Genomic DNA, 56,780 nt, shown 5'->3' on the forward strand with positions numbered 1-56,780 from the left:
GGCGCTGGCGACGCCGACACTTCAGGCCTTCCTCGATTGGTTCGATCGCGGCGAGGTTGAAATCAAGCGCGAGGCCGAGGGTGGCGGCGGCGCGGTGCGGGTGATGACCGCACACGGCGCCAAGGGTCTGCAGGCGCCGCTGGTGATCCTGGCCGACGCCTGCGCCGATCCCGCCACCGCGCCGCGATCGCTGCTGCAATGGGAGCCGGAACAGGGCATCCGCTTCCCGATGCTGCGCCCGCGCGCGGCGGAGAAGAGCGGGCCGCTGGTCGCCCTGGTCGACGAAGCGGCGCGGCGCGAGCTGGAGGAGCACTGGCGGTTGTTCTACGTCGCCGCCACCCGCGCCGAGGAGCATCTCGTCATCACCGGCAGCCTGGGGCCGCGCGCGCAGGGCGTGCCGCCCGCGGCGAGCTGGTATGCTGCCGCCGACAAGGCGTTCAGCGCGCTGGGCGTCGCTGGGCAGGGCGAGCGCCGATTTTACGGCCATGTGCCGCAGCTGCCACGCGCGCTCAAAAGGCGTCCGGATGCTCTCACGCCGCCGCCGCCGCTGCCGGACTGGGTGCGAGCTCCCGCGCCGGTCGAGGCGCGCCCGCCGCGGCCGCTCGCCCCTTCCTCGCTCGGCGCCGATGCCGCGAGCGATCCGCCGCCGACCCCGGTGCTGCGCGCCGCTGCCGAGCGGGGCCGATTGGTCCATGCGCTGTTCGAGCGGCTGCCGGCGCTGCCGCGCGAGGCGCGCGAACCCGCCGCGCTCGCCTGGCTCGCCACCGCCGCGGCCGAACGCGCCGAGGCCGAGCGCGCGGCGATCGTGGCGGATGTTTGCGCTGTGCTCGATACCCCCGATTGGGCGCCGCTCTTCGCCCCCGAAGCGCTCGCCGAGGCGCCGATCGCGGCGGTAATCGGCGAAGGGCTGGTCGTCTCGGGCACGGTCGATCGCCTGCTGGTGCTGCCCGATCGCGTCCGGCTGGTGGATTTCAAGACCAGCCGCCGCGCGCCCGCCAGCCTCGACGAAATTCCGCGCTATCATCTGCGGCAGATGGCCGCCTATGCTGCGGCACTCGCGGTTATTTTTCCGGGCCGTACCATCGAGGCAGGGCTGCTCTATACCGCCGCGCCGCGCCTGTTCACGCTCGATGCGGCGACGCTTGCGGGGCACAAGCCCCGCTTGGTGCCGCCCGAGCAAAGCTTGGCCCCTGTGCCTTGAGCCCGCGTAACCGCCTGCCTAACTTCCCGCGTAATGACGATCAGTTGAAGGAGTCTCGAACCATGGCGACCAAGGCAATCAGCGATACCAGCTTTACCGACGACGTGCTCAGCGCGGACAAGCCCGTGCTCGTCGATTTCTGGGCGGACTGGTGTGGACCGTGCAAGATGATCGCGCCCGCGCTGGAAGAGCTTTCGGACGAGCTCGCCGATCAGGTGACGATCACGAAGGCGAATCTTGACGACGCGCCCGATTCGGCGGCGAAATATGGCATCCGCACGATCCCGAACCTGGTGCTTTTTAGGAATGGCGAGGAAGTCGCCCGCTTCAGCCGCGCGGCGCCGAAGGGGCAGCTGAAGGCGTGGCTGGAAGGCGCACTGGCCTGAGCCAACGGGATCAAGGCGGGAACAAACCCGCCTTATTCCGCCCGACGCGGGGCTGGATCATAAAGCCTGCCGGACCAACAGGGAGGCTTTATGGCACAGCGCAAGACCGCGCTCGATCACCTGAATAGCGGGCGTGAGCCGCACATCGTTCACATGATCCCGCCTGGCGCCCCCGGCTTTCGGGAAGCGCAGGGCGGGGCGATGGTCATCTCCTCGCCGCAAGAAGTGGATGCATTCGTCCGGCAAGTCGCGCCTGGCGAAGTTACGACGCTTGACGAACTGCGGGCGGCGATCGCGCGGCGGCATCAAGTGGCGGTGGCTTGCCCGGTATCGACCGCGATCTTCCTGAACATGTGCGCGCGCGCCGCCGAGGAACGCCGCGACATGGGCGTGCCCGGCGCCGAGCTGACGCCATGGTGGCGGGTGCTTAAAAAGGGCGGTTTTCTCAATCCCAAATATCCGGGCGGGGTCGAACGACAGGCCGAGTTGCTCGCGGCAGACGGTGTTCGCGCCGCGCCCCTGCGCAAACAACTCGCGGTGTTCGACTATGCGGCGCGGCTCCCTGCGCACTGGCGGCAGGCGAGTGAGGAGACGCCGCGGGTCTAGCTTCGATAATCGGCGTTGATGCTGATATAGCCGTGGGTCAGGTCGCACGTCCAAACCGTGGCGCGGCCATCGCCTAGCCCCAGGTCGACGCCAATCTCGATCTCGCTGCCCTTGAGATGCGCGGCAACGGGAGCCTCGTCATAGCCCTCGACCACCATCCCGCCGCGCGCGACCTCGGTGTCGCCGAAGCGGATACTGAGCAGATCGCGCTCGGCCGGCTCGCCCGCCTTGCCGACCGCCATCACGACGCGGCCCCAATTGGCGTCCTCGCCGGCGATTGCCGTCTTCACGAGCGGGGAATTGGCGATGGCGAAGCCGATGCGGCGCGCGCTGGCGTCGCTCTCGGCGCCGCTCACGTCGATGGTGATGAACTTGCGCGCGCCCTCGCCGTCGCGGACGACCAGTTGCGCGAGCATCCGGCAGAGATCGCCAAGCGCCGCTCGGAAGGCATCGGCCCCGCTGCTGTCGTGATCGCGCAGCACGGCGTTGCCCGCCGCGCTGGTCGCGAAGGCGAGCACGGTATCGCTGGTCGAGGTATCGCCATCGACGGTGATGCAATTGAACGTCGCGTCGCTCGCATCGGCAAGCGCCGATTGCAGGAATGCGGGCTCCACGGCGGCATCGGTAAAGATGAAGCCCAGCATCGTCGCCATGTCGGGGGCGATCATCCCCGAACCCTTGATGATGCCGGCAAGAGTGACGATCCGGCCGTCGACCACCGCTTGCGTCATCGCTCCCTTGGCGAAGGTGTCGGTGGTACCGATCGCCTCGGCCGCCGCCTGCCAGCTCGCCTCGGGCGCGGCGAAGGCGGCGGCGAGGCCGGCCTCGGCCTTGTCGATCGGCAGCGGCACGCCGATCACCCCGGTCGAGGCGACGAACACGTCCGATGGCTGGCAGCCAAGCTCTTGCGCGGCGCGCGCCGCGATCGCCTCCACCGCCGCGCGGCCGCGATTACCGGTGAAGGCGTTGGCGTTCCCGGCATTCACCACCAGTGCCCGCGCGCGGCCCAGCGGCAGCGCCGACCGGCACCACTCCACCTCGGGTGAGGGGCAGCGGCTGCGGGTGAGCACCCCGGCGACGCTCGTCCCTTCTGGCAATGTCGCAAGCGTCAGATCGGCGCGCTCCCAAGGCTTGTAGCCCGCGCGCGACACGCGAAGCGCGACGCCACCGACCGGCGGCAGCGCGGGGAAGGGCAGGGCGAGCGGGGAGGGGTGTGACATGGGCATCCTTTGGGCTAAGCTGGCGCGCGATAGCGAAAAGGGGCGTTAGCGTGGCGGCGGTTGAAGGCAAGATCGGGTTGATGGCGCTGGCGACAATGCTCGCCCAACCGGCATTGGCCGAGGGGCAGGCCAAGTCGGCCGGCGTCGCCCAGGCCGGGCCAGCCTCTTCCCCGGCGAAGGCCGGGGCCCAGTCGCGCGCCAAGCGCCATGTCGGCGTGACCAAAGCCGCTGGCGCACTGCTTGATCCTGGCCTTCGCCGGGGAAGTGGGGAAGGTTTGCCCGCGAAGGCGCCTGGCGCCGCTCCAGCCGCGGCTCCGGCTCCCGCGGCGGTCGGCACGCCGCCAGAACCCGTAGGCCGGGTCGCCGACTGGTTCCCCGCCGATGCCTATCCGCCGCAGGCCCGCGCCAAATCGCAGGAAGGCCAGACGGTTTATGCCGTCGAGCTCGATCCGGCGGGGCGCATCGTCCGATGCAATGTCGTCCAAAGCTCGGGTTCTGACCTTCTCGATTCGACCACCTGCACCCTGGTGATCTCGAACGGCCGCTTCCGTCCCGCGCGCGATGCCGCCGGCAAGCCCGTCGTCGGTCGCTATCAGGGGTCGATGCGCTGGAAGCTGGTCGAGGGACCGTCGAGCGAGGAATAGTGGACGTTTCGCCCGCAAATGCCTATGTCCCCCGGAATTACCATTCTCGACGGAACGAAGTGCCCCGCGTGACCCTGTTGCTGCTCTTGTCGGCGTTGCTTTCGGCCTTTGGCGGCGGTGTCGCGCCGGCGCGGTCGGTGGCGCCCGCTCAGGTCGCACAAGTGGCGGTGGTCGCCGAGGCTGCTTTGCCGATCGCGGTGGTCTCGACCCGTCCGATCCAACCGCGCGCATCGCGCCCGCCGGTCGCGCTGCTGGCGCGCATCACGCCGATCGCCCCGCTGCCGATCGAGCCGCATTGGGCCTGGCGTCGGCGCGAATAGCGCGCGCCTTCCTCGCTTCCCGCCCGATTTTAGCGCAGTGCCGCTGGCCGCGCCCGTTTTGCCATAGGAAATCATGATGTTCGGCAGCCTTGCCAAGACCTTGTTCGGCTCGTCCAACGATCGCTACGTCAAATCTCTTCAACCGCTGGTTGCCAAGATCAACGCGCTGGAGCCCCAGATTCAGGCGATGGACGACGCGACACTCGCCGCGCAGACGCTGCGTTTCCGCGAGCGGCTCGCCAATGGCGAAGCGCTCGACGCGCTGCTCCCCGAAGCCTTCGCCACGGTGCGCGAGGCGGCGCGGCGTACGCTCGGCCAGCGCCATTATGATGTGCAGCTCATCGGCGGCATCGTCCTCCATCGCGGCGAAATCGCCGAGATGCGCACGGGCGAGGGCAAGACGCTGGTGGCGACCCTAGCGACCTACTTGAACGCGCTGCCCGGCACCGGCGTCCATGTCGTGACGGTGAACGACTATCTCGCCCAGCGCGATGCCGACTGGATGGGGCAGGTCTATCGCTTCCTGGGGCTGACGGTCGGCGTCATCGTCCCCAATCTCACCGACGAACAGCGCCGTGAAGCCTATCACAGCGACATCACCTACGGCACGAACAACGAGTTCGGCTTCGATTATCTGCGCGACAACATGAAATATGATCGCGAATCGATGGTGCAGCGCCGGTTCAACTTCGCGATCGTCGACGAAGTCGACTCGATCCTGATCGACGAAGCGCGCACGCCGCTGATCATCTCCGGCCCCACCGACGACAAGACCGACCTGTATCTCGCGGTCGATGCGATCGTGAAGCAACTGGTGCCCGCTGATTATGATTTCGACGAGAAGCAGCGCTCGATCATCCTGACCGAGGACGGCACCGAAAAGGCCGAGCGGCTGCTGGAGGGCGCGGGGTTGCTTGAAGGTAGCAACCTCTATGATTTCGAGAACACGCAGGTCGTCCATCACCTGAACCAGGCGCTGCGCGCGAATGTGATGTTTAAGCGCGACACCGATTATATCGTGAAGGATGGCAAGGTCGTCATCATCGACGAATTCACCGGGCGCATGATGGATGGCCGCCGCTGGTCCGATGGTCTTCACCAGGCGGTCGAAGCGAAGGAAGGCGTGAACATCGAGCCGGAGAACCAGACGCTCGCCTCGATCACTTTCCAGAATTATTTCCGCATGTATCCCAAGCTGGGCGGCATGACCGGCACGGCGGCGACCGAGGCTTCCGAATTCTACGACATCTACAAGATGAACGTCGTCACCATCCCGACCAACGTGCCGGTGCAACGTGTCGACGAGGAGGACGAATTCTACAAGGACACCCAGGACAAGTTCAAAGCGATCGCCAAGAAAATCCGCGAACATGCCGAGCGCGGCCAGCCGGTGCTAGTCGGCACGGTCTCGATCGAAAAGTCCGAGTTGCTGTCCGAATTCCTCGAGCAAGAGGACGTGCCGCACAAGGTGCTGAACGCCCGCTTCCACGAGATGGAGGCGCATATCGTGGCGCAGGCGGGCCGTAAGGGCGCGGTGACGATCGCGACCAACATGGCCGGCCGCGGCACCGACATTCAGCTGGGCGGCAACGTCGAGTTCCGCGTCGCCGACGAGCTCGCCGAAATGCCGGAGGGTGAGGAGCGTGAGGCGGCGATCGCCCGGATCAAGGCGGAGGTCGCCGCTGAGAAGCAGGAAGTGCTCGCCGCCGGCGGGTTGTTCGTGCTTGGTACCGAGCGGCATGAAAGCCGCCGCATCGACAATCAGCTACGCGGCCGTTCGGGGCGCCAGGGCGACCCGGGCCTCAGCCGCTTCTACCTGTGCCTTGAGGACGATCTGCTGCGCATCTTTGGGCCGGACACGATGTTCTCCAGGATGATGCGATCGAACCTTGGCGATGGCGAGGCGATCAGCTCCAAATGGCTGTCGAAGGCGATCGAGACCGCGCAGAAGAAGGTCGAGGCGCGCAATTACGATATCCGCAAGCAGGTCGTCGAATATGACGACGTGATGAACGATCAGCGCAAGGTCGTGTATGAACAGCGCGCCGACATCATGGACGCCGAGACGGTGGGCGATGTCGTCGCCGACATGCGCGCCGAAACGGTCAACGCGATCGTCGGCGAGGCATGCCCGGTCGGCAGCTATCCCGAGCAATGGGACGTCGCCCGGCTCGCCGAGCGCGCGCGCGATCTGCTCGGAGTCGAGGCGCCGCTCGATGCGTGGCTGAAGGAGGAAGCGGTCGATCCCGAGCTGATCGAGGAACGGCTGCGCGACCTTGCCGACGCGCATGTCGCCGACAAGGCGAAGGAGCTGGAAGCGGCGACCTGGACCTCGATCGAAAAGTCGATCTTGCTCCAGAATCTGGATCATCACTGGAAGGAGCATCTCTCGACGCTCGATGCGCTGCGCCAGGTCGTCCACCTGCGCGCCTATGCGCAGAAGACGCCGATCAACGAGTATAAGCAGGAGGCGTTCGCCCTGTTCGAGCGGATGTTGAGCGCGATCCGCGAGGATGTGACCAAGACGCTGGCGCACGCGCAATTCCAGTTCCAGGCGCCGCCTGAACTGCCACCGCTGCCCGATTTCCTCACCAATCTGGGTGAACTGGAAGCGCCGCTCGATCTCGATCCGCAATCGCTCGGACTGGTGACGACGCGGCTGGCGCCGGCGCCGTTCTTCGCGGCGGGCGGCGAAGCGGCGCTCGCCGAACCGCTCAGCGACGAACCGGCCGAATGGGAAGGCCGGGTGAGCCGCAACGCCGCCTGCCCGTGCGGATCGGGCAAGAAGTATAAGCATTGCCACGGGGCGCTGGCTTAAGCCCGTGTTCCGTGCGAGCTAGGCCGGCGGCTGATCGTGTGCCGCCGGCCGACTTGCTCAGCTGGCGGTGGTGTTTTTCACCTTCGCCGCATATTCTTCAAAGTTTTTCTTGAAGACGATCGACAACTCATCGAGCGCGGCGGTCGCGTCTTCGTCCTTTTTCGGCGGGAAGAGCTTCAGGCCGTTGCCGCCCCAGGCCTTAAACTCGTAATCGATCTTCTGATCGTTGCCGAATTCGCGGAACAGGAACAGCGTCCGCAGCGAACGGCCATAAATCGCCGCCTTTTGATAGAAGACGTCGGCAACAATCAGCTCGTTATAGCAAGCCGCGGTGGAATCGGCGCGGCGCGTCTTGACCTTGTTCATGGTCTTGCGCTCGATCGGCGTCTCGTGACGCACGACGACCGTGCCCGCTGGCAGCTTCAGCAGCGCGTTGAGATCGAGCGCTTGCAACGCATCGAGCTGCGTCGGGCTGTCGAGCGCGCTCGCCATTTGCGCCTTGTTGTTGGCGTCTTTCTTCGAATTCAGCGCGCCCTCGATCAAGCCGCCGCCGAGCCAGCCGGTCGTGATCGAGGTCATGCGCTCCGCCGGCCAGATATGCAGCTCGCAAGGCGCTTGCTGCGCGAAGGCCGGCGTCGCGGCGGTGGCGGCCGCGATCGCGGCCAGCGCGAGATAACGTTTCATCGATTTCCCCCCTTGATTGATGCGCTCCAAACCATGTGATGCACGGCTATTTCGGGCGTGCCTGTTTGCCGATCACCTCGGCGAACCTCTTCAGATCTTCCAAATAAGCGGCTTCCAGCTCGGCGATCGCCGCTGCCAGATCGCCCCCGGGTTTTAGCGGCAAGAGCTTGATCGTGGCCTTGCCCCAATTGGCGAAGCGATATTCCGGCGCCGGCGCCGGGCCGAAGCGGCGATAGCGGAACAAGGTCAGCAGCACGGTGCCTGAAACCGCGTCTTGCCGGAAGACGATGTCATCGACCACCAACTCGCCATAACAGGCGGCGCTGCTATCGCTCAGCCGACCCGGCGTGGTGCGGATGATCCGACTTTCGAGGGGCTCGGCGTGGACGATCAGCCGGTCGTCGGGCCGCCCCAGCAGCGCCTGGGGCCGCGCCGATTCGAGCAAGGCCGCTTGTCGTGCTGAATTCAGCGGATCCTGGGGCAGCGGCGGATAACCGCTGCGGCCCTTCAATGCGCCATCCACCGTACCGCCATGAAAGACGCCGTTATAGACAGCCTTGAGCTTGTCGCCCGGCCAGACGTGCAATTCGCAGTCGCCGGGCGCCGATGGACCAGCACCCGCCGCGTGCGCGCCAGTCGCCATCGCCGCGCAGCACAGCGCGAGCAGTTGCTTGATCATCTTTACCACGCTCACCCCCATTCTTCTTGGTTTTTAGGGCGTCGTTGCGGATTCGCAATGCAAATTGAAGTGGTTTTACTGGTTCGTCACCCGTCCGCCGGTTCCGCCGACGCCGTCCGCCAGCCCCGGCGCGGTGAAGGTTTCGGGTTCCGGCCCGCCCTCGCCGCGCGCCACCGCGTCGCTGCGGGACTCGACGACTTGCTGAATGTCCGGCCGCGGATCGGCGCGGTCGGCGGGGAGCGGGGGCGAGGCGCCTGGAATCGGCGGCGCGGGCTGGTCGCGGTCGCCGTCGGGGGCATCCACCTCATGCCCGGGGGCGCCGGGTTGCTCGCGCGGGGCGATGGGCTCGGGATCGGCGAACTCGGGGGGTGGTGTGCTGGCCATGATGGGGTCCTTGTCGTGAGCCCGTGTGCAACGCCCCGCCGCGACGCGCGGTTGCGCTTGCTAGCTACGCTTTGGCTGTTATACGAGCCTGCCGACCGGCGGTGCTCGCGGGCGTGGCGGAACTGGTAGACGCGCCGGATTTAGGTTCCGGTATCGCAAGATGTGGGGGTTCGAGTCCCTTCGCCCGCACCAGCCGCCGCCCCAGGGCGAGCGCTGGGCCGACCATTTTTTCCGAACAGCGAAAGCACGAAAGCGACCCAATGCAGATTGTCGAGACGTTGAACGAAGGGCTGAAGCGCGCCTACACGCTGAAGATCACCGCCCAGGACATCGAGGCACGTGTTGCCGCCGAGATCAAGCGCGTCGCGCCGCAAATCCGGATGCCGGGCTTCCGCCCCGGCAAGGTGCCCGCCAATCTCGTCCGCAAGATGCACGGGCCGGCGCTGGCGCAGGACGCGCTCTCGTCGAGCGTGCAGGAAGGTGTGCAGCAGCTGATCGCCGAACACGCGCTGCGCCCGGCGATGCAGCCCCAGGTCGCGCTTGACCCCGCTTACGCGCCCGGCGGCGATGCGGATGTAACAGTCGAGCTGGAAGTGCTGCCGGACGTTCCCGCGCCGCGGATCGAAGGGCTGAAGCTCGAGCGGTTGACGGTGCCCGTCGCCGATGAGGCGGTGAACGAACAGCTGCAGCGCTTCGCCGAACAGCAGAAGCGGTTCGATGACGCGCCCGAGGGCCATGCGGCCGCGACCGGTGACCTGATTGTCATGGACTTCGTCGGTAAAGTGGGTGGCGTCGCGTTCGATGGCGGCACGGGCACCGATATGAGCATCGAAATCGGATCGGGCCGGTTGATCCCGGGATTCGAGGATCAGCTGATCGGCGCGGCGAAGGGCGAGGAGCGCCAGATCAACGTAACGTTCCCGGCCGACTACGGCGTCGACACGCTGAGCGGCAAGGACGCGACCTTTGACCTCACCATCAAGGACGTCCGCGTCGCCCGTGAGACGGTGATCGACGAAGAACTGGCGACGTCGCTGGGGCTCGAAAGCCTGGAGCAGCTGCGCGGTTTGCTGAAGGGACAGATCGAGCAGGAGCTGAACGGGCTTACCCGTACGTATATGAAGCGCAAGCTGCTCGACCAGCTGGCCGAGGGGCATGATTTCCCGGTGCCGCCGTCAATGGTCGATGCCGAGTTCGAGCAGATCTGGGCGCAGTTGGAGCATGAGGCGACCCACGAAGCGGACCCCGCCGCCGCCAAGGCGGAAATGGAGAAGGAGCGCGACGATTATCGCCGTATCGCCGAGCGCCGCGTGCGCCTGGGGCTGCTGCTCTCCGAAATCGGCCAGGCCAATGGCGTCGAGGTGACCCAGGCCGAGATGAATCGCCTGATCGCCCAGGCGGCACAGCAATATGGCCCCGAAGATCGCCAGCGCTTCATCCAGTATATCCAGCAGGAGCCGATGGCGGCCGCCCAGCTCCGGGCGCCGCTCTATGAGGATAAGGTCGTCGACTGGCTGTTCGAGCGCGCCGAGATCAGCGAGCGCGAAGTGACCCGCGCGGAGCTGGAAGCCGCGATCGAAAGCGAGGACGGCTTCGCGACCGGCACCCACATCCACAATCACGATCACGATCATCATGACCATGCCGGGCATGATCATGGCCATGATCACCAGCACGACGCGGCGGCCGTTGAAACGGCCGAGCCGGCAGCGGCGGCCGAAGCGCCCGCCAAGCCCAAGCGCACCACCAAGAAGCGGGCCGAGCCCGCTGAGCCGGCAGGCGAGGGCGCGGAGCAGCCGAAGAAGCCGCGCAAGAAGAAGGCCGACGCCGGTGAGGCTGGGCAGGGCTGAACGAGCATGATGGCACGGCGCCGGGCAATGCGATGACGCCGCGCATCGCTGTTCTGCTCCCCTGTTTCAACGAAGAGGCCGCGATCGCGCAAACGGTCGCGGCCTTTCGCGCGGCGCTGCCTGACGCGGCTATTTACGTTTACGACAATAACTCGCGCGACCGCACCGCCAAGGTGGCACGCGAGGCGGGGGCGATCGTCCGCGCCGAGCGGTTGCAGGGCAAGGGCCACGTGGTCCGCCGGATGTTCGCCGATATCGATGCGGATATCTATGTGATGGCCGATGGTGACGCGACTTATGATGCCGCCTCGGCCCCGGCTATGGTCGCTCGGCTTGTCGATGAACAGCTTGACATGGTGGTCGGGGCGCGGGTGATGCAGGACGCCGTGGCCTTTCGCCGGGGCCACCGCTTTGGCAACCGGCTACTGACGGGGATGCTCGCGCGGCTATTTGGGCGTAGTTTTACCGATATTTTATCAGGTTACCGCGTGTTCTCGCGACGGTTCGTGAAGAGTTTTCCGGTCTTGTCCGCAGGCTTTGAGATAGAGACCGAAATCAGCGTTCACGCGCTCGAATTGAAGATGCCTGTCGCCGAGGTCGAAACCCCCTATTTCGCGCGGCCGGAAGGGTCGGCGTCGAAACTTGCCACCTACCGCGACGGATGGCGCATCTTGCGGACCATCCTGCGGCTATATCGGATCGAACGCCCGCGCCTCTACTTTGGTACCGTCGCCAGCGCGATGGCGGGGACGGGACTGCTGCTGTCGATCGATTTGTGGATCACGTTCATGCAGACCGGGCTGGTTCCCCGCCTGCCGACGGCGGTGCTGGTGACGGGCCTGATGATCCTCGCCGCGCTCAGCTTCTTCGCCGGGCTGATCCTCGACACAGTGGTACGCGGGCGCCAAGAAGTACGGCGGTTGGCCTATCTTGCCTTGCCGGCACCAGGCAACAAGCCGGTGGGCGGGTAAACGGGGCGGCGCTCCCGGCCGCCCCGGAATCTTCAACGCCGCGCCCGATCGTTGACATTGTCCGCCTTCGCATCGGCTTCGGCGCGGACATTGTCCGCCGCTTCTTCCGAGGCATCCGCCTGGTTTTCCATCATCTCGCTGGCTTGGGTGTTGGTCGTATTGTCGGCCATCGCCTCGAGCTGGTCACCCTGATTTTCAAGCGCGTCGGCCGCCGCCGCGCCGTTATTCTCGATCGCCTGTGCCTGTGGGCTCTGCTGGCACGCGGCCAGCGCGCCAAGCGGCAGCGCTGCCGCGATCAGGATCAACTTCTTCATGCCTCACTCCTTCCGGTGGTCCCGGCCCTCCTGCCGGATCGAAGCGAACGAACGGGCGGGGCGCCGCGCGGTTCCGTCACCGGCCCTTGGGCGTGACTGGCCCCAGTTCTTCGGGTGCGTTGGCGGCGAGGGCGAGTAGCGCCGTCCAGGCGGCGACGTTCTGACGCAACTGCTCGGGATCGATCCGCTCGAGCGTGTCCTCGGGCGTGTGGTGATAGTCGAAATAGCGGGTGCCGTCTTGGTTCAAATCGATCACCGCGACGCCCGCCTTCACCTCGGGCTCGATGTCGCTGCCGCCGCCGGCGAGATCGGTGCCACGGACGATGCCGAGCGGGGCAAGCGCGGCGGCGAGCCGGTCACCGAGCGGCTTGGCGCTCGCGGGCAGGTTCATCTGCACGCGCCACACCCGGTCAGCGCCGAAATCGCTCTCGGCCGTGAGCGCGTGGCGTTCCTTGCCGTGCGCCGCGAAATAGGCGTCGCCGCCCTGGCCGCCGACTTCCTCCGCTCCCCACCAGACGACGCGGATCGTGCGCCTTGGCGCCGGCCCCTCGAGCAGCCGCTTGGCCGCCGCCGCGGTGATCGCGACGCCTGCGCCATCGTCGATCGCCCCGGTGCCGAGATCCCAGCTGTCGAGGTGGCCGCCGATCAGCACGATTCCCGCACCGGGGTCGGTGCCGGGCACCTCGGCGATCACATTGCCCGACTGGCGCATCCCGACTTGACGGGGCGTGAGGGTGAGATGGAGCGTGACCGGCCCCAGCGCCGCCATCCGCTCGAGATTGTTCGCGTCCGACACCGACAGCGCGGCGGCGGGGATGGGGGTGACGCCTTTCTCGAAATTGGTCGTGCCGGTGTGCGGCCCGCGGCCCGCATCGGTCCCGATCGACTTGATGACGATCGCGAGCGCGCCCTTCTTCGCGGCGATGTTGGGGCCGACGAAGCGCGCGGCGCCGAAGGTGCGATAACCGGAGCCGTCCTGCGTTCGACGCATCGCATTGGAAACAAAGGCGATCTTGCCCTTCAGGCTCCCCTCTGGCGCAGCGGCGAGATCGGCGAAGCTTTTGAAGAAGATGATCGGCGCGGTAATCCCGGCGGCGGGCGTCGCCCCCGATTGGCCGAGGGCCGTCAGCCGCAGCTTTTGCGGGAATGGGCTGACGATCTCCGCCGTCTCCACGCCGCGTTCCCACACGGGCATCTGATAGGTTTCGATATGGACGTTCTTGAAACCCAGCGCCGTCAGCCGTTTCAACGCCCAGTCGCGCGCGCGCGCCTCTGCCTCGGAGCCCGCGGGGCGGGGGCCGACCTCGGTCGTGAGCCCCTCGACCAGGCTATAAGCGACGTCATCCTTCAGTGCGGCATCACGAAGCGCGGCGACGTCCTGCGCTAGGGCGGGGGCGGGGAGAGTGAGGGCGAGCAGCAGGGCTAGGCGCAAGGGATCAGGCTCCTTCATCGAACGGGTTACGCGCTGCGATGCCGAGGACTTGGGCCGCGGCGTATTGGCGGCGGTCGGCGGTGATCAGCGTCAGGTTCAGCCGCTCGGCGATCGCAATGTGCAGCGCGTCGGGCAGGCGGAGGCCAAGGGTGAAGTTTCGGAGATGGCTTGTCGCGCGGGCGATATCAACTTGAGTGAGCAACTCGCGCCGCCAGGGGGCAAGCATTACGCCTAACGCATCAGCGGCCGCCAAACCTGTCGTGGCATCGACGATACCTTGGCGCACGTTTATGCCGATCGCCGAGGTGACCTCGCCCGCGCCGAAATCGCTGAAGCAGGGGGCTGGCCCCGTCGCGGCCAGCTCCCGCAATTGCTCCCACCCGTGTTGCTGGAGCAGCACGGTCGCAATCGTGCTGCTCTCCCAATAGCTGCTCAAAAGCCTTCATCTCGCATCGCGCGGACGAGCGCGGCTGCATCTTCGACTTTGAGCGCGTCGGGAATTTTCGCCCGCGCCGCAAGAATGGCTGCGGCGATTGATTCACGGACGGTTGCTTTAATTTCCGCCACCACGCGTCCATCGCGGGTGAGCACCACCTCATCGCCGCGCTCGATCGCATCGAGCCAGGCTTGAGTGCGGTCGTCGACCGGAATTTCATGCCGTTCCATGCGCAAGGTGTAAGCCGCGCCTGCCGCGTTGCCAATAGCCAGCGCCGACGCTACACCGCCGCCAACTTCCCAAACCCCCTCCCGGAGACACCCACGTGGCCGCGCAATATGCCTTCGTGATGAAGGACATGACCAAAACCTTCCCCGGCGCGCAGAAGCCGGTGCTCGCCAACATCAACCTGCAATTTTATCAGGGCGCGAAGATCGGCATCGTCGGCCCCAACGGCGCCGGCAAATCGACGCTGATGAAGATCATGGCCGGCATCGACACCGATTTTTCGGGCGAGGCCTGGCCAGGCGAGAACATCACCGTCGGCTATCTGGCACAGGAGCCCCAGCTCGATCCGAGCAAGAACGTGCTTGAAAACGTCAAGGACGGCGCGCGCGAAGTGGCCGACATGGTCGATCGCTTCAACGCTATCTCGGCCGAAATGGGCGATCCCAAGGACGACACCGATTTCGATGCACTGATGGAGGAGATGGGCGATCTCCAGGCCAAGATCGACGCGGTCGATGGCTGGACGCTCGACAATCAGCTCGAAATCGCGATGGAGGCGCTGCGCTGCCCGCCCGGCGACTGGTCGGTCGAAAATCTCTCGGGCGGTGAGCGCCGCCGCGTCGCGCTCACCCGGCTGCTGATCCAGAAGCCCTCGATCCTGCTGCTCGACGAACCGACCAACCATTTGGATGCCGAAAGCGTCGAATGGCTCGAAAATCATCTGAAGGAATATGCGGGTGCGGTGCTGATGATCACCCACGACCGCTATTTCCTAGACAATGTTGTCGACTGGATTCTCGAGCTCGATCGCGGCAAATATTTCCCGTACGAGGGCAATTACTCGACCTATCTTGAGAAAAAGGCCAAGCGGCTGGAGCAGGAGGATCGCGAGGAATCGGGTCGACAAAAGGCGATCAAGGACGAGCTGGAGTGGATCCGGCAGGGCGCCAAGGGCCGCCAGACCAAGTCCAAAGCGCGTATCGCCAAGTTCGAGCAGCTGGTCGAGGCGCAGCAGAACCGCACGCCGGGCAAGGCGCAGATCGTCATCCAGGTGCCCGAGCGGCTGGGCGGCAAGGTGATCGAGGTGAACGACATCTCGAAAAGCTATGGCGACAAGCTGCTTTTCGAGGGGCTGAGTTTCACTTTGCCGCCGGGCGGCATCGTCGGCGTGATCGGGCCGAACGGCGCGGGCAAATCGACGCTGTTCAAGATCATCACCGGCCAGGAAACACCCGATAGCGGCTCGATCGAAGTTGGGCCGACGGTGCGGCTCGGCTATGTCGACCAGAGCCGCGACGATCTGAACCCCAAGCACAATGTGTGGGAAGAGATTTCGGACGGGCTCGATTATGTGAAGGTCAACGGCCACGACATGTCGACGCGTGCCTATGTCGGCGCGTTCAACTTCAAGGGGCAGGACCAGCAGAAGAATGTTGGCAAGCTCTCGGGCGGTGAGCGCAACCGGGTGCATATGGCCAAGATGCTGAAGCGCGGCGGCAACGTGCTGCTGCTCGACGAGCCGACCAACGATCTCGACGTCGAAACCTTGGGCGCGCTCGAAGAAGCGATCGAGAATTTCGCGGGCTGCGCGGTGGTGATCAGCCACGACCGTTTCTTCCTTGACCGTCTCGCGACGCATATCCTGGCGTTCGAGGGCAACAGCCATGTCGAATGGTTCGAAGGCAATTTCGCGGCGTATGAAGAAGATAAGCGGCGGCGCCTGGGCGACGCGGCGGATCGGCCGACGCGGTTGGCGTATAAGAAGCTGACGCGGTGAGGTGCTAATCGGGGCGGCGGCAAACCGCTTCGATGTCATGGTCATCGGGATCGAGGATAAAGGCCGCATAGTAGGCCACGTCGTAATGCGGGCGCGGTCCCGGCGGTTCATTGTCGATTCCTCCGGCCGCCAATGCGTGCGCGTGGAAAGCATCGACGGTGGCGTAATCTGGCGCGGAGAACGCTAGGTGCAGTTTGCCGCGCGGCGCGTCTTCGACGACGAGCCATAACTAGGGGCGATGGTGACCATATGCCGCGACCTCGACGCGGTCGAGGATGCGGAGCAATTGCCGGATGCCCAGCAGAGCCAGCGCCCGATCTTAGAAAGCGCAAGATCGGGCAGTGTCGCCAACGCCATCGTCAGGTGATTGATCACAGTGTTGACGTATCGATTACAAGCCCGTCGATCGTCTCCGAGATCACGCGTTCGCCGAAGGGCCGCTGCCGGCTTTCAGCATTGTCCAAGCGGGCGCCCGATTGATCGAGCAGCACGAAACCTTCGATGCGCAGCATCACATATTGCGGCGCGGTGGCGAGCGGGGTCACATTGTACATTTTTGGAATGTGGCACAGTTTAGGGGGCACACGAACGGCTTACGCCGTGAACCGCTTGGTAAATGCCTTGGGGAGCCGCTCCTCGGCGGGCTGGGTCTCTACCTGATCGACGCGGGCGCGGGGCGGGCCTTGCCGGGCAGCTTCGAGCAGCGCTTCGATCGCGCTTGGCTCCCCCGCCACCAGCATTTCGACGCGGCCATCGCGCAGATTGCGCACCCAGCCGGCGACGTGCAGCTCGCTCGCACGGCGGACCAGGAAATCGCGGAAGCCGCAATTTTGAACCTTGCCGCTGATGAAGACACGGTGCATCGCCGCCGCCGCCGCTTCGTGGTTACGCATGACAACCCCTTGATCCCAAACTTCTTTTAGCACCGAAAACCGGCGCCGCCCTGCATTCGAGCAAACGGCCCGGCGCAATCTCGACAGCCTTGGTCGAAAAGCGGCTCACGCCGGGTAGGTGATCCCCATCACTTCATACTCACGCTCGCCCGCGGGGAGCAGCACGCGACGCACGTCGCCAACTGCCGCACTTCGTAATGCGCGGGCGAGTGGGGCGTTCCAACTGATCCGCCCGGCGCTCGCTTCGGCCTCGTCATCGCCAACAAGCGTGAGCACACGACGCTGGTCGTCCTCATCGGCTATCTCGACCGTCGCGCCGAACCACACGCGGTTCTTGTCGGCCTGTCGCGCGGGGTCGACCACCCTAGCCGCCTTCATCCGCTTCGCGAGCCAGCCCAGGCGCCGGTCGATTTCGCGCAATCGCTTGCGGCCATAGATGTAATCGCCATTTTCGGAGCGGTCGCCATTGCCCGCCGCCCAACTGATCACTTCGACCAACTTGGGGCGTTCCTCGCCGAGCAATTGGTCATATTCGCGGCGCAACGCTGCGAAGCCGTCGGGCGTGATGTAATTGGGGCGGTCCATGCGGATCAGGAGGGGCGGCGGCCAAGATACCAGCTGAGCCGCGCTTGCCCCTGCGAGCGTGCGCGTTCGGGGTTGAGCAAATCGTACACCACCGCATTTTCCAGCACGCGCTGCACATAGCTGCGCGTTTCGGAGAATGGGATCGACTCTACCCAATCAATCGGATCGATCGAGCCCATGCGCGGGTCGCCATAGGCGGCAAGCCATCTGTTCACATTGCCGGCACCCGCGTTGTACGCGGCGATCGCCAACGGATAGCTGCCATAGCTGTTGTACAGTCGCTGGAAATAGGCCGAGCCGAGCTGGATGTTGTAATCCGTATCAGTCGTCAGCGCGGTCGTATCGTACGGTAAGCCAAGCTTCGCCGCCTGCTCGCGCGCGGTGGCGGGCATCAGCTGCATTAGCCCGCGCGCGCCGACGCGGCTGACGGCGGCGCGATCGAACTGGCTTTCCTGCCGGGCGATGGCGTGGACCAGAGTCCAGCTGTCATTCGCCGCCGCCGGCACCTTAACGCTTGGATAGCCGGCGATTGCATAATCGGCGAGGCCGTTGGTCACCGCGCTCCGTCCCACCATCACCCCCAGATCGGGGCGACCGAGCGTGCGCGAGAGTTCGGCGGCGAGGACGTGGTCGTTCTCGCTCTTGGCGTCCTGAGCGATCTGGCGGATGAAGGCGGTCTGGTCCTGATAGGCACCGCTGGTTCCCAGATAGCGCGCCGCTTGCACGACCTCGCGCGCGTAAAAGGCGTCGCGCGTCGCTGCATCGACCGGGCGCTGCACTTGCCCAACGGGCGCGGCGAGCGCGCGGCCGAGACGCTCGCTCGCGAGCTGGCCATAGAATTGGCCGGCATAAGCCGTGGCCTGCTCCAGATAACCCGTCGCGCCCGCGGCATTGCCGGCGCGCTCGGCTGCGCGGCCGGCCCAATAGAGCCCCTTGGCGCGGGTCTGCGGCGATTGCGCGGCGCGGGCGTAGCGATCATAGAGCGCGACCGCCTCGGCGGGACGGGCGAGCGTCTTCATCGCCGTTTGCGCGGCGAACCACACCAAATCGGTATAGGCGTCGCGCTCGCCATAGGGCCGCTGCGAGACATCGGTGCCCTGGGCGTAAGCGTCATCGACCTGACGGGCGATATCGTAGGCTTGCTGGTACTGCGCGTCGGCGGCCGCTCCCTTGGCCTGATCGAGCAGCAGCTCGTACCAAGCCTCGACATTGCCCGGCCGGCTGGCGAGCGCGCGCGGGCGGGCGAGCAGCGCGCGCGCCTCGGTCCAGCGATTGGCGTTTTTCAGCCACAGTGCATAATCGGCGAGGAAGCCAGGCTCGTTGGCGAAGCGATCGGCGACCAGCGCGGCGCGGTCGCCGGCATCGGGCGCCCGGGTGCGCAAAGCCAGGCGCAGATCGAACAGCTCGCGTCGCGCCGGACTGACCAAGGCGATCTGGCGCTGCGCCGAGCCGGTCGAGCCCGCCCAGAGCAAGGCGTCCATCCGCGCATCGTGATCGGCGGTCGTCAGCACGCCCGCGAAACCCGAGAGCAGCGCAGCCTCGTCCGCGGGTGGCAGCGCGCCGCGCACCCAGGCGGCGCGCGCGGCATCGTTCGCCTCGCTCGTCATCCCCGTCGCTTTTAGCGCTTCGGCGAAGCGCACCATGCCGGTGGGGGTGAGCGGCGGAAAGCGGCGGAAGAAACTTACCGCGACGCCCGGCGACCAGCTCGCGGTATCAAGCGCGCGCTCAGCGGCGCGGCGGCGGCTCGCCTCGCCCGGCCAGCCGGGATGCGCGAGCAGGAAGCGGGCGTAAACGTCGAAACCATAAGTGGCCGACTGTTGCAGCGCCTTCCACTCGGTGATCGCGGCGGCGAGCGCGGGCGCTTGCGGATCGGCGGGCATCCGCCGCAGCTGGTCGCCGAACGGCGCCAGCTGATCCTGGGGCGCGGCGGCGATCGCCAGGCTCGAGGCCCCGGCGAGCAACATCAAGGGACGCAACGACGCGAGCATGTGGACAGGATAAGCGATTCGCCGCTATCTGTCGCGCCTCATTCGCCATTTCATGTGCGAAGTCGCAAAAACACGGGGACATCGGGAGTTTTATCATGTTTTCCGGTTCCATCCCGGCGCTTGTAACCCCGTTCGACGGCGATGGCCGGTTCGACGAAACCGCTTATCGCGCGCTGATCGATTGGCAGATCGCCGAAGGATCGAGCGCCCTCGTTCCCTGCGGCACCACCGGCGAGGCGGCGACGCTGACCGCCGAGGAGCATTTCGGCATCGTCCGCGTCTGTGTCGACCAGGCGGCCGGGCGTGTCCCGGTGATCGCGGGCGCCGGCTCCAACGACACCAGGGTCGCGATCGCCAATATCGCGGCGGCCAAGGCGGCGGGGGCGGACGCGGCGCTGATGGTGCCTCCTTATTACAACCGCCCCAATCAGGAAGGCATTTTCCAGCACTTCAAGGCGGTGGCCGAAAGCTGCGACCTGCCGATAGTGCTCTATAACGTGCCTGGCCGCACCGTGACCGACATCGCGGTGGAAACGATGGGGCGGCTGGTGGCAGCCTATCCGAAGAGCTTCATCGCGGTGAAGGACGCGACCGGCGCGCTCCAGCGGGTGACGGCGCAGCGCCTCGCCTGCGGCACCGGCTTCGCCCAGATTTCGGGCAATGACGAGACCGCGCTCGCCTTCAACGCGAGCGGTGGGGTGGGGTGCATTTCGGTGAGCGCCAATGTGGCGCCCAGGCTGTGCGCCGATTTCCAGGTGGCATGCGCGGCGGGCGATTATGCCGCCGCGCGGGCGTTGCACGACCGGCTGTTCCCGCTGCACCTGGCGCTGTTCAGCGATGCCTCGCCGGGGCCGGTCAAGTATGCGATGAGCAAGGTTCGCCCCGATTTCCCGACCGGCCTGCGCTTGCCGATGACCTGGCCGAGCGCGGCGAGTCAGGCGGCGGTGGATAAGGCGCTGGCGCCGCTGGTCGTATAGGCGGCGTTGCGGGGCATGGCTTTTCCCGCGCACCACGCCTAAATCCCGCTCCCCTATGCCGCGTCCCAAGCCCGCCACCTTCGACAAGAAGAAGATCGTCGCCGAAAACCGCCGCGCGCGGTTCGATTATGCGATCGAGACGGTTTATGAGGCCGGCATCGCGCTCACCGGCACGGAGGTTAAATCGCTGCGCTTCGGCGAGGGCTCGATCGCCGAAAGCTATGCCGAGGTGAAGGACAGCCAGGTGTGGCTGGTGAATTCGAACATTCCCGAATTCAGCCACGGCAACCGTTTCAACCACGAACCGCGCCGCCCGCGCAAATTGCTGCTCCATGAGCGGGAGATCAACAAGCTCCACGGCGCGGTCGCGCGCGAGGGGATGACGCTGGTGCCGCTCGCCATCTACTTTAACGGCAAAGGGCGGGCGAAGGTCGAGCTAGCGCTCGCCAAGGGGCGCAAGACCCATGACAAGCGCGAGCATATCAAGGAACGCGACTGGAAACGCGAAGCCGCCCGGGTGCTGCGCGACCGCGGTTGAACGTTCGCCGACAAAGCGGCTTGGTAACTGTCGAAACCGATTTGACGCGGCGTATCGTTTGGATAGAACACGCGCGTCCATTTCCACCTAAGGGAAATTCCATGCGCCGTTCTCTGATCGTTACAAGCTTGCTTGCTTCGGCCGCGCTCGCCGGCATCGCCATCGCCAAGGATGCCGCTCCGACCACGCAAACAGCCGCCAAGCCTGAAATCGGATCGTTCGGCTTCGACGAGCCGGGCATGGATCGCCAGGTGAAGCCGGGTGACAGCTTCGCCGATTATGCGAGCGGCGGGTGGAAGAAGACCACCGAAATTCCGGTCGATCGCTCATCCTATGGCATGTTTCACCGCTTGCAGGACCGCTCGCTGGCGCAAACGCGGGCGATCCTGGAAGAGTCGGCAGCCAAGCCCGGCACCAAGATCGGCGATTTCTACGCGAGTTACATGGATCAGGCGACGATCGACGCCAAAGGCGCGGCGCCGATCCAGCCCTGGCTGAGCGAAATCAAGGCGGCGGGTGATCGCGACGCGCTGCTGGTTACGCTCGCCAAGCTGCAGCGCCAGGGCGTGGACGGCCTGTTCTCGCTCTACGTGAACCAGGATGAGAAGCAGCCGGATCGCTATATCGTCCATCTGGGCCAGGGCGGGATCGGTCTGCCAGACCGCGACTATTATCTGCAGGACAATTTCGCGCCCGTGCGTCAGGCCTATGTCGCCAACAGCGCGAAGATGCTGGAACTGATCGGCGACGGCGCCAATGCCACAGCGCGCGCGCAGGCGGTGTTCGATTTCGAGAAGCAACTGGCCCAGGTTCATTGGACCCGGATCGAATCGCGCGACGACGACAAGACCTATAACAAGTGGAGTGCCGGCGACCTTGACACCAAGGCGCCCGGGCTACCTTGGGGCGCGTTGCGCACAGCTTACGGGATCGCTGGCGAGGAATCGCTGATCGTCTCGCAACCGAGCGCGATCACCGGCGAGGCCAAGGTCATCGCGGCTACGCCTGTCGCGGTGCTGCGCGATTACGCCACGCTGCGCACCGTGCGCGGTTATGCCAGCTATCTCGCCAAGCCGATCGACGACGCCAATTTCGAGTTTTACGGCAAGACGCTCTCGGGCCAGCCGCAGCAGCGTGACCGCTGGAAACGCGGCGTGTCGCTCACCTCGGGCGCGCTTGGCGAGGAAATCGGCAAGGCTTATGTGGCGCGCTATTTCCCGCCCGCGACCAAGGCCGCGGCCGACCAGCTGGTGAAGAACGTGATCGCCGCGATGGGTGACCGCATCCGCAACTTGAGCTGGATGACGCCGGAAACGAAGCAGAAGGCGCTCGCCAAGCTCGCCTCGTTCACGCCCAAGATCGGCTATCCCAGCAAGTGGCGCGATTATTCTGCGCTGAACATCGTTCGTGGCGACCTGGTGGGCAATGTCGCGCGCGCCGAGGCGTTCGACTATGATCGCAACCTGGCGAAGCTCGGCAAGCCGATCGATCGCGGCGAATGGTTCATGACGCCGATGACGATCAACGCCTATGCCAATCCGGTGATGAACGAGATCGTTTTCCCGGCAGCGATCCTGCAACCGCCCTTCTTCGACGCCAAGGCCGATCCGGCGGTGAATTATGGCGGCATCGGCGCGGTGATCGGGCATGAGATCAGCCACCATTTCGATGATCAGGGCCGCAAATATGATCCGAGCGGCAAGCTCACCGACTGGTGGACCCCGGCCGATGTCGCGGCGTTCGATAAGCTCACCGGGCAGCTGGTGAAGCAGTACGATGCCTATGAGCCACTCCCTGGCCGCCATGTGCAGGGCGCGCTGACGCTGGGCGAGAATATCGCCGATCTGGCGGGGCTTTCGGTGGCGCTTGACGCCTATCACAAGTCGCTTGGCGGCAAGCCTGCGCCGGTGATCGACGGCTTTACCGGCGATCAACGCTTCTATCTGGGCTGGGCGCAGGTGTGGCGGACGAAGTATCGCGACGCGGCGCTGACCCAGCAGCTGGTGGTCGATCCGCATTCACCCGGCGATCAGCGCGCCTCGGTCGTGCGCAACCTCGATCCCTGGTATGCGGCGTTCAAGCCGCAGCCGGGCGAGAAGCTCTATCTGGCGAACGGCGACCGCGTTCGCATCTGGTGATCGATCGGGGCGGCACGGCGAACGGCGGGCCGCCCCTTGCTTTTGAGCGATATGGGAAGGGGATGTTGATGCGGTTTCGGCAGGGGATGATGCTCGCGTCGGCGGCGGCGCTGGTGGCGGGCGCGGCACTCGCGGCGCCGATGGTCAAGCCAGTGATCGGCAGTTTCGGCTTTGATGAAAGTGGCATGGACCGCCAGGCCAAGCCGGGCGACGATTTCGACACGTTCGCGAACGGGGCTTGGGAACAGCGTACCGAAATCCCCGCCGACAAGCCGAGCTTCGGCGCGTTCGACACGCTGCAGGATCTGTCGCAGCAGCGCACCCGCGGCCTGCTCGAAGCGGCGGGTCCGGGGAGCAAGATCGGCGCCGCCTATGCCGCCTATCTCGACACCAAGGCGATCGACGCCAAGGGGCTGGCGCCGATCCAGCCTTGGCTCGCGCGGATTAAGGGCGTGAACGACAAGAGCGGCTATGTGGCGCTGCTCGCCGAAGCCGGACGCAACGGCGTGAACGGCCCGTTCGGCGGCGGCATCGGCCCCGATCAGAAGGACCCCAACGCCTATACGCTCCAGCTCGGCCAGTCGGGGCTGGGGATGCCCAACCGCGACTATTATCTGAGCAGCGATCCCAAGCTGGTTGAAACCAAGGCCAAATATCTTGGCCATATCGAGCGGATGCTGACGCTCGCCGGCGAGCCCGATGCCGCCGCCCGCGCCAAGGCGATCGTCGATTTCGAAACCGCGATCGCCCAGGTGCATTGGGACAATATCCGCAGCCGCGACGCCGACCAGACCTATAACAAGATGCGCGTCGCCGATCTCCAGGCGATGGCGCCGGGGTTCGATTTCGTCCAGCTGTTCAAGGCCAATGGCTTCGCGACCGACACGCTCGTCGTGCGCCAGCCGAGCGCGGTCGCCGGCGAGGCGAAGCTGATCGCCGCCGCCCCGATCGACGTGCTGAAGGACCAGCTGCTCGTCCGCTCGCTCGAAGAGTTCGCCGACGTGCTGCCTCAGGCTTTCGATGCCGAGAATTTCGCCTTTTTCGGCACCGCCTTGCGCGGCACGCCGCAGCAATCGGATCGTTGGAAACGCGCGGTGAACTGGACTTCGGCGGCGGTGACCGACGAAGTCTCCAAAATCTACGTCGCCAAATATTTCCCGCCCGCGACCAAGGCGGCGATGGATGTGCTGGTGAAGAACATCATCGCGGCGATGGACAAGCGCATCGACAAGCTGGAATGGATGGAAGCCGGCACCAAGGCCAAGGCCCATGCCAAGCTCGCCGCCTTCACCCCGCGCATCGGCTATCCCAGCAAGTGGCGCGACTATTCGGCGCTGACGATCACCCCGGGCGACGCCTTCGGCAACAAGCTGCGCGCCAATCAATGGGCGTTCGACTATAATCGCGGCAAGCTCGGCAAGCCCGTCTATCGCTGGGAATGGGGCCTCGCGCCGATGACGGTGAACGCCCAGGCCAACCCGACGCTGGTCGCGATCACTTTCCCCGCCGCGATCCTCCAGCCGCCGTTCTTCGATCCCAAGGCCGATCCGGCGGTGAACTACGGCGCGATCGGGGCGGTGATCGGGCATGAAATGAGCCATCATTTCGACGATCAGGGATCGAAATATGACGGCACGGGCAAGCTCACCACTTGGTGGAGCCCGGCCGATGTCAGCGCGTTCAAGGCGCGCACCGCCAAGCTCGTCGCGCAATATGACGCCTATGAGCCGCTGCCCGGCTTCCATGTGAAGGGCGGGCTGACGCTGGGCGAGAACACCGCCGACATCGCCGGGCTGAACGCTGCGCTCGATGCGTATCATGCCTCGCTCGGCGGTAAAAAAGCGCCGGTGATCAACGGCTTCACCGGCGATCAGCGCTTCTTCCTGGCTTATGCCCAGGTGTGGCGGCGCAAGCACCGCGAGGGCGATCTGCGCAACCGGCTGCTCACCGATCCGCACGCACCCGCCGAACAGCGGGTGTGGACGGTGCGCAACATGGACGCCTGGTATCAGGCGTTCGGGGCTCAGTCGGGCGAAAAGCTCTATCTGGCGCCCGAGGCACGGGTGCGCATCTGGTAAGCCTTGACGGCGGCGACGGCTGGGCCATGACGCGTTGATGCCCAGCCTCGCCGCCGCTTCCTCCTCCCGTACCCCCGCGCTGATCGCGCTGCTCGCCGGGCTTGGCGCCGGTGGGCTGGTCCTGTGGGCGGCGGGCGACTGGCGGATCGCCGCCGGCTTCGCGGCGAGCGCATTGATCGGGCTCGGCCTGATCATGGCGGCGCGCTCGTTCGCGCCCAAGCCGGTGGCCGCTGAGCCCACCACCGATTGGTCGCTCGCTCGGGCGCTCGCCGACGTCGCGACCGAGGCGGTCGCGGTGACCGATCATGGCGGCCGGCTGGTCTGCGCGAACGAGGCGTACCAGGCGCTGTTCCCGGAACTGCCGACGCCGCCCAATCTTCCGCTGGGCGAAAGTCTGGTCGCTACACTCGCCGATGCCGGGCGAGCCGCCTGGCGTGACGGGCTTGGGACAGCCAAGCTCGCGCTGCCCGAGGGCGAGGCGCAGCTGCGGGTCGCCCGGATCGGCGGCGGCGACGAACTACTGATCTGGCGCCTCGCGCTTCGCGAGCGGCAGGATTTGGCGCAACAGGCGGAAGCGCTCATCACCGGCCCCGCTGGGGCACGGCTGGGGAGCGCGGGGTTGATGGTCGCGTTGCTGTCACCCGAGGGGCGGGTGCGCGCGGCGAACCAGGTGCTGGGGCTGCGCGCTTTGGGCGACGGTTCCTCGCTCATTGGTCGAGACTTCGCGCAGTGCTTGGCGACCGATAACGAGGGCCTGCTCCGCTTCGCGCGCGAAGGGGCGGGCGGCACGCCGTTACGGCTGATCCAGCTGCCGTTCTTGGAGGGTGATCGCGCGCCGTTGCTGATCGCGCTCCTCGACGAGGAAGCACCGATCGCCGCTACGGGAGGCACCGCCGCGATCCAGGCGCTGATTACCTTGCTTCCCTTCGGTATCGCGCTGGTCGACCGCGAGGGGCGCTTCGTGGAGATGAACGCCGCGTTCCGCCGCGCGGCGATGGTCGATGCCGCCGCGCCGCCTCTCTATCCGGGCGATCTGGTGGTCCGCGAGGACAAGGCGGCGCTGGCGGACAGCGTGCGCCGCTTCGCCAATGGCGCGAGCCATGCGACGGACATCGCCGTTCGGCTCCGCGCCCGGCCCGACGATGCGGTATCGCTCACCATCGCCGGGGCGCGCGGGCTGGGCGAGGCGGCGGTGCTGATCGCGCTCAAGGATAATGGCGAGGAAGGCCGGCTGAAGCAGGAAGTAGCGCAGGCGACCAAGATGCAGGCGGTCGGCCAGCTTGCCGGCGGTGTCGCCCATGATTTCAACAACATCCTCACCGCGATCATCGGCCACTGCGACCTAATGCTGATGCGCCACGCGCCAGGCGACAGCGATTACGACGACATCCAGCAAATCCGCGCCAACTCTAACCGCGCGGCGAGCCTGACGCGGCAATTGCTCGCCTTTTCGCGCCAGCAGACGCTGCGCCCCCAGGTGCTGCAGCTTCCGGACGTGATTTCCGAAGTCTCCGCGTTGCTCAAGCGGCTGCTGGGGGAGACCGTGCGGCTAGAGGTGACGCATGGCCGCGCGCTGGGCGCGGTGCGCGCCGATCCGGGGCAGCTCGAGCAGGTGGTGATGAACCTGGCGGTCAACGCCCGCGACGCGATCCTCACGAAGCCGCCGCGCGGGGGCGGCGTGCTGCGGATCGAGACCTTCGCTGTCTCCGCTCAGGAGGTGCGCAAGATGGGCGCCGAGTTCATGGCACCGGGCGACTACACTGCGCTCGCCATCAGCGATAATGGCGCCGGCATCCCGGCCGAGGTACTGCCGAAAATCTTCGAACCCTTCTTCACCACGAAAGAAGTCGGTAAGGGAACGGGGCTCGGCCTGTCGACCGTCTATGGCATCGTCAAGCAATCGGGCGGCTATATCTTCGCTGACTCGACGCAAGGGGAGGGCGCGCGCTTCACGATCTATCTTCCCGTTCACCGCGCTGAGGCGGCCGCCAAGGCGGCGAAACGCCCGCCCGCCGCCAAACCCACCGAGCTATGGGGCAGCGGCATGATCGTCTTGGTGGAAGACGAGGACATGGTACGCGCTGTCGCCGAGCGCGCGCTCACCCGCCAGGGCTATAAGGTGCTCACCGCCGAACATGGGGAGGCCGCGCTCGATCTGCTCGGGCGGATCGACAAGCCCGATTTGCTCGTCTCCGACGTGGTGATGCCAACGATGGACGGCCCCACGCTCGTCCGCGCCGCGCGGGAGCGTTATCCCGATCTGCCGATCCTGTTCATGTCCGGCTATGCCGAGGAACAATTACGCAAGTCGATCGATCTGGCGAATGTCGCCTTCCTGCCGAAACCTTTCTCGGTTCAGCAATTGGCGGAGGCGGTGCGCGGTGCCTTGGCGCCGCGCTGAGCAGGCGTTAGGGAGGCATATGACCGTCCAGAAGATCCTCGTTGTCGAAGACGAGCCGTTGATCGCGATGATGATCGAGGATTTTCTCGACATGCTCGGCAAATCGCACGCGGGCACGGCGGATAATGTGTCCGAGGCGCTGGCGATGGTCGACGCGGGCGGCATTGACGCGGCGATCCTCGATTTGAACCTGCGTGGCGGCGAGACGAGTTGGCCGGTTGCCGAGCGCCTCGCTCAGGCAGGTGTGCCGTTCATTTTCGCGAGCGGTGGGCTCGGCGAAAGCGTCGATCCGCCGTTCAACGACCGTCCCGTGCTGCCAAAGCCCTTCACCATCGACGCGGTCGCCAAGGCACTCGACGCCCTGGGCTGAGCCGCGCGCGGGTCGGGCGCCCGCAACCGGCGCCGCGCCGGTCCGTTGATGCCGCTCTTAGCCACGAGGAGCGCGACGATGACCGATACCCCCTCCCGCCGCAATGTGATGATCGGCTCGGCGATCGGCGCGGCCTCCGCGCTCGCCGCCCCGTCGCTGGGTGAGGCGCGCGCGACCCGCGCCGACGCCGCCCCACCGCGCGATCCGCGCGGGCTCTATCCCAAGCCGCCGTTCAAGCGCCAGGAGCAGCCCTGGCCGGGGCTCGCCAGCAAGATGGAGCCGCGACCCGACCATGGCGAACAGAACTATCGCGGCAGCGGCCGGCTGAGCGGGCGGCGCGCGCTGATCACCGGCGGCGATTCGGGGATGGGGGCGGCCGCCGCAATCGCTTATGCGCGGGAGGGTGCCGATGTCGCAATCAACTTCCTGCTCGACGAACAGCCCGACGCCGATCTGGTGCTGCGCGAAATCCGCGCGGCGGGCCGCAAGGGTGTACCGCTGCCGGGCGATTTGCGCGACGAGGGCTTTTGCCAGAATCTCATCGAAGACGCCGTCAAACAACTGGGTGGGATCGACATTCTGGTGTCGAACGCCGCGCGCCAACAGGCGCACCCCTCGATCATGGACATCAGCAGCGAGAATTTCGACTGGACGATGAAGACCAACATCTATGCGCCTTTCTGGCTGATCAAGGCGGCGCTCCCGCATCTGAAGCCGGGCGCGGTGATCATCGGCACCACCTCCGAACAGGCGCAGGACCCCTCCGCGGATCTGTACGACTATGCGATGACCAAGGCGGCGACGACGAGCTATATCCGTAGCCTCGCCAAGCAACTCGCCGGGCGCGGCATCCGGGTGAACGGGGTAGCGCCGGGGCCGATCTGGACGCCGCTCCAGGTGTCGGGTGGCGCGTCGATGGACAAGCTGGAGAAATTCGGCGGGCAGACGCCGCTCGGCCGCCCCGGCCAGCCGGGCGAGCTGGCCGGCATCTACGTCGCGCTCGCCGAGCCGGGGAACAGCTATGCGACCGGCCAGGTCTATGGCGCGATGGGCGGGGGCGGCCAGCCCTGATTGCCTTCATGTTCCCCTCTTGTTCGATCGGAACATTTGTTGTACATCGCCTACTTGAACGCCCGGCCCCGCCGGGCTAGCGAGGAGCTTGGCGATGACGACGAAGCTGAAGGTGGTCGAGACGATGGCGGTGGCGGGGGACAAAATGGCGGCGGATCGCCAAAAGGCGCTCGAAGCGGCGCTGGCGCAGATCGACCGGGCGTTCGGCAAGGGCTCAGCGATGCGGCTGGGCGACAAGGCGACGATGCAGGTCGAGGCGATCTCGACCGGGTCGCTCGGGCTCGACATCGCGCTCGGTGTCGGCGGCTTGCCGCGCGGGCGGGTGATTGAGATTTATGGGCCGGAAAGCTCGGGGAAAACGACGCTCGCGCTCCACGTGATCGCGGAAGCCCAGAAGCAGGGCGGCATGGCGGCATTCGTTGATGCCGAACACGCGCTGGACCCCGTTTATGCGAAGAAACTGGGGGTCGATATCGACCAGCTGATCGTCTCACAGCCCGATACCGGTGAACAGGCGCTGGAGATCACCGATACGTTGGTGCGCTCTAACGCGATTGACGTGCTGGTGGTCGATTCGGTCGCCGCGCTCGTGCCGCGCGCCGAAATCGAGGGCGAGATGGGTGACAGCCATGTCGGCCTGCAGGCGCGGCTGATGTCGCAATCGCTGCGCAAGCTCACCGGCTCGATCAGCCGCTCGCGCTGCATGGTGATCTTCATCAACCAGCTGCGCCAGAAGATCGGCGTGATGTACGGCAATCCCGAGACGACGACCGGCGGCAACGCGCTCAAATTTTATGCGAGCGTCCGGCTCGACATCCGCCGCACCGGCCAGATCAAGGACCGCGAGGATGTGATCGGCAACACCACCCGGGTGAAGGTGGTGAAGAACAAGGTCGCGCCGCCGTTCAAGCAGGTCGAGTTCGACATCATGTACGGCCAGGGCATTTCGAAGATCGGCGAGATTCTTGATCTCGGCGTTAAGGCCGGGCTGGTCGAGAAATCGGGCGCCTGGTTCAGCTATGACAGCATTCGCATCGGCCAGGGCCGGGAGAATGCGAAGAATTATCTGCTCGAGAATGCCGAAGTCGCCGATCGGCTTGAGCGCGCCATCCGCGGGCGGATGGACAAGGTGGCCGAAGAGATGATGGCCGGCCCCGAGGAGGACGAGGCCGACGATCTTTGAGTTGTGGCGCCGCCATCGTCCGCGCGGTGATGGCGGCTCTCGACACCCCAGGCGCCCCGGTTAAGGTGAGGGGAGATTTGCGCCAGGGGGTATCATGATCACCGTCCATCACCTCAATAATTCGCGCTCGCAGCGGGTGCTTTGGCTGCTCGAGGAACTCGAATTGCCTTACGAGATCCGCTTCTATCAGCGCGATAGCAAGACGATGCTTGCACCGCCAACGCTGGCGGCGGTGCATCCTCTGGGCAAGTCGCCGGTGATTGAGGACGAGGGCTGCGTCGTCGCCGAGACGGGGGCGATCATCGAATATCTCACCGAAAAGGCCGATGGCCGGCTGGGCGCGCCAGCGCATCGTGGCGACGCGCTGCGCTATCGTTATTTCCTGCATTATGCCGAGGGCTCGGTGATGCCGCCGCTGTTGCTGAAACTGGTGCTCGGTCGCGTGCCGCTGTTCGGCAAATCGGCGCAGAAGCGGGTGCAGCCGATGATCGACCGCCATCTTGATTATATCGAGGGCGAACTCGCCAGCCGGCCTTGGTTCGCGGGCGGCGCTTTCACCGCCGCCGATGTGATGATGAGCTTCCCGCTGGAGGCCGCGCGTGGCCGCGCCGGGCTCGACGCGAGCCGTCCGGCGACGATCGCCTGGCTCGACAAGATCCACGCTCGCCCGGCCTATCAGGCAGCGCTCAACAAGGGCGGTACCTATGCCTATGCGTGAAACGGATCGATCCGAGTAGAGCGTGGACCTGCCGTCGGAGATGGCCAGCTGACGAGGGCGTAACCAACCTTGGCCGTTCTTAACGCAGTGGCGCGCTGAGATCCCACGAGTGTCGATCGTTCGGGTTGGCTCAGCCGGGTTGTGTCCTGTTCGCTGCGAAGAAGCTGCGCGGGGCCAGCACGGTCATTCCTTTCCAAGTGGTGTCCAGGCTGGCGTTCCCTCGGGCCACCACACCGATCCAAAGTTCAGTTCATGCGTTTCAACAACAACGCGGTGCGCAAACATTCGCACACTCGCTCGTCGCGCTGGTTGAGCATTTGGTGGCGCCATGTGACCAGCCCGGCATTGGGGCGGGACTTGCTCTCGCGCAGATCGGTGACTTCGCTTGTCGCGCGCAGCGTGTCGCCGATGAAGACGGGGGCGGGCATCACGAGCTTGTCATAGCCGAGATTGGCGACGAGCGTGCCCATCGTCGTCTCGGCGACGGTGATCCCCACCATCAGGCTGAAGGTAAAGGTGCCGTTGACGAGGATGCGGCCAAACTCGCTCGCCTTTGCCGCTTCGGCGTCGAGGTGGAGCGGCTGGGGGTTGTGCGTCATCGTCGACCACAGGAGGTTGTCGGTCTCCGTTACCGTGCGGCGCAAGGGGTGCTCGATGGTCTCGCCGAGCTGCCATTCGTCGAAATATTTGCCGGGCATTCTTGCTTCCCTATTTCCCTCGCCCCTGCTTGCAGGAGAGAGGGTTGCGTAGACTTAATCTTTGTGCAGCAAAGGCTTAGTCGGCGCTGGGTGAGGGGTATAAGCGACCGCGGAAGTGGTCGCGCGACCGCGCGGGCGACGGCTTCCCCTCATCCAAGCGCCGCTAGGCGGCTCGCGCCGCCAAGCTCTGCTATCCTTCTCCCGCAGGCGGGAGAAGGCTATTCCTTCGCCGCCACCCGTACGAGCAGCGCCTCGACCGGCACCTGCGCGCCGGGCACGGCGTTGAGTTCGGCCACCACCCCGTCGAACGGCGCGGTGATCGCGTGCTCCATCTTCATCGCTTCGAGTGTGACGAGGCGCTGGCCCTTGGTAACCTTGTCGCCAGGCGCGACTTCGACCGCCGTGATGCGCCCGGGCATCGGAGCAAGGAGGGCACCGGAACTTTGCCCAGAGCCGGTAGTAAAGCGCTCGGAGCCGACGAATGCAAATCGGTGCTGAGCAACGTGGCGGTCGTCTCGGACCCACACGGCTTCGTCGTCGAAATCATAATATTCAGGGGCAACGATGCCGGTGTGGTCCAAGTCGATGACTTGGGGCTCCCCGTCCACTGACAGCCGCACCCGCCGGTTCTGCTGCGCATTCACGCGAAAGCCGAACATCGGGTTCCAAACAGCGTCGGGTAGAGCAATCCAACTGCGGTTCCCGTTGCCGCCGAGATATGGCTGCACAAACGTAGATGAGGACGGGTTCTCAAGCAGCAGGATTGCGCCGGCGCTCGTTAATCGGTCATCGGGAACTTCGCGATCGGTGAGCGTCTCAATCCGACGCTGGATCAAGCCAGTATCGACGTTACCATCACGGAATTCCCGGGCGGTAAGCGCCCGTACGAGAAACTCAGCGTTTGTCCGAACTGGCGCTATCTGAACTCTTGCACAGGCAGCGGCTAGCTGGCCTATAGCATCCGCGCGCGTTCGGCCATGCTCCACCAACTTGGCTATCATGGGATCATAGAAGGGGCTCACCGCGCCGCCTGCCGTAACGCCTGCCTCGACGCGCGATGCGAGTAGGTTGCAGGACTCGAGTCGCCCCACGCTCGGCAGGAACCCCTTGGCCGGATCCTCCGCATAGAGCCGCGCTTCGATCGCCCAGCCATTGATACTCAGCTCCTCCTGCCGCTTGGGCAGCGTTTCGCCGCTCGCGACGCGCAGCTGCCATTCGACGAGATCAACCCCGGTAATCTCCTCGGTCACCGGATGCTCGACCTGGAGCCGCGTGTTCATTTCCATGAACCAGATGCGGTCGGCGCGCAGGCCCTCGCTCGCGTCGGCGATGAACTCGATCGTGCCAGCCCCGACATAATCGACCGCCCGCGCCGCGCGCACCGCGGTTGCGCACAGGGCGGCGCGGGTATCCTCGGACATGCCAGGGGCGGGGGCTTCCTCGATCACCTTCTGGTGGCGTCGCTGGAGCGAGCAGTCGCGTTCGAACAGGTGAACGATGTTGCCGTGGATGTCGCCGAACACCTGCACTTCGATATGGCGCGGCGAGAGGATATATTTCTCGATCAGCACCCGGTCGTCGCCGAAGCTGGAGGCCGCCTCGCGCTTGCAGCTGGCGAGGGCGTCGGCGAAATCGGCGGCCGCGTCCACCCGGCGCATCCCCTTGCCGCCGCCGCCCGCGACCGCCTTGATCAGCACCGGGTAGCCGACCCCGTCGGCTTCCGCGCGGAGCCGGTCCAGGCTTTGGTCTTCGCCGAGATAGCCGGGCGTCACCTGCACGCCGGCGTCCGCCATCAGCTTCTTGGCGGCGTCCTTCAGCCCCATCGCGCGGATCGAGTGCGGCGTCGCACCGACCCAGATCAGCCCTGCGGTCGCAACGGCCTCGGCGAACTCGGCGTTCTCCGACAGGAAGCCATAGCCGGGGTGGATCGCCTCGGCCCCCGTTGCCAGTGCCGCCGCGATGATCTTGTCGCCGCGCAAATAGCTCTCGCGTGCTGGCGAAGGGCCGATATGCAACGCCTCGTCAGCTTGGCGCACATGCAATGCCTTGGCGTCGGCGTCCGAATAGACGGCGATGGTGCGAATGCCCATCGCCCGGGCGGTCCGGATGATGCGGCAGGCGATTTCGCCGCGATTGGCGATCAGGAGCGAGGCGATCATTCGAGGGGCGATAACCGCTCAAGCGCCGCTGTGCATCTGATTTCAGCCGCCTAGCTTCCAGCCTCGCACTGGGTACGGTTCGACCAGCTGAGATTCTGCACCTTCCAACTGCCGCCCTCGCGCACCAGATCGAAGAGATCATAGCCGCAATGATGAAGCTTGCCGTCGATGTAGAAGTTGTAGCGGCCCCATACATACGCCAGGTCGCCGTCGATCTCGATCGCGGGATCGTAGAGCCGTTCCTCGAAGCGCTCCGGCCCGGGCGTGAAGCGCGCGAGCAGCGCCTCGCGGGTGAAATGGACGATGCGCCGGCTGCCATCGGGGTTCTCGCTGGCGACGGTCGCGGTTGCCTCAGGGCGGAGCGTGTCGGCGATCTTCGCGGCGTCGCGCGCGGCGATGCCGGCGAACAGCGCGTTGACGGTCTGCATCACCCGCGTCTCCTCGCCTTGCGGCTGCGGCGGAAGGCCGGTGCCTTTGGGGAGGGGCGCAACGGGAGTGGTTTGGAGGAGAAGGGCGAGGATCATTCAAGGCTCCGGCGCAACAGCTGGCGTTGGCAAAGCATAGCCCGTCCTCGCTGGCAATGGGGCGCCGCATCGCGCGACCCGATCAACCCCGGGCCGGGGCGCGGTGGGCGGTGCCAGACTTTCGGGCGGGCGCGCCGCCCTCGGCACTAAGGCCCCACATTGGGCCCGCCCAACTGGCTGTTCAGGACGATCGGCATAATCTTTGGGAGCATCGGTTTGGCCCAGGCCGCCAAAAGAGCGCCCGGTATCGGCCCAACGGGAAAGGCGCAATGGACATACTCAGCGATATTTTCGAGACGGTGCAACTTCGCGGCACGCTCTATTTTCGAACCGATTTCAGCCACCCTTGGGGGGTTACCGTGCCGCCGCTTGGGCGAGCGACGCGCTTTCATTACGTTCTCGCGGGGAGTTGCTGGCTGCAACTGGGCGAGGCCGCGCCGGTACAGCTTAATCGCGGCGATTTCGTGCTGGTTCCAGGAGGGCTCTCGCACATTCTCACCAGCGCGCCCGATCAGAGCGCGCCGCCGCTCGAGGCGCTTCTGTACGAGGCCAATTATCAGGGTGACGGGTATTTGGTTCTGCCTGGCGGTGACCCGCAGGCGGGCACCCAGCTCGTTTGTGGGCATTTCTCCTTCGCGCGCGGAGCAGATCATCCCCTGCTGCGCGCGATGCCCGATCGCATCATCATTACCGCCGCCGATCGCGAACGGCGCCGCTGGCTGAGCGCGGTGCTGGACCTGTGCGCCACCACCATCTTCCACGATCCGCACGCGCCGGTGGGCGTGGTGCGCCGTCTTTCCGAGGTCGTGCTGCTAGAGGCGTTGCGCTCGGCCGAGGACGAGGCGCCCGAAGTGCGGCGGATGATCGCGGGCTTCGCCGATCCACGGGTTGGGCGCGCGATCGCGCTGATCCACCGCGAGCCCGAGCGGGCCTGGACGATCGACTCGCTCGCTCGTGAAGCGGCGATGTCGCGCACCCGTTTCGCCGCGCGCTTTCGGGCGTTGATCGGCACGACGCCAATCGCCTATCTCAGCGAGTGGCGTCTGCAACGCGCGGCGGCGCTGCTCGCCAGTTCGAGCCGTCCGGTGGGAGAGATCGCCCATGCCTGCGGCTACACCAATGCGGCCTCGTTCGCCCGCGCTTTCGCCGAACGTTTCGGCGAAACGCCGAACCGCTTCCGTCAGTCGAGCGACCCAGCCGAGGCCGGTTAATCGCAGCGTTCCAATTGCGATGCCGAGCGTCCCACTCTGCGTCCGGGCGATTTCGGCCCTGTTCCGCCACCGCTACATGCCATGCGCCGGGGAGAGCGCACGCCGCGCCAGCTCCAGGGCAGGACGACGCAGGAGACAGTGATGATCGACGATGAGAATGGCACCGATCGGCGAGCGATGCTGAAAGCGGTGGCTCTGGCTGGCGCGGCCGCCGGCGGCAGTGCGTTGCTTCCCACCGCCTTGTTCGCGGCGCCGGATCGCCGGGCGCTCGGGAACGCTCGCCAACGACGTGTCGGTGATGCAAGGCGCGCTGGCGCTGGAGCACGAAGGGATCGCGGCCTATAAGATCGCGGCGGGCAGCGGATTGTTGAGCCCCGGCACGATCGCGGTCGCGAGCGTGTTCCTCGGCCATCATGAGGGCCACCGCGACGAGCTCGCCAAGCTGATCGCGCAGGTTGGCGGCAAGCCGGTCGAACCCAAGAGTAACGCCGATTACATCCGCGATCTGAACATCGCTTCGCTCAAATCGGAAGCGGATGTCGTGAAGTTCGCCGCGGGTCTCGAGCAGGGCGCGACCAACGCCTATGTCGGCCAGATCGCGGCGCTGCGCGACCCAAAGATCGCGCATCTCTTCGCGCAATTGGGCACCGACGAGGCAGTCCACTGGGCGTTGCTTAACAACGCCGCCGGCGGCAGCGTGCCCAAGACCGCGTTTCTGTTCGCTTGAGCGGCGCGGTCGACCTCATGGTTGTGAACCGCCTCGCTTGGGCCGCCACGGCAATGTTGGTTGCCGTGGCGACACCCACGCGCGTCGACGCTCAAACCGACGCACCGCCGCCTGGCATGGCCGAGTATCAGGCCAAATGCGGTGGCTGCCATTCGCTGGACGCCAACCGCATCGGGCCGATGCATCGCGGTATCGTCGGGCGCCGGGTGGCGTCCGCGCCGGGCTATGACTATTCGGCCGCGTTACGCAAGCTCGGCGGCCAATGGACTCCGGCCCGGCTCGATCAGTGGTTGCAGGGGCCGCAAAAGCTGGCGCCGGGCAGCAAGATGTTTCTGACGGTGCCAGACCCCGCAACGCGGCGAGCGATCATCGCATATCTCGTCGCTAATCCCGCGCGTTGAGCGCAGCGGGCGACGCGATAGGGGGGAGGGCGAGAACCCGCAATGGCCCCCGGCCAAATCCCTCCCGGGCCTAGCCCGGAGAGGGTTTGAGCTACATACGAAACACCCCGAAGCCACGCTCCTCCAAGGGCGCTTGCAGCGTCGCGGCAAGCGCCAGGCCCAACACGTCGCGCGTCTGGGCCGGATCGATGATGCCATCGTCCCACAGCCGCGCGGTCGCGTACCAGGGGTTGCCCTCATCCTCGTACTTCTGGCGGATTGGCGCCTTGAACGCTTCGGCGTCCTCGGCTGACCACGTCGCCGCCTCGCGGTGGACGGTCGCCAACACCGAGGCCGCCTGCTCGCCGCCCATCACGCTGATCCGCGCATTGGGCCAGCTGAACAGGAAGCGGGGGCTATAGGCCCGCCCGCACATCCCATAATTGCCCGCGCCAAAGCTGCCGCCGATCAGCACGGTGATCTTGGGCACGGTCGCGGTCGCCACCGCCGTCACCAGCTTGGCGCCGTGCTTGGCGATGCCTTCGGCCTCGTATCTGCCGCCGACCATGAAGCCTGAGATATTCTGGAGGAACAGCAGGGGGATGCGCCGTTGCTGCGCGAGTTCGATGAAATGCGCGCCCTTCACCGCGCTCTCGCTGAACAACACGCCATTGTTGGCTAGAATCGCGACCGGCATCCCCCAGATATGCGCGAAGCCGCAGACCAACGACGATCCATAGAGCGCCTTGAACTCGTGAAACTCGGATGCATCGACCAGCCGCGCGATCACCTCATGCACATCATAGGGCGCGCGGACATCGGGCGGGATGATGCCGTAAAGCTCCTCCGGATCGAAGCGCGGGGGTCGCGGCTGACGGGTGTTTGCGAAGGGGTCGGCGCCCTTGCCCAAATGGCTGACGATATCGCGCACGATCGTCAGCGCGTGGGCGTCATTCTCCGCCAGATGATCGACCACGCCCGAGCGGCGCGCGTGCAGCTCGCCGCCGCCCAGGTCTTCGGCCGAAATCACCTCGCCGGTGGCTGCCTGCACGAGCGGGGGGCCAGCAAGGAAGATCGTCCCCTGGCCGCGCACGATAACCGTCTCGTCCGACATCGCCGGCACATAGGCGCCGCCGGCGGTGCAGCTGCCCATCACGCAGGCGATTTGCGGGATGCGCTTGGCGCTCATATTGGCCTGGTTGAAGAAGATGCGGCCGAAATGGTCGCGATCGGGAAACACCTCGGCCTGGTGCGGCAGGTTGGCGCCGCCTGAATCGACCAGATAGACGCAAGGGAGCCGGTTCGCCTCGGCAATCTCTTGCGCGCGCAGATGCTTCTTAACGGTGAGTGGGTAATAAGTGCCGCCCTTCACCGTCGCGTCGTTCGCCAGGATCATCACTTGCCGGCCAGAGACGCGGCCGATGCCGGCGATCATGCCGGCGCCGGGAATATCTTCGCCATAGACACCATAAGCGGCGAGCTGGCCGATTTCGAGAAGAGGGGAGCCGGGATCGAGCAGTCGTTCGACCCGCTCGCGCGGGAGCAGCTTGCCGCGTTCAGTATGTTTGGCCCGCGCACGCTCCGGCCCACCAAGCGCGGCTTGGGCCACGTCGGCGCGCAGCCGCTCGACCAACGCGCGGTTGTGCCTGGCATTGGCCTGGAACGTCTCGCTCTCGGGGGAAATGCGCGTGTCGAGCACGGGCGCGCTCATGGCCTACTCCTCATGGCCTACTCCTCATGGCCTATTCCTCATGGCTTGTCGGGCGTGCCTAGCGGCCGTGGCGCGCGGTGGGAAGCGGGTTGGGAATTCTTGATCGGGAACCATGTGGACTCCGTAACGAAAGCGAGCCAGCTTTCGCCTCGGTCAACCAAGGGAGGTGGCGATGTTGAAGCAGGTTATCTCCGCGACGTTGCTGATGGGGCTGGCGCTGCCGGCGGCCGCGCAGGAGCGCGAGCCGGGCAAGCCGGTCGCGGTGCATTTCGTCAAGTTCAAGCCGGGCTCGCTTGATCGGATCAGCGAGATCGAAAGCAAGTATTTCGATCCCGCCGCCGAAAAGATCGGTATTCGCCCGATCATCATCCGCATGGCCTCCGGCGATTGGGACGGGGAATATATCTTCCCGATGAAGTCGATGGGCGATCTCGACTACATTACCACGCCCGAGAACAAGGCTTGGCTCGCCGAGGTCGACAAGCTGGCGGGCGGCCCGGGCAGCGCGCAAAAATTGCTCGCCGAATGGGGCGGCGCGATCGTGCGCGACAAGCATGACTTCGGCTTCAGCGACCAGAAGTGAACAAATCGGGTGGAAGCCGCTGTCGTAAGCTGGCTTCCACCAGCCCCCGGCGGAGGGGAACTGTCGCCGAAGCGGAATTCTGGAACGAACAAAGCAACTTCCAAAGTAAATCGAACGCCGATAAGCTTTCCAAGTCTTATCGGGGGACTATCCTTGCGTCATACTATTGGGGCGGGTTTGATGTCGGCGGCGCTTTTGGTGGTGCCGCTGCCTCTTCCCGCGCAAACGCCCACTGCTTCGCCGCCTGAGACCCTCGCTGGTAGCGAGCAGTTGCGCTTCGGGCCGGTGCCCGGCTGGGTGGTCTCAATCGATCCACCTGCGACTAAGTCCGATGACGGCGCGCTACGCTCTCGCTTGGAAGATTTGCAGGTGCGGCATGACGCCCAGGGCACCCATTTCTATCTTCGCCGCCGGATCGCTGTGAATGCGGCGGAGGGTTTGCAGTTCTTGAGCACACTTGGGCTTCAGTGGCAGCCGTCGCTGGGGGGAGCGACGGTGCACTTCGCCCGCCTGCACCGCGATGGCAAGATGATTGATCTGCTTGCTGGAGGCAGCCGTTTCCAGGTGCTGCGGCGCGAGGATCGGTTGGAGCGGGAGCGTTTGTTGAGCGGGTTGCGCCAGGCGGTGATGCCCATTGCCGATTTGCGTGTGGGTGATGAGCTGGAATTCGCCTACTCGATCGATCGCCTCAACCCGTTGCTCGCCGGTCACTTTGAGGATCGTAACAGGCTCGAACCCCGGCTGCGGCCTGAGCGCTTGTATCATCGCTTCAGCGCCGCACCGGGGACAGTGATACGGTTGCGTGCGGGTAAAGCTTGGCCGAAAGTGACGCGCACAACTGGGCCGGAGGGTACCGCCTATGTGATCGATGCGCTCAACCCGGTGGTGGAAGAGCCGCTTGCGGGCGTTCCCGACCGGTTCAACGACATCTACTGGCTCGATCTGAGCGATTTCGCTGACTGGGCAGCGGTCCGTGCATTGATGGCGCCGCACTATGAGGAAGCAGCCCGGATCGGGCCCGACTCTCCGCTGCAGGCCGAAATCGCTCGGATCGCCGCCGCTAGTACTGATCCCGCCGTGCGCGCAGCCGCCGCGCTGCAATTGGTCCAACGCCAGGTTCGATACCTTGCGCAGGTCGATGGGCTCGGCGCTTACAAGCCCGAGCCGGCCGATACCGTGTGGACGGCCAAATGGGGCGATTGCAAGGGCAAGACGGTGCTGCTGCTCGCCCTGCTGCGCGGGCTGGGGATCACCGCGGAACCGGCGCTCGTTTCGACCGAGCAAGGCGATGGCCTGCCAGATGCGTTGCCGATGCCCGGGCGGTTCAATCATGTGATCGTGCGCGTGCAAATTGCCGGCAAAAGCTATTGGCTGGATGGCACGCGACAGGGCGACGGTGGGCTCGAAAGCCTGGAAGTGCCCGATTTCGGCTGGGCGCTGCCACTGGGGCCGCAGGGCGGCGCTCTTGTGCCGCTCGCCGCGACGCTGCCGGCCAAGCCCTTCGCCGAGACCTCGCTTGATTTCGACGCTCGCGCCGGGTTGACCCGACCCGCCAAGGCGACCGGCCGGCTGACCCTGCGCGGCGATTCCGCCCGCCAAACCCGCGCGCTGCTTGCCCTGGCCGACGCCGCCGAGCGCGACAAATATCTGCGTAAGCTGTGGACCGAGCGCTATGACTTCCTGACGGTCGATCGGGTTGAAACCGCAGCCGACGAGGCGAGTGGCGAGGTCACGCTAAGCTTCGTCGGTACCGCCAAGCTCGATTGGTCGCCGAACGACGACCGCCGCTATGAGGCCGATAATGCCCGCCTCGGCGTAAACTTGGCGCCCGAACGCCCCGCCGAACGCGCGCGGCGCGCGCCCGTGCTCGTCAATCAGCGATTCGAGGCTTATCGCCAGACCATCATGCTGCCCGATGGCGGCAATGGTTATGCGGTGGAAGGCAAGTCGCTCGATCGCACGATTGGCGGGGTGCACTATGTCCGCACCGCCGAAATCAAGGGCGGCCGGTTTGAGATGAACGCCAGCACGCGCGCCGCGCGAAGCGAAGTTTCGTTCGACGAGGCAAAGGCGGCGGATCTACTGACCGACGAGCTGTATCGCGAGCGGTTGTTCGTTAAGCTCCCCACCGCGTCGGGCAAGGGGGGTGCCGATCGCGGCGATGTCGCGGCTGGCGGGGTAATCGACAAGGCCTCCGAAGATGCTCTCGCCGTACGGATCAACGCCCTTCTGGCCGACTTAAAGATCGATCAGGCGCTCGCGCTGATCGATGGCAAGCTGGCAGAACAGCGTACCGCTCGACGGCTGACGATGCGCGGCGCGGTGCTTCAATTCGCCGACCGGATCGAGGAGGCCAGCGACGCGTATGACGCCGCCATCGCTGTCAGCCCAGATTATCTCCATGCACAGTACAGCAAGGCGGAATTGCTCGTTGAACAGGGCAATGCGCAGGATGCGCTGATCCTGTTCGATCGGCTGGTGCTGCGCGAGCCAGAGAAAAACGAATACTACATCGCCCGCGGCCAGGCTCGGATCATTGTCGGCCGTCTTGACGGTGCGCTGAACGACTTCACGATCGTGCTCCAGCGCGATCCCAAAAATCAGGCTGCGACGGCGGGCCGGTTGGCAGTGCTGCAGGCGCAGGGCAATCTCAATGTCGTTCTCGCGGAGCTGGACAAGCCGGAGGCGGAACCCGATGAAGCGCTGCGCTTCCACCGCAAGGCCTATATTCTCGCCTTGTTGGGGCGCACCGATGAAGCTCGGGCGGCGGCGGAAAAATCCAAAGCCGCCTATGAAGCGAGCAACCGGCTGCCCGAGGGAGCCTATTACGCCCTGCAGCTGCAGGGCCTCGCGCCGACCCTAGATGCAAGGGGCGAGGCGATGCTCGCGCTGCTACGGCAGGAGCCGGCCTTCCCGCTCGAGCTGGCGTTGATGGCACCGCTTGCCCGTGACGCTCGTTGGCGGCCTCAGATTATCGACGGCTATTTGAAAGCGCAGGCGGCAGTCGATCCCAAGCTTGCCGATCAGATCAAGCGGCAACAGGGGCGCTTCATGGCGCTGGGTGGGGAGCCTGAACTGCTTCGACAGCTTATCAAGGAAAAGGTGGCGGCGAACCCGGAGGATAGCGGCACGCTCAACAATGCGTGCTGGGATTTGGCGACGCTCAATCTCGATCTCGATCAGGCGAGCGACTATTGCGCCAAGGCCGTCGCACGGGCGCCGCGCGCGGCCTATCTCGATAGCCGGGCACTGGTGGCGCTGCAGCGAGGCGACCTTGCCAGCGCGCGGCGCGATTATGATGCGGCGCTGGCATCGCACCCCAATCAGCCGATGGTGCTCTACGGGCGCGGCTTGACCCGTTTGCGGCAGGGCGATGCGGCGGGTGGCATGGCCGATCTGGAACGCGCGCGGAAGTTTTCGCCGATGATCGACCAGCAATATGCGGGCTTTGGCCTTAAGCCTTGATAAGGCCGTTGGGTCGTCCCGGTGCTCGCCGGGGCGACCATTGGGCGCTCACGCCCCGATCAGCTCGCGCCCGATCAGCATCCGGCGAATCTCATTGGTCCCGGCGCCGATGTCGAGCAGCTTGGCATCGCGCAGGAAGCGTTCGACCGGCCAATCCTTGGTATAGCCCGCGCCGCCCAGCGCCTGCACGGCCTCCAGCGCGACCTTCACCGCATTTTCGCTCGCGAGCAGGATCGCGCCCGCCGCGTCGAAGCGGGTGGTCTTGCCGGCGTCGCACGCCCTGGCGACCGCATAGACATAGGCGCGCGCCGAGCTGAGCGCGACATACATGTCGGCCACCTTGGCCTGCATCAGCTGGAACGCGCCGATCGCCTGGCCGAACTGGCGGCGCTCGCGCACATAGGGCAGCACCACGTCCAGGCACGCCTGCATTACGCCGAGCTGGATGCCGGCGAGCACCGCGCGCTCGTAATCCAGGCCCGACATCAGCACCCCGACCCCGCCATTCTCGGGGCCCATCACATTTTCCTCGGGCACCTCGCAATCGGTGAACACCAGCTCGGCGGTGGGCGAGCCGCGCATCCCCATTTTGTCGATCTTCTGGCCGATCGCGAAGCCGGGCATGTCGCGCTCGATCAGGAACGTCGTGATCCCCCGCGAGCCGCCCTCGGGCGCGGTCTTGGCATAGACCACCAGGGTATCGGCATAAGCCGCGTTGGTGATCCAGAATTTGGTGCCGTTGAGCACATAGCCGCCCTGCACCTTTTCGGCGCGCAGCTTCATGCTCACCACGTCGGAGCCGGCCCCAGCTTCGGACATCGCCAGGCTGCCGACATGCTCGCCCGAGATCAGCTTGGGGAGATACTTCGCTTTCTGCTCGGGATTGCCCCAGCGCGCGATCTGGTTGACGCAGAGATTGGAATGCGCGCCATAGGACAGCCCGATCGAGGCCGAGGCGCGCGCCACTTCCTCGCACGCGATCACATGCTCCAGATAGCCAAGGCCCAGCCCACCATCGGCCTCGGCCACGGTGATGCCGTGCAGCCCCAGCGCGCCCATTGCCGGCCAGAGTTCATCGCGCGGGAACCAGTCCTCGGCATCGATCCGCGCGGCGAGCGGGGCGATCTGCTCCTGCGCGAAGCGGCGGGTGGTGTCGCGGATCATGTCGGCGGTTTCGCCGAGCGCGAAATCAAGGGCGATGTCCATCTTGCTCTCCCAACACGCTTGTTCCCGCCGCGCGTGGCGCTTAGCAGGCATATCGAGCGCCGCCATAGACGGCGAAAAGGGGGGTGCCAATGGCCGGGTTGCTGCGCAAGAAATCGATCGAAGCAGGGGCGGAGCACCAGGCGCTCGCGCGCACGCTCGGCTGGCCGCATCTCGTGGCGCTGGGCGTCGGCGCGATCGTCGGTACCGGCATTCTCACGCTGATCGGGGTCGGCGCCGGGCTCGCGGGGCCGGCGGTGATCCTGAGCTTCGTGATCGCCGGCGCGATCTGTGCCTGCGCCGCGCTTGCCTATGCGGAGCTTGCAACGATGATCCCCGCCTCGGGCAGCGCCTATACATACAGCTATGTCGTGCTGGGCGAGATCATCGCCTGGGTGATCGGCTGGAGCCTTATTCTGGAGTATTCGCTGGTCGTGTCGACGGTGGCGGTCGGCTGGTCGGGCCATGCCGCGCCTTTGCTCGAACGGCTGATCGGCTTTCCGGCGGTGCTGGCGAACGGGCCGGAGGCAGGGGGCATCGTCAACCTGCCGGCGATCTTCATCATCGCGGTGGTCGCGGGGCTGCTGATGCTCGGCACGCGCGAGAGCGCGACGCTCAACGCGGTGCTCGTGATCGTGAAGCTGGTCGCGCTCGCGGTATTCGTCGCGGTGGCGCTGCCGTATTTCGATAGCACCAATCTGGAGCCGTTCATGCCGTTCGGCTTCGCCAAGGCGGTGCAGGGCGGCGCCGAGCGCGGGGTGATGGCGGCGGCGGCGATCATCTTCTTCGCCTTTTACGGCTTCGACGCGATCTCGACCGCCGCGGAGGAAACCAAGAATCCCGGGCGCGACCTGGCGATCGGCATCGTCGGATCGATGTTCGCCTGTGTCGCGATCTACATGCTGGTCGCGGTCGCGGCGGTGGGGGCGTTGAGCTACGCCAAGTTCGCGCCGAGCGCCGAGCCGCTCGCGCTGATCCTGCGTGGCGTCGGCCAGCCCGGCGCGGCGACATTCCTGGAAGCAAGCGCGGTGATCGCGTTGCCGACGGTGCTGCTGGCGTTCCTTTATGGCCAGAGCCGCATCTTCTTCACCATGGCGCGCGACGGGCTGCTGCCGCAGGGGCTCGCCAAGGTTTCGGCGCGGGGGACGCCGGCACGGATCACGGCGGTGACGGCGCTGATTGTGAGCGTGATCGCCGGGCTGCTGCCGCTGGGCGAGATCGCCGCACTTGCTAATGCGGGGACGCTCGCCGCGTTCATCGCGGTGTGCGTCTGCCTGATCGTGCAGCGGCGGCGCGCGCCCGAGGCCGAGCGCCGCTTCCGCGCGCCGCTGGGCGTGCCGGTGGCGGCCGCGGGCGTGCTAGGGTGCGTCTATCTGTTCTTCAGCCTGCCGAGCAAGACTCAGGCTTGGTTCCTGCTGTGGAACCTGGGCGGGCTGGCGGTTTACTTCCTCTACGCGCGTGGGCGGGCGGTCGCGGGGCGGTAGAGCCCTCCCCAACGTCGGCCTTCGCCGGGGAAGGGGAACTTACGAGGTCCGCAATCGCCCCCGCGCGAGCGTCGCGAGGCCGATCAGCATCCACACGACGTTGAGCGCGGTCGAGGGGATCGCGCCGTGCCAGCCGCTATTGACGATAAAGCCGGCGGCGCCGACCACGTTCATCCATTGAAAGGCGGGCGATTGGCCCGACAGCCGCCCCATCGACACCAGCAGATAGGCGGCGAGGATCGTCGCCGCCCCGGCCCAGCCGATCGTTTCGATCGCCCAGATCACGCCGCCGCGAGATTCCGCAGGACGTAGGGCAGGATGCCACCGTTCAGGAAATACTCCAGCTCGTTGATCGTATCGATCCGGCAGCGCGTTTCGAAGCTTTCGGTCGAGCCATCGGCGCGGGTGAGCTTCACCGTCACGTTCTGGCGCGGCTTCAGGTCCGCGACGCCCTCGATGGTGAACGTCTCGCTGCCATCGAGCTTGAGCGTCTGGCGGTTGACGCCTTCGGCGAACTGCAGCGGCAGCACGCCCATGCCAACCAGGTTGGAGCGGTGGATGCGCTCGAAGCTTTCGGTGATCACCGCGCGCACGCCGAGCAGATTGGTGCCCTTCGCCGCCCAGTCGCGCGACGAGCCGGTGCCATATTCCTTGCCGGCGATCACCACGAGCGGCGTGCCATCGGCCTTGTGGCGCATCGCCGCGTCGTAGATCGGCATCACCTCGCCCTTATACTGCGTCATGCCGCCTTCAACGCCGGGCACCATTTCGTTCTTGATACGGATATTGGCGAAGGTGCCGCGCATCATCACCTCATGATGCCCGCGCCGAGCGCCATAGCTGTTGAAGTCGGCCTTGGAGACCTGGTGCTCCTGGAGATAGATGCCCGCCGGGCTGGTCGCCTTGATGCTGCCGGCGGGGCTGATGTGATCAGTGGTGATCGAATCGCCCAACACCGCCAGCGGCTTGGCGTCGATGATGTCGCCCACCGGCGCGGGGGTCATCTCCATCCCGTCGAAATAAGGCGGGTTGGCGATATAGGTGCTGCCCGCGCGCCACTGATAGGTGTCCGACGGGGCGACCTCGATCGCCTGCCAGCGCGCGTCGCCGGCATAGACGTTGCCGTAGCGCGCGCGGAACATCGTGTTGTCGATGCTCGCGTCGATCAGCGAGCGGATTTCGTCGTTGCTCGGCCAGATGTCCTTCAGGAACACATCGTTGCCATCGGCATCCTGGCCGATCGGCGTGCTCACCATGTCGCTGGTCACGCTGCCGCGCAGAGCATAGGCGACGACGAGCGGCGGCGAGGCGAGGAAGTTCGCGCGCACGTCCGGCGAGACGCGGCCCTCGAAATTGCGGTTGCCCGAAAGCACCGAGGCGGCGACGATGTTGTTGTCGTTGATCGCCTGGCTAATCGGCTGGGCGAGCGGCCCCGAATTGCCGATGCAGGTGGTGCAGCCATAACCGACCAGATTGAAGCCAAGCGCGTCAAGATCCTCGGTCAGCCCAGCCTTGTCGAGATAATCGGTCACGACTTGCGAGCCCGGCGCGAGGCTGGTCTTGACCCAGGGCTTCACGCTCAGCCCCTTGGCCCGCGCCTTGCGCGCGACGAGGCCGGCGGCGACGAGCACCGAGGGGTTGGAGGTGTTGGTGCAGCTGGTGATCGCCGCGATCACCACGTCGCCATCGCCGATGTCGTGCCCGGCGCCGTCGACCGCCGCGCGCTCGGCGGCTGATTTGCCATAGGCCTTGGCGAGATCGGCGTTGAACACGTCATCGACCGATTCCAGCGCGACCCGGTCCTGCGGGCGCTTCGGCCCGGCGAGCGAGGCTTGCACCGTGCCCATGTCGAGCTCGAGCGTATCGGTGAACACCGGATCGGGGCTCGACGCGTCGCGCCACAGCCCCTGCGCCTTGGCATAGGCCTCGACCAAAGCGAGCTGCTCGTCGCTGCGGCCGGTGAGGCGCATATAGTCGATCGTCTTGTCGTCCACGGGGAAGAAGCCACAAGTCGCGCCATATTCGGGCGCCATGTTGGCGATCGTCGCGCGATCGGCGAGCGGCATCGAGTCGAGGCCGGGGCCGTAGAATTCCACGAACCGCCCGACCACGCCCTTGGCGCGGAGCATCTGCGTGACGGTCAGCACCAGATCGGTCGCGGTGATGCCTTCCTTGAGCGCGCCCGTCAGCTTGAAGCCGACGACTTCGGGGATCAGCATCGATACCGGCTGGCCGAGCATCGCCGCCTCCGCCTCGATCCCGCCGACGCCCCAGCCGAGCACGCCCAGGCCGTTGATCATCGTCGTGTGGCTGTCGGTGCCGACCAGCGTATCGGGATAAGCGATGGTGTCGCCGCCATTGGCGGAGGTCCATACCGCCTGGCCGATATATTCCAGATTGACCTGGTGGCAGATGCCGGTGCCCGGCGGCACCACCTTGAAATTGTCGAGCGCCTGCGCGCCCCATTTCAGGAACTCGTACCGCTCGCCGTTACGCTGATATTCGATCGCGACGTTATCGTCGAACGCTTGCGGGGTGCCGAATTCGTCGACCATCACGCTGTGGTCGATCACCAGATGCACCGGCACCAGCGGATTGATCTTGGCCGCGTCGCCGCCGAGCTTGGTGATCGCGTCGCGCATCGCGGCGAGATCGACGACGCAGGGCACGCCAGTGAAATCCTGCATCAGCACGCGCGCCGGGCGATACTGGATCTCGCGCTCCGAACGGGGGTTGTTCTGCCAATCGATCAGCGCCTGGATGTCGTCGGTCGAGACGGTCTTGCCGTCCTCGAAGCGGAGCAGATTCTCCAGCAGCACCTTCATCGAGAAGGGCAGGCGCGACACATCGCCCAGCTTCGCCGCCGCCTTGGGCAGGCTGAAATAATGATAGGTCTTGCCCCCAACGTTCAGGCTGTCGCGGGTGCCGAGGCTGTCCTGTCCGATCGCGGTCATGGGGCGTCCTTTCCAACTGAGGCGCAGGCGCACGCGGCGCCGAGGAGTGTGCCAGCGATTGGCCAAGCTGGCGCGCGATTGCAAGGGGGGAGGGGGGTAGGGGTGTCGCCAAGGGGGCAGGAATGTGAAAGGCGGCACGCTCAGCTGCGAATCAGGCCGTCCCCAGCACTTCCGCGATCAAATCCTTGCGGCTGAGCTTGCCGATCATCGTCTTGGGCATCGTCAGCCGCACGACCACGTCATCCACCCGCTCATGCTTGCCGAGCTGCGGGTTGAGCCAGTCGCGCAACTCGGCGCCATCGGCTTTGGCGCCGTCGTTCAGTGTCACATAAGCGCGCGGCTGCTCTCCGCGATAGGGATCGGGTACGCCGATCACCAGCGCTTCCTTCACCGCCGGGTGCTTGTAGAGCACGTCCTCGATCTGGCTGGGGAACACCTTGAACCCGCCGACCGCGATCATGTCCTTCAGCCGGTCGACGATCGCGACGAAGCCGTCGGCGTCGATCTGGCCGACATCGCCCGTGCGCAGCCAGCGCCGCCCTTCGGCATCGGTGACGAACACGCCCTCATCGGCATCGGGGCGGTTCCAATAGCCCTTCATGATCTGCGGCCCGGCGATCACGATCTCGCCCGGCTCGCCGGCGGGGGCGGGGTGGAGCGGATTTTCCTTGTCCACCAGCCGAACCTCGGTCGCGGGCAAGGGCTGGCCGATGGTGCCCGGCTTGCCCGCCGCTTCATAAGGGTTGGCCGAGACCACGCCGGAACTTTCGGACAGGCCATAGCCTTCGATCAGCGTCGCCCCCGTCGCTGCCTCGAACTTGGCTTTCAGCTCGGCCGGCAGCGGCGCCCCGCCCGAAATACAGACGCGCAGCTTCGAGAAGTCGGTCTTGCCCAGCGTTGGATGATCGAGCAGCGCCTGATACATGGTCGGCACGCCAGGGATCGCCGTGATCTTCGCGCGCGACACCGCCTCGAGCGCCTGCTGCGCGTTGAAGCGGGGGAGCATCACGATGCAGCCGCCATTCACTACGGTGCGATTGAGCACGCAGGTATTGGCGAACACATGGAACAGGGGCAGCACGCCCAGGATGCGGTCCTCCTGCCCTGGGTGCGGATCGATTGTGTTCACTTGGCGGGCATTGGCCGAGAGGTTCTGGTGCGTCAGCATCGCCCCCTTGGGCGTGCCGGTGGTGCCGCCGGTATATTGGATCAGCGCGACATCGGTTTCGGGCACGATATCGGGCTTGGTGAAGCGGCCGCGATTATGGATCAGTTGCGAAAAGGCCATGATCCGGGGATCGTTTGGCTTGGCCGCGACCTCGCTTTGCTTGAACCAGCGGTAGAGGATCGATTTGCCCGTCGGCAGCGCCCCCGCGACCGAGCCGACCACCAGCCGTTCGAGTTCTGACTGGTCGAGCACTTTGAGCGCGGTCGGCAACAGCGCCTTGGCGGAGAGCGTGAAGAGCAGCCTAGTGCCCGAATCCGCGACCTGATGCGCGAGCTCGGCGACGGTGTAGAGCGGCGAGAAATTCACCACCGTCGCGCCCAGTTTCAGGATGCCGTAATAGGCCGCCAGGTAATGCGGCACATTGGGCAGGAACAGCCCGATCCGATCGCCCTTGCCATAGCCGAGCGCCGCGAGCCCCGCCGCGACCCGGTTCGCGCCGTCGAGCGTTTCGGCATAGCTGTAATGCCGCCCCAGAAAGTCGATCAGCGGCTTCTGCCCGCCTCTCGCGGCGGCGTCGTCGAACAGGGCCGGCATCGAGAGCGGCGGGTAGTCGGAGGTCCAGGGCGAGGGGTGCCGATAAGCGGTGCGCCAGATACTATCCATGACGCTATCGTAAGGTGCCGGCGCCGCCCGGCGCAAGGGCGCTAGTTAAGCCGCTTGCTCCAAGTGACGAGCAGCGAGACACACATCACGCCGAGATCGACCGCGGCTTGCACGCGCGCGGGCGACTGATCGCTCGACTCATGGGTGAGGATGCGGATGTCGGCGGACGGGTGACGCACGGCGAGCATAAGCAACGCAAGACCGGCAATAGCCACCAAACCACGACGCGAGCGCATGGTCCACCTCCGATGGGCCTCATCGCAAATCAGGGTTAAAAAGGCAAGGGCGGAACGATGGTAATCGCTCCGCCCCAGCCGATTTTCCTCGTGCCCGCGCCTACTTGGCTTCGGCGGCCTCGGGCTTCTTCTTCTTGGGCTTCTTGGGCGCCGCGGGCTCGATCTCGAAGCTCAGCGCATCGTCCTTCAGCTTCACCGTCACCTCGCCGCCGTGGACGAGCTTGCCGAACAGCAATTCCTCGGCGAGCGGCTGCTTGACCTTTTCCTGGATCAACCGTCCCATCGGCCGCGCACCATAAAGCTTGTCATAGCCCTTGTCGGTGAGCCATTTGCGCGCGCCATCATCGAGCTTGATGTGCACCCCACGGTCGGCGAGCTGAAGTTCGAGCTGGAGCACGAACTTGTCGACCACCCGCGCGACCACTTCGGGCGGCAGATAACCGAACGGCACGATCGCATCGAGCCGGTTGCGGAATTCGGGCGTGAACATCCGCTGCACCGCCTGCTCGTCCTCGCCCTCGCGGGTGAGATTGCCGAAGCCGAGCGTCTCCCGCGCCATGTCGGCGGCGCCGGCATTGGTCGTCATGATGATGATCGCGTTGCGGAAATCGACCGTCTTGCCGTGGTGGTCGGTCAGTTTTCCATTGTCCATCACCTGCAGCAGGATGTTGAACAGGTCCGGATGCGCCTTCTCGATCTCGTCGAGCAGCAGCACCGAATGCGGGTTCTGATCGACCGCGTCGGTCAGCAGACCGCCCTGATCATAGCCGACATAGCCCGGAGGCGCGCCGATTAGCCGGCTGACCGAGTGGCGCTCCATATATTCGCTCATGTCGAAGCGTTGGAGCGGGATGCCAAGGATCGAGGCGAGCTGGCGCGCGACCTCGGTCTTGCCGACGCCCGTCGGCCCGGTGAACAAATAATTGCCGATCGGCTTGTCCGGATCGCGCAACCCCGCGCGCGACAGCTTGATCGCCGAGGCGAGCTTTTCGATCGCGGCGTTTTGGCCGAACACCACCCGCTTCAGATCGGTCTCGAGCGAGGCGAGCGCCTTGGTATCGTCCTTCGACACGCTCTTGGGCGGGATGCGCGCCATCGTCGCGATCACCGCCTCGATCTCCTTGGCGGTGATCGTCTTCTTGCGCTTGGCGGGCGGCACCAGCATCTGCATCGCGCCGACTTCGTCGATCACGTCGATCGCCTTGTCGGGCAGCTTGCGATCGTTGATGTAGCGCGCCGACAGCTCCACCGCCGATTTGATCGCGTCGGGCGTGTACTTCACCGAATGGTGATCCTCGAACGCGGTGCGCAGGCCGGCGAGGATTTTCACCGTATCCTCGATCGAGGGCTCGTTGACGTCGATCTTCTGGAAGCGGCGCAGCAGCGCGCGGTCCTTCTCGAAATGGTTACGGAATTCCTTGTAAGTCGTTGAACCAATGCAGCGGATCGTCCCGCCCGACAGCGCGGGCTTGAGCAGATTCGAGGCATCCATCGCCCCGCCGCTGGTCGCGCCCGCGCCGATTACGGTGTGGATCTCGTCGATGAACAGGATCGCGTGGGGCAGCTTCTCCAGCTCGTTGACGACCGCCTTCAGCCGCTCCTCGAAATCGCCGCGATAGCGCGTGCCGGCGAGCAGCGCGCCCATGTCGAGCGAATAGATGACGGCGGGCTTCAACACTTCGGGCACATCGCCCTCGATGATCTTGCGCGCCAGCCCCTCGGCGATCGCGGTTTTGCCCACGCCAGGGTCGCCCACATAAAGTGGGTTGTTCTTTGAACGGCGGCAGAGGATCTGCACCGTGCGATCGACCTCGGCCGCGCGCCCGATCAGCGGATCGACCTTGCCGCGCTTGGCCTTCTCGTTGAGGTCAACGGTGAACTGCTTGAGCGCGCTTTCGCCCTTGCCGCTCTTGGCCTCCGCCTTGGGCTTCTCCTCCTCGGCACCCTTGGCCTGGGCGGGCTCGGCGGGGGTGCCGCCCTTGCCCACACCGTGGCTGATGTAGCTGACGGCATCGAGTCGGCTCATATCCTGCTGCTGCAGGAAATAGACGGCATAGCTTTCGCGCTCGCTGAACAAGGCGACGAGCACATTGGCGCCGGTCACCTCGTCGCGGCCCGAGCTTTGGACGTGGAGGATCGCGCGCTGGACGACGCGCTGGAACCCGCTGGTGGGCGAGGGATCGGTCGCCTGCTGCACCTTCAGCGCTTCAAGTTCGGTATCGAGATAATGGGCGACAGTACGCTTCAGGTCGCTCAAGTCGACACCGCAGGCGGCCATCACCTTGCTCGCATGTTCGTCGTCGATCAGCGCGAGCAGCAGATGTTCGAGCGTCGCATATTCGTGGCGGCGCGAGGAGGCGGCCTCGAGCGCCTTGTGGAGGGTGGATTCGAGAGCGGAGGCGAAGGACGGCATGGATAACTCCTATCGGCCCACGGGCCGGACCGAGGCTTGGCATGTTGGGATGGCCGCACGCGCCATCAAGCTCTTGACAGAAGCGGCTGGGACGCCGGGGGAAGGCGGCGAGGTCATCACCGCCTGAATAGCGCCTCGGCGCTTGCCCGATGGTGAACCGCGCGTTGCTTGTGCGCCTCGACCCGGGCGATCTCGGCCTTGAGCAGCGCGATGCGCCCGTCCAGCTCGGCGAGCGAGAACGGGTCCAGGTCTTGCCGGGCGAGCAGGGCGATCGGATCACCCGGCCGGGGCGGCGGCGCGATGTCGTCGGTGTCCATGGGTCAAGGGTCGCGCCGATGGCCGGGCCTGTCAACGCGAAACGATGCGGCTGCGACAATTGCGTAGCGCCTGGCCCGTGCGAATGCAGACCGAAAACGGCGATCATGAAGGATCGCCTAACCTCCCCGGTTGACCGGCGAGACGTGGCGCCGATAAGGCAGGGCGAAGAAACAGGGGGGCGGGGATGGCGGCACTTCCGGCGACGATGCTGGCGATCGATCCGGTGACTCCGTGCGTCGCCGACGCGCTGGTGCCGGTAGAGCGTCCGCTACCGCACCCAGGCCCGGGCGAGGTGCTGATCCGCGTCGCCGCCGCCGGGGTCAACCGGCCGGATGTGCTGCAACGCCAGGGGCTCTATCCCATGCCGCCGGGCGCCCCTTCGATCCTGGGGCTGGAGGCCGCTGGCGAGATCGTGGCGCTGGGGGAGGGCGTGGAGGGCGCGCTGCTCGGCCAGCCCGTCTGCGCGCTGCTGAGCGGCGGCGGCTATGCCGAATATGCCGTTGCTCCCGCTGGCCAATGCCTCACGGTGCCGCCCGCGCTCTCGATGGTCGAGGCCGCCGCGATCCCCGAAACCCTGTTCACCGTGTGGACCAACTTGTTCGAGCGCGCCTATGCCGTGGAGGGGGATACGGTGCTCGTCCATGGTGGCACCTCGGGCATCGGCACGATGGCGATCGGGCTGGGCGCCCTGTTCGGGCTGACGGTGATCGTCACCGCCGGCAGCGACGCCAAATGCCAGGCCGCGCGCGATCTGGGCGCGGCACACGCGATCAATTACCGAGACGAGGACTTCGTCGCGCGGGTGCGGGAGATCACCGGCGGGCGCGGCGTGGCGGCGGTGCTCGACATGGTGGGCGGCGATTATGTCGCGCGTAACCTGCAATGCCTGGCGGACGACGGTCGGCACGTGTCGATCGCGGTACAGGGCGGAGTGATGGCGACGATCCCGCTGTTCGAGGTGATGCGCCGCCGGCTGACGCTGACCGGCTCGACGCTGCGCCCGCGCGACGCGGCGTTCAAGGCGCTGGTCGCCGATGAACTCGCGCACCACGTCTGGCCGCATGTCGAGGCGGGCCGGTTGAAGCCGGTGATCGACAAGGTCTTCCCGCTGGCCGAGGCGGGCGCCGCGCACACCCGGATGGAAGCGGGCGCGCATGTCGGCAAGATCGTGCTCACCACCGGCTAATTGACGCGCTGCCCTTTTCCGATTTCGCTTCTCGCGCGTCAGGAGCGCTCATAAGATTGGGCGCGAATCGAGTTGACGGGGTAGCTCAAGTGTTCGCGTTGCTCACGGCGCCGGAGAACAGTATCTTCGTCGCGGCGTTCCTTTTGATGGTCTTGATCGGGGCGGTGCAACTGACCGGCCTATTCGGCGATGTCGATCTCGATACACCCGATGATTTCGGCGATCTCGCCGGGCTGCTTGGCTGGCTTGGGCTCGGACGCCTCCCGCTTATCGCGCTGCTGGTCGTGTTACTCACCTTGTTCGCGCTGATCGGCTTGCTCGGCCAGCAGTTGGCGCACGACCTGTTCGGCGCGCGCCAGCCGCTCTGGCTCGCGGTGCCCGCGGCGCTCGTCGCAAGCCTGCCGCTCACCGCCGGCGCGGCCAGGCTGCTCAGCCCCCTGCTGCCAGGCGACGAGACGACGGCGATCGAGCTCGACGAACTCGTCGGTCGACGCGCGGCAATTATCACTGGGCGCGCGCGCCTGGGTTCGCCGGCGCGGGCGCGGGTCGAGGACCGTCATGGCCAGGCGCATTATGTGATGGTCGAGCCCAACGCGCCGACCGAGATTTTCGAAGAGGGCGAGGAGGTGCTGCTGGTGCGGCGCGAGGCGCAAGGCTTTCGCGCGATTGGCAGCGGCGCGCTGCGGCTCTCGAGTGTGGAGGTGTAATCATGGGTGACTTGGTGACACTGGGGCCGGGGAGCATCGTGCCCTATGTGGTGCTGCCGCTCACCGCGCTGGTCGCGCTGCTGGTGCTGGGTGCCGTGCTGGCGCGGCTATACAAGCGCGCCTCCAAGGAGATCGGATTTGTCCGCACCGGCTTTGGAGGCGAGAAGGTCGTGATCAACGGCGGCGCACTGGTGCTGCCGGTGTTTCATGAAACGATGCCGGTGAATATGAACACGGTGCGACTGGCGGTGGAGCGCAAGAACAACGACGCGCTGATCACGCTCGATCGCCTGCGCATCGACGTGAAGGCCGAATTCTACGTCCGCGTCCGCCCCGATGCCCAGTCGATCGCGACCGCCGCGCAGACGCTTGGCTTGCGCACGATGAACCCCGATGCGCTGAAGGAACTGGTCGAGGGCAAGTTCGTCGACGCTTTGCGTTCGGTCGCCGCCGGCATGACGATGGCGCAGCTCCACGAGCAACGCAGCGAATTCGTGCAGAAGGTGCAGCAGGTGTCCTCCGCCGATCTGGCGATGAACGGGCTGGAGTTGGAGAGCGTGTCGCTCACCGGGCTCGACCAGACTTCGATCGAGCATTTCAACGCGAACAATGCCTTTGACGCCGAGGGCCTGACCAAGCTCACCGAGCAGATCGAGCTTCGCAAGAAGGCGCGCAACGATATCGAGCAGGATACGCGCGTCCAGATCGAGACCAAGAATCTAGAGGCGCAGCGCCAGTCGCTGCTCATTTCGCGCGATACCGAATTCGCGCGGTTGGAGCAGGAGCGTGAGGTGGAAATGCGCCGCGCCGCGCAAGCCGCCGAGGTCGCGCGCGAGCAAGCGCTGCGCCAGCAGGAGGCGGAACAGGCGCGGATCGAGGCCAAGCGGCTGATCGACGCGCAGCAGATCGAAGCGGATCGCGCCGTGCAGCAGGCCAAGATCGCCCAGGCGCAGGCGCTGGAACTCGCGCGGCAGGAACAGCAGATCGCGGTCCAGAACAAAAGCCGCGAGGAAAGCCAGGCCAAGGCCGAGGCCGATCGCGCGCGCGCCGGGGCGGTGGTCGCCGAGCAGCAGGTTGTCACCGCGCGCGAAGCCGAGATCGCCGAGCGCGACAAGCGGATCGAGCTGATCAACGCCGCGCGTGAGGCCGAACGCGCTGCGATCGCGGTGAAGGTAGAGGCCGAGGCCGAGAAGCAGGCGGCCGCCGACCGGGCCGAGGCCGCGCGCCGACTCGCCGAGGGCGAAGCCGAAGCCGCGAAGCTGCGCGCGGAGGCCGACCGCATCCGCTTGCAGGTGGAAGCGGCGGGCCAGCGCGCGATCAACGAGGCGGCCAACATCCTGTCGTCCGAAACCATGTCGCTGCAGGCGAAACTCGCGCTGCTGAAGGTGCTGCCCGAGATCATCCGCGAGGCTGCCAAGCCCTTGGAGGCGATCGACTCGATTAAGATTGTCCAGGTCGATGGCATCACCCGCGGCGGCGGCGCGGGCGGCGCGGCGAATGACGAGGGCGATCGCAACCTGGCGAACGCGGCGGTTTCCGCGGCGCTGCGCTACCGTGCCCAAGCGCCGGTGATCGACGGGCTGATGCGCGAACTGGGCTTCGAAGGCGGTTCCCTCGACAGTCTGATGGCCAGCGTCAGCGTTGTACCACCAACGCCGACCGCTCCTAGCCAGCAGATCGAGGCCGCCGAATGACCCCCATTCTCCACGAATATTCCGCGTCGGGTAACTGCTACAAAATCCGCCTCACCGCCGCGCATGTCGGCGTCGCGCTGGAACGGCGTGAGTATGACATTTTGCGCGGTGAAACCCGTACGCCCGAATTTCTGGCGAAGGTGAACGCCAATGGCCGCATCCCGGTGCTGCAACTGGGCGATCGGTTCCTGCCCGAAAGCAACGCCGCCGCCTGGTATCTGGCGGAAGGGAGCGCGCTGATCCCCGAGGAAAGGTTCGCGCGCGCCGATCTGCTCCACTGGCTGTTCTGGGAGCAATATAATCATGAGCCGAACGTCGCGACCCTGCGGTTTTGGCGTCGCTATGTCGGCGAGGACAAGCTGACCCCGCTGCAGCGCGCGCAGATCGAGGGGAAGGAAGCGGGCGG

At 65.8% G+C, this 56,780-nt stretch carries 51 protein-coding genes, 1 tRNA gene and 1 pseudogene (2 of these 53 cut by a window edge); 30 read left to right on the top strand and 23 right to left on the bottom strand.

All coding sequences use genetic code 11. The features are described from left to right. The 3 genes from addA to K2X73_RS12620 all read left to right on the top strand — a co-directional run. Positions 1-1,201, top strand: partial view of a double-strand break repair helicase AddA gene (addA, locus tag K2X73_RS12610; RefSeq protein WP_294111376.1) — the final stretch only. The gene continues 2,216 nt to the left of window position 1, outside the view; only the last 1,201 of its 3,417 coding nucleotides appear in the window; the start codon falls outside the window, past its left edge; it ends in the stop codon at positions 1,199-1,201. Positions 1,202-1,263: 62 nt separating this feature from the next. Beyond that, a complete protein-coding gene (gene trxA, locus K2X73_RS12615) occupies positions 1,264-1,587 on the top strand; it encodes a thioredoxin (RefSeq protein WP_294111377.1) in 324 nt (107 codons plus the stop codon). Between the two features lie 90 nt (positions 1,588-1,677). After that, positions 1,678-2,193, top strand: coding sequence for an MGMT family protein (locus K2X73_RS12620; protein WP_294111378.1), 516 nt, complete (start codon positions 1,678-1,680; stop codon positions 2,191-2,193). On the opposite strand, the gene argJ is transcribed toward K2X73_RS12620, so the two are convergent. After that, complete coding sequence (gene argJ, locus K2X73_RS12625) at positions 2,190-3,413, bottom strand: bifunctional glutamate N-acetyltransferase/amino-acid acetyltransferase ArgJ (protein WP_294111379.1); 1,224 nt, start codon at positions 3,411-3,413, stop codon at positions 2,190-2,192. The genes K2X73_RS12620 and argJ overlap by 4 nt on opposite strands. Before the next feature lie 50 nt (positions 3,414-3,463). Here argJ and K2X73_RS12630 point away from each other — a divergent pair, with 50 nt between their 5' ends. The 3 genes from K2X73_RS12630 (at position 3,464) to secA (ending at position 7,195) form a co-directional block, all read left to right on the top strand. After that, entirely contained in the window at positions 3,464-4,057 is a 594-nt protein-coding gene (locus tag K2X73_RS12630; RefSeq protein ID WP_294111380.1) for an energy transducer TonB, read from the top strand. 68 nt (positions 4,058-4,125) lie between these two features. Beyond that, complete coding sequence (locus tag K2X73_RS12635) at positions 4,126-4,377, top strand: hypothetical protein (RefSeq protein WP_294111381.1); 252 nt, start codon at positions 4,126-4,128, stop codon at positions 4,375-4,377. A 76-nt stretch (positions 4,378-4,453) separates the two neighbouring features. Beyond that, positions 4,454-7,195 carry a preprotein translocase subunit SecA gene (gene secA, locus K2X73_RS12640; protein WP_294111382.1) on the top strand — a complete coding sequence of 914 codons (2,742 nt, stop codon included), beginning with the start codon at positions 4,454-4,456 and terminating at the stop codon, positions 7,193-7,195. Positions 7,196-7,252: 57 nt separating this feature from the next. Here the strand turns inward: secA and K2X73_RS12645 are convergent, their stop codons facing one another. The 3 genes from K2X73_RS12645 to K2X73_RS12655 form a co-directional block, all read right to left on the bottom strand. Beyond that, positions 7,253-7,909 (bottom strand): hypothetical protein, encoded by a 657-nt coding sequence (locus K2X73_RS12645; protein WP_294111383.1) that lies wholly within the window; start codon positions 7,907-7,909, stop codon positions 7,253-7,255. A gap of 16 nt (positions 7,910-7,925) precedes the next feature. After that, positions 7,926-8,558 carry a hypothetical protein gene (locus tag K2X73_RS12650; RefSeq protein WP_294111384.1) on the bottom strand — a complete coding sequence of 211 codons (633 nt, stop codon included), beginning with the start codon at positions 8,556-8,558 and terminating at the stop codon, positions 7,926-7,928. 75 nt (positions 8,559-8,633) lie between these two features. After that, complete coding sequence (locus K2X73_RS12655; protein WP_294111385.1) at positions 8,634-8,942, bottom strand: hypothetical protein; 309 nt, start codon at positions 8,940-8,942, stop codon at positions 8,634-8,636. 107 nt (positions 8,943-9,049) lie between these two features. On the opposite strand from K2X73_RS12655, the gene K2X73_RS12660 reads away from it, so the two are divergent. The 3 genes from K2X73_RS12660 (at position 9,050) to K2X73_RS12670 (ending at position 11,763) form a co-directional block, all read left to right on the top strand. Beyond that, positions 9,050-9,134 (top strand) — tRNA-Leu (locus K2X73_RS12660). 68 nt (positions 9,135-9,202) lie between these two features. Continuing rightward, on the top strand, positions 9,203-10,792 hold the full coding sequence (gene tig / locus K2X73_RS12665; RefSeq protein WP_294111386.1) for a trigger factor: 1,590 nt from the start codon (positions 9,203-9,205) through the stop codon (positions 10,790-10,792). Positions 10,793-10,824: 32 nt separating this feature from the next. Then, positions 10,825-11,763 carry a glycosyltransferase family 2 protein gene (locus K2X73_RS12670; RefSeq protein WP_294111387.1) on the top strand — a complete coding sequence of 313 codons (939 nt, stop codon included), beginning with the start codon at positions 10,825-10,827 and terminating at the stop codon, positions 11,761-11,763. A gap of 32 nt (positions 11,764-11,795) precedes the next feature. On the opposite strand, the gene K2X73_RS12675 is transcribed toward K2X73_RS12670, so the two are convergent. The 4 genes from K2X73_RS12675 to K2X73_RS12690 all read right to left on the bottom strand — a co-directional run bounded on the left by K2X73_RS12675 (position 11,796) and on the right by K2X73_RS12690 (position 14,175). Further along, a complete protein-coding gene (locus K2X73_RS12675) occupies positions 11,796-12,077 on the bottom strand; it encodes a hypothetical protein (protein ID WP_294111388.1) in 282 nt (93 codons plus the stop codon). A 76-nt stretch (positions 12,078-12,153) separates the two neighbouring features. Next, positions 12,154-13,509, bottom strand: coding sequence for a M20/M25/M40 family metallo-hydrolase (locus K2X73_RS12680; protein ID WP_294111389.1), 1,356 nt, complete (start codon positions 13,507-13,509; stop codon positions 12,154-12,156). A 4-nt stretch (positions 13,510-13,513) separates the two neighbouring features. After that, the gene (locus K2X73_RS12685) at positions 13,514-13,945 is read right to left on the bottom strand and encodes a PIN domain-containing protein (RefSeq protein WP_294111390.1); all 432 of its coding nucleotides are present in this window, start codon (positions 13,943-13,945) and stop codon (positions 13,514-13,516) included. Further along, positions 13,942-14,175: a hypothetical protein gene (locus K2X73_RS12690; protein ID WP_294111391.1), complete on the bottom strand. Its 234-nt coding sequence runs from the start codon at positions 14,173-14,175 to the stop codon at positions 13,942-13,944. Before K2X73_RS12690 ends, K2X73_RS12685 begins: the two co-directional genes overlap by 4 nt. Positions 14,176-14,270: 95 nt before the next feature. Between K2X73_RS12690 and ettA the strand changes: the two genes are divergently transcribed. Further along, on the top strand, positions 14,271-15,950 hold the full coding sequence (gene ettA / locus K2X73_RS12695; RefSeq protein WP_294111392.1) for an energy-dependent translational throttle protein EttA: 1,680 nt from the start codon (positions 14,271-14,273) through the stop codon (positions 15,948-15,950). 371 nt (positions 15,951-16,321) lie between these two features. On the opposite strand, the gene K2X73_RS12700 is transcribed toward ettA, so the two are convergent. The 4 genes from K2X73_RS12700 to K2X73_RS12715 all read right to left on the bottom strand — a co-directional run bounded on the left by K2X73_RS12700 (position 16,322) and on the right by K2X73_RS12715 (position 19,416). Next, entirely contained in the window at positions 16,322-16,504 is a 183-nt protein-coding gene (locus K2X73_RS12700) for a hypothetical protein (RefSeq protein ID WP_294111393.1), read from the bottom strand. Between the two features lie 39 nt (positions 16,505-16,543). After that, complete coding sequence (locus tag K2X73_RS12705) at positions 16,544-16,843, bottom strand: acylphosphatase (RefSeq protein WP_294111394.1); 300 nt, start codon at positions 16,841-16,843, stop codon at positions 16,544-16,546. Between the two features lie 105 nt (positions 16,844-16,948). Further along, on the bottom strand, positions 16,949-17,428 hold the full coding sequence (gene greB / locus K2X73_RS12710; RefSeq protein WP_294111395.1) for a transcription elongation factor GreB: 480 nt from the start codon (positions 17,426-17,428) through the stop codon (positions 16,949-16,951). Positions 17,429-17,433: 5 nt separating this feature from the next. Continuing rightward, positions 17,434-19,416, bottom strand: a complete 1,983-nt coding sequence (locus K2X73_RS12715) for a lytic transglycosylase domain-containing protein (protein WP_294111396.1) — start codon at positions 19,414-19,416, stop codon at positions 17,434-17,436. Positions 19,417-19,511: 95 nt separating this feature from the next. On the opposite strand from K2X73_RS12715, the gene dapA reads away from it, so the two are divergent. The 9 genes from dapA to K2X73_RS12760 all read left to right on the top strand — a co-directional run bounded on the left by dapA (position 19,512) and on the right by K2X73_RS12760 (position 30,890). Then, on the top strand, positions 19,512-20,393 hold the full coding sequence (dapA, locus tag K2X73_RS12720) for a 4-hydroxy-tetrahydrodipicolinate synthase (protein ID WP_294111397.1): 882 nt from the start codon (positions 19,512-19,514) through the stop codon (positions 20,391-20,393). A gap of 55 nt (positions 20,394-20,448) precedes the next feature. Continuing rightward, positions 20,449-20,931, top strand: coding sequence for an SsrA-binding protein SmpB (gene smpB, locus K2X73_RS12725; protein ID WP_294111398.1), 483 nt, complete (start codon positions 20,449-20,451; stop codon positions 20,929-20,931). 101 nt (positions 20,932-21,032) lie between these two features. Continuing rightward, entirely contained in the window at positions 21,033-23,069 is a 2,037-nt protein-coding gene (locus K2X73_RS12730; RefSeq protein WP_294111399.1) for a M13-type metalloendopeptidase, read from the top strand. Between the two features lie 68 nt (positions 23,070-23,137). Continuing rightward, entirely contained in the window at positions 23,138-25,147 is a 2,010-nt protein-coding gene (locus K2X73_RS12735) for a M13-type metalloendopeptidase (RefSeq protein ID WP_294111400.1), read from the top strand. A gap of 37 nt (positions 25,148-25,184) precedes the next feature. Further along, positions 25,185-27,548 (top strand): ATP-binding protein, encoded by a 2,364-nt coding sequence (locus K2X73_RS12740; protein WP_294111401.1) that lies wholly within the window; start codon positions 25,185-25,187, stop codon positions 27,546-27,548. Positions 27,549-27,567: 19 nt separating this feature from the next. Further along, the gene (locus K2X73_RS12745; RefSeq protein WP_294111403.1) at positions 27,568-27,918 is read left to right on the top strand and encodes a response regulator; all 351 of its coding nucleotides are present in this window, start codon (positions 27,568-27,570) and stop codon (positions 27,916-27,918) included. 78 nt (positions 27,919-27,996) lie between these two features. Further along, positions 27,997-28,989, top strand: coding sequence for an SDR family oxidoreductase (locus K2X73_RS12750; protein WP_294111404.1), 993 nt, complete (start codon positions 27,997-27,999; stop codon positions 28,987-28,989). 94 nt (positions 28,990-29,083) lie between these two features. After that, entirely contained in the window at positions 29,084-30,172 is a 1,089-nt protein-coding gene (gene recA / locus K2X73_RS12755) for a recombinase RecA (RefSeq protein ID WP_294111405.1), read from the top strand. Positions 30,173-30,266: 94 nt separating this feature from the next. Then, entirely contained in the window at positions 30,267-30,890 is a 624-nt protein-coding gene (locus K2X73_RS12760; RefSeq protein WP_294111406.1) for a glutathione S-transferase, read from the top strand. Between the two features lie 245 nt (positions 30,891-31,135). On the opposite strand, the gene K2X73_RS12765 is transcribed toward K2X73_RS12760, so the two are convergent. The 3 genes from K2X73_RS12765 to K2X73_RS12775 form a co-directional block, all read right to left on the bottom strand. After that, entirely contained in the window at positions 31,136-31,588 is a 453-nt protein-coding gene (locus K2X73_RS12765; protein ID WP_294111408.1) for a MaoC family dehydratase, read from the bottom strand. 218 nt (positions 31,589-31,806) lie between these two features. Beyond that, a complete protein-coding gene (locus K2X73_RS12770; protein WP_294111409.1) occupies positions 31,807-33,747 on the bottom strand; it encodes a biotin carboxylase N-terminal domain-containing protein in 1,941 nt (646 codons plus the stop codon). A gap of 50 nt (positions 33,748-33,797) precedes the next feature. Next, a complete protein-coding gene (locus tag K2X73_RS12775) occupies positions 33,798-34,271 on the bottom strand; it encodes a nuclear transport factor 2 family protein (protein WP_294111410.1) in 474 nt (157 codons plus the stop codon). Positions 34,272-34,540: 269 nt separating this feature from the next. Here K2X73_RS12775 and K2X73_RS12780 point away from each other — a divergent pair, with 269 nt between their 5' ends. From K2X73_RS12780 to K2X73_RS12790, 3 genes are all read left to right on the top strand, one after another. Next, complete coding sequence (locus tag K2X73_RS12780) at positions 34,541-35,482, top strand: cupin domain-containing protein (protein WP_294111411.1); 942 nt, start codon at positions 34,541-34,543, stop codon at positions 35,480-35,482. A 220-nt stretch (positions 35,483-35,702) separates the two neighbouring features. Next, positions 35,703-36,209 carry a ferritin-like domain-containing protein gene (locus K2X73_RS12785; protein ID WP_294111412.1) on the top strand — a complete coding sequence of 169 codons (507 nt, stop codon included), beginning with the start codon at positions 35,703-35,705 and terminating at the stop codon, positions 36,207-36,209. Further along, the gene (locus K2X73_RS12790) at positions 36,206-36,610 is read left to right on the top strand and encodes a cytochrome c family protein (RefSeq protein WP_294111413.1); all 405 of its coding nucleotides are present in this window, start codon (positions 36,206-36,208) and stop codon (positions 36,608-36,610) included. Before K2X73_RS12785 ends, K2X73_RS12790 begins: the two co-directional genes overlap by 4 nt. A 91-nt stretch (positions 36,611-36,701) precedes the next feature. On the opposite strand, the gene K2X73_RS12795 is transcribed toward K2X73_RS12790, so the two are convergent. Next, complete coding sequence (locus K2X73_RS12795; RefSeq protein WP_294111414.1) at positions 36,702-38,300, bottom strand: carboxyl transferase domain-containing protein; 1,599 nt, start codon at positions 38,298-38,300, stop codon at positions 36,702-36,704. Between the two features lie 172 nt (positions 38,301-38,472). On the opposite strand from K2X73_RS12795, the gene K2X73_RS12800 reads away from it, so the two are divergent. From K2X73_RS12800 to K2X73_RS12810, 3 genes and pseudogenes are all read left to right on the top strand, one after another. Next, positions 38,473-38,883 (top strand): hypothetical protein, encoded by a 411-nt coding sequence (locus K2X73_RS12800; RefSeq protein WP_294111415.1) that lies wholly within the window; start codon positions 38,473-38,475, stop codon positions 38,881-38,883. Between the two features lie 180 nt (positions 38,884-39,063). Next, positions 39,064-39,633: pseudogene (locus tag K2X73_RS15505) on the top strand (DUF3857 domain-containing protein); the annotation flags it as partial. A 75-nt stretch (positions 39,634-39,708) separates the two neighbouring features. Continuing rightward, entirely contained in the window at positions 39,709-42,348 is a 2,640-nt protein-coding gene (locus K2X73_RS12810; protein ID WP_294111417.1) for a tetratricopeptide repeat protein, read from the top strand. A 48-nt stretch (positions 42,349-42,396) separates the two neighbouring features. Here the strand turns inward: K2X73_RS12810 and K2X73_RS12815 are convergent, their stop codons facing one another. Continuing rightward, on the bottom strand, positions 42,397-43,554 hold the full coding sequence (locus K2X73_RS12815) for an isovaleryl-CoA dehydrogenase (protein ID WP_294111418.1): 1,158 nt from the start codon (positions 43,552-43,554) through the stop codon (positions 42,397-42,399). Between the two features lie 89 nt (positions 43,555-43,643). Between K2X73_RS12815 and K2X73_RS12820 the strand changes: the two genes are divergently transcribed. Beyond that, a complete protein-coding gene (locus K2X73_RS12820) occupies positions 43,644-45,035 on the top strand; it encodes an amino acid permease (protein WP_294111419.1) in 1,392 nt (463 codons plus the stop codon). Positions 45,036-45,074: 39 nt separating this feature from the next. Here K2X73_RS12820 and K2X73_RS12825 read toward each other — a convergent pair whose 3' ends face one another. From K2X73_RS12825 to K2X73_RS12850, 6 genes are all read right to left on the bottom strand, one after another. Then, the gene (locus K2X73_RS12825) at positions 45,075-45,320 is read right to left on the bottom strand and encodes a hypothetical protein (protein WP_294111420.1); all 246 of its coding nucleotides are present in this window, start codon (positions 45,318-45,320) and stop codon (positions 45,075-45,077) included. Further along, complete coding sequence (acnA, locus tag K2X73_RS12830) at positions 45,317-47,989, bottom strand: aconitate hydratase AcnA (RefSeq protein ID WP_294111421.1); 2,673 nt, start codon at positions 47,987-47,989, stop codon at positions 45,317-45,319. The genes K2X73_RS12825 and acnA overlap by 4 nt, the downstream gene beginning before the upstream one ends. Before the next feature lie 151 nt (positions 47,990-48,140). After that, positions 48,141-49,820, bottom strand: a complete 1,680-nt coding sequence (locus K2X73_RS12835; protein WP_294111424.1) for a long-chain fatty acid--CoA ligase — start codon at positions 49,818-49,820, stop codon at positions 48,141-48,143. A gap of 41 nt (positions 49,821-49,861) precedes the next feature. After that, complete coding sequence (locus K2X73_RS12840) at positions 49,862-50,008, bottom strand: hypothetical protein (RefSeq protein ID WP_294111426.1); 147 nt, start codon at positions 50,006-50,008, stop codon at positions 49,862-49,864. Positions 50,009-50,156: 148 nt separating this feature from the next. Then, the gene (gene clpA / locus K2X73_RS12845; RefSeq protein ID WP_294111428.1) at positions 50,157-52,469 is read right to left on the bottom strand and encodes an ATP-dependent Clp protease ATP-binding subunit ClpA; all 2,313 of its coding nucleotides are present in this window, start codon (positions 52,467-52,469) and stop codon (positions 50,157-50,159) included. Positions 52,470-52,585: 116 nt separating this feature from the next. Beyond that, entirely contained in the window at positions 52,586-52,786 is a 201-nt protein-coding gene (locus K2X73_RS12850; protein WP_294111430.1) for a DUF1192 domain-containing protein, read from the bottom strand. Between the two features lie 185 nt (positions 52,787-52,971). On the opposite strand from K2X73_RS12850, the gene K2X73_RS12855 reads away from it, so the two are divergent. From K2X73_RS12855 to K2X73_RS12870, 4 genes are all read left to right on the top strand, one after another. Continuing rightward, complete coding sequence (locus K2X73_RS12855; RefSeq protein WP_294111432.1) at positions 52,972-53,973, top strand: NAD(P)H-quinone oxidoreductase; 1,002 nt, start codon at positions 52,972-52,974, stop codon at positions 53,971-53,973. Positions 53,974-54,062: 89 nt separating this feature from the next. Continuing rightward, entirely contained in the window at positions 54,063-54,680 is a 618-nt protein-coding gene (locus K2X73_RS12860) for an OB-fold-containig protein (RefSeq protein ID WP_294111434.1), read from the top strand. A 2-nt stretch (positions 54,681-54,682) separates the two neighbouring features. Further along, entirely contained in the window at positions 54,683-56,374 is a 1,692-nt protein-coding gene (locus K2X73_RS12865; protein WP_294111436.1) for a flotillin domain-containing protein, read from the top strand. Next, positions 56,371-56,780 carry the 5' portion of a glutathione S-transferase family protein gene (locus K2X73_RS12870; protein ID WP_294111438.1) on the top strand. Its footprint extends 202 nt past the window's final position, so the window shows 410 of its 612 coding nt (coding positions 1-410); its start codon is at positions 56,371-56,373; its stop codon lies off the right edge, out of view. Before K2X73_RS12865 ends, K2X73_RS12870 begins: the two co-directional genes overlap by 4 nt.

This window comes from Sphingomonas sp. (assembly GCF_019746665.1).
Taxonomy (GTDB): Bacteria; Pseudomonadota; Alphaproteobacteria; order Sphingomonadales; family Sphingomonadaceae; genus Sphingomonas.

Coding starts and splice junctions, on each gene's coding strand:
- trxA (WP_294111377.1), top strand. CDS start 1,264: ATGGCGACCAAGGCAATCAGCGATACCAGCTTTACCGACGACGTGCTC.
- K2X73_RS12620 (WP_294111378.1), top strand. CDS start 1,678: ATGGCACAGCGCAAGACCGCGCTCGATCACCTGAATAGCGGGCGTGAG.
- argJ (WP_294111379.1), bottom strand. CDS start 3,413: ATGTCACACCCCTCCCCGCTCGCCCTGCCCTTCCCCGCGCTGCCGCCG.
- secA (WP_294111382.1), top strand. CDS start 4,454: ATGTTCGGCAGCCTTGCCAAGACCTTGTTCGGCTCGTCCAACGATCGC.
- K2X73_RS12650 (WP_294111384.1), bottom strand. CDS start 8,558: ATGATCAAGCAACTGCTCGCGCTGTGCTGCGCGGCGATGGCGACTGGC.
- K2X73_RS12655 (WP_294111385.1), bottom strand. CDS start 8,942: ATGGCCAGCACACCACCCCCCGAGTTCGCCGATCCCGAGCCCATCGCC.
- tig (WP_294111386.1), top strand. CDS start 9,203: ATGCAGATTGTCGAGACGTTGAACGAAGGGCTGAAGCGCGCCTACACG.
- K2X73_RS12670 (WP_294111387.1), top strand. CDS start 10,825: ATGACGCCGCGCATCGCTGTTCTGCTCCCCTGTTTCAACGAAGAGGCC.
- K2X73_RS12675 (WP_294111388.1), bottom strand. CDS start 12,077: ATGAAGAAGTTGATCCTGATCGCGGCAGCGCTGCCGCTTGGCGCGCTG.
- K2X73_RS12690 (WP_294111391.1), bottom strand. CDS start 14,175: ATGGAACGGCATGAAATTCCGGTCGACGACCGCACTCAAGCCTGGCTC.
- K2X73_RS12700 (WP_294111393.1), bottom strand. CDS start 16,504: ATGTACAATGTGACCCCGCTCGCCACCGCGCCGCAATATGTGATGCTG.
- K2X73_RS12705 (WP_294111394.1), bottom strand. CDS start 16,843: ATGCGTAACCACGAAGCGGCGGCGGCGGCGATGCACCGTGTCTTCATC.
- greB (WP_294111395.1), bottom strand. CDS start 17,428: ATGGACCGCCCCAATTACATCACGCCCGACGGCTTCGCAGCGTTGCGC.
- K2X73_RS12715 (WP_294111396.1), bottom strand. CDS start 19,416: ATGCTCGCGTCGTTGCGTCCCTTGATGTTGCTCGCCGGGGCCTCGAGC.
- dapA (WP_294111397.1), top strand. CDS start 19,512: ATGTTTTCCGGTTCCATCCCGGCGCTTGTAACCCCGTTCGACGGCGAT.
- smpB (WP_294111398.1), top strand. CDS start 20,449: ATGCCGCGTCCCAAGCCCGCCACCTTCGACAAGAAGAAGATCGTCGCC.
- K2X73_RS12730 (WP_294111399.1), top strand. CDS start 21,033: ATGCGCCGTTCTCTGATCGTTACAAGCTTGCTTGCTTCGGCCGCGCTC.
- K2X73_RS12735 (WP_294111400.1), top strand. CDS start 23,138: ATGCGGTTTCGGCAGGGGATGATGCTCGCGTCGGCGGCGGCGCTGGTG.
- K2X73_RS12740 (WP_294111401.1), top strand. CDS start 25,185: ATGCCCAGCCTCGCCGCCGCTTCCTCCTCCCGTACCCCCGCGCTGATC.
- K2X73_RS12745 (WP_294111403.1), top strand. CDS start 27,568: ATGACCGTCCAGAAGATCCTCGTTGTCGAAGACGAGCCGTTGATCGCG.
- K2X73_RS12750 (WP_294111404.1), top strand. CDS start 27,997: ATGACCGATACCCCCTCCCGCCGCAATGTGATGATCGGCTCGGCGATC.
- recA (WP_294111405.1), top strand. CDS start 29,084: ATGACGACGAAGCTGAAGGTGGTCGAGACGATGGCGGTGGCGGGGGAC.
- K2X73_RS12760 (WP_294111406.1), top strand. CDS start 30,267: ATGATCACCGTCCATCACCTCAATAATTCGCGCTCGCAGCGGGTGCTT.
- K2X73_RS12765 (WP_294111408.1), bottom strand. CDS start 31,588: ATGCCCGGCAAATATTTCGACGAATGGCAGCTCGGCGAGACCATCGAG.
- K2X73_RS12770 (WP_294111409.1), bottom strand. CDS start 33,747: ATGATCGCCTCGCTCCTGATCGCCAATCGCGGCGAAATCGCCTGCCGC.
- K2X73_RS12775 (WP_294111410.1), bottom strand. CDS start 34,271: ATGATCCTCGCCCTTCTCCTCCAAACCACTCCCGTTGCGCCCCTCCCC.
- K2X73_RS12780 (WP_294111411.1), top strand. CDS start 34,541: ATGGACATACTCAGCGATATTTTCGAGACGGTGCAACTTCGCGGCACG.
- K2X73_RS12795 (WP_294111414.1), bottom strand. CDS start 38,300: ATGAGCGCGCCCGTGCTCGACACGCGCATTTCCCCCGAGAGCGAGACG.
- K2X73_RS12800 (WP_294111415.1), top strand. CDS start 38,473: ATGTTGAAGCAGGTTATCTCCGCGACGTTGCTGATGGGGCTGGCGCTG.
- K2X73_RS12815 (WP_294111418.1), bottom strand. CDS start 43,554: ATGGACATCGCCCTTGATTTCGCGCTCGGCGAAACCGCCGACATGATC.
- K2X73_RS12820 (WP_294111419.1), top strand. CDS start 43,644: ATGGCCGGGTTGCTGCGCAAGAAATCGATCGAAGCAGGGGCGGAGCAC.
- acnA (WP_294111421.1), bottom strand. CDS start 47,989: ATGACCGCGATCGGACAGGACAGCCTCGGCACCCGCGACAGCCTGAAC.
- K2X73_RS12835 (WP_294111424.1), bottom strand. CDS start 49,820: ATGGATAGTATCTGGCGCACCGCTTATCGGCACCCCTCGCCCTGGACC.
- K2X73_RS12840 (WP_294111426.1), bottom strand. CDS start 50,008: ATGCTCGCCGTGCGTCACCCGTCCGCCGACATCCGCATCCTCACCCAT.
- clpA (WP_294111428.1), bottom strand. CDS start 52,469: ATGCCGTCCTTCGCCTCCGCTCTCGAATCCACCCTCCACAAGGCGCTC.
- K2X73_RS12850 (WP_294111430.1), bottom strand. CDS start 52,786: ATGGACACCGACGACATCGCGCCGCCGCCCCGGCCGGGTGATCCGATC.
- K2X73_RS12855 (WP_294111432.1), top strand. CDS start 52,972: ATGGCGGCACTTCCGGCGACGATGCTGGCGATCGATCCGGTGACTCCG.
- K2X73_RS12865 (WP_294111436.1), top strand. CDS start 54,683: ATGGGTGACTTGGTGACACTGGGGCCGGGGAGCATCGTGCCCTATGTG.